61 protein-coding genes (2 of these 61 only partly in view) are annotated in these 57,113 nt (G+C 40.8%); 39 read left to right on the top strand and 22 right to left on the bottom strand.

Annotated elements, in window-relative coordinates:
* On the bottom strand, positions 1-1,038 hold the 5' portion of the coding sequence (locus tag CKV81_RS02860; protein ID WP_258454480.1) for an alpha-amylase family glycosyl hydrolase. It extends 282 nt beyond the left edge of the window; the window shows 1,038 of its 1,320 coding nt (coding positions 1-1,038); its start codon is at positions 1,036-1,038; the stop codon falls past the left edge of the window.
* Between the two features lie 221 nt (positions 1,039-1,259).
* On the opposite strand from CKV81_RS02860, the gene CKV81_RS02855 reads away from it, so the two are divergent.
* Positions 1,260-2,042, top strand: a complete 783-nt coding sequence (locus tag CKV81_RS02855) for a glycosyltransferase family 32 protein (protein WP_095070238.1) — start codon at positions 1,260-1,262, stop codon at positions 2,040-2,042.
* Here CKV81_RS02855 and CKV81_RS02850 read toward each other — a convergent pair.
* Together CKV81_RS02850 and CKV81_RS02845 are read right to left on the bottom strand one after the other, a co-directional pair.
* Positions 2,026-2,988, bottom strand: a complete 963-nt coding sequence (locus CKV81_RS02850; protein WP_095070237.1) for a glycosyltransferase family 2 protein — start codon at positions 2,986-2,988, stop codon at positions 2,026-2,028. The genes CKV81_RS02855 and CKV81_RS02850 overlap by 17 nt on opposite strands.
* The gene (locus tag CKV81_RS02845; protein WP_095070235.1) at positions 2,985-3,869 is read right to left on the bottom strand and encodes a lysophospholipid acyltransferase family protein; all 885 of its coding nucleotides are present in this window, start codon (positions 3,867-3,869) and stop codon (positions 2,985-2,987) included. Before CKV81_RS02845 ends, CKV81_RS02850 begins: the two co-directional genes overlap by 4 nt.
* An 84-nt stretch (positions 3,870-3,953) precedes the next feature.
* Here CKV81_RS02845 and CKV81_RS02840 point away from each other — a divergent pair, with 84 nt between their 5' ends.
* A complete protein-coding gene (locus CKV81_RS02840; protein ID WP_095070233.1) occupies positions 3,954-4,517 on the top strand; it encodes a thioredoxin family protein in 564 nt (187 codons plus the stop codon).
* A gap of 144 nt (positions 4,518-4,661) precedes the next feature.
* Here the strand turns inward: CKV81_RS02840 and CKV81_RS02835 are convergent, their stop codons facing one another.
* Positions 4,662-6,023, bottom strand: a complete 1,362-nt coding sequence (locus CKV81_RS02835; RefSeq protein ID WP_095070232.1) for an aldehyde dehydrogenase — start codon at positions 6,021-6,023, stop codon at positions 4,662-4,664.
* A gap of 135 nt (positions 6,024-6,158) precedes the next feature.
* Here CKV81_RS02835 and CKV81_RS02830 point away from each other — a divergent pair, with 135 nt between their 5' ends.
* Positions 6,159-6,965 carry an SDR family oxidoreductase gene (locus CKV81_RS02830; RefSeq protein WP_095070230.1) on the top strand — a complete coding sequence of 269 codons (807 nt, stop codon included), beginning with the start codon at positions 6,159-6,161 and terminating at the stop codon, positions 6,963-6,965.
* A 13-nt stretch (positions 6,966-6,978) separates the two neighbouring features.
* Here CKV81_RS02830 and CKV81_RS02825 read toward each other — a convergent pair whose 3' ends face one another.
* On the bottom strand, positions 6,979-7,878 hold the full coding sequence (locus tag CKV81_RS02825; RefSeq protein WP_095070228.1) for a magnesium transporter CorA family protein: 900 nt from the start codon (positions 7,876-7,878) through the stop codon (positions 6,979-6,981).
* A gap of 74 nt (positions 7,879-7,952) precedes the next feature.
* Between CKV81_RS02825 and CKV81_RS02820 the strand changes: the two genes are divergently transcribed.
* A complete protein-coding gene (locus tag CKV81_RS02820) occupies positions 7,953-8,975 on the top strand; it encodes a 3-oxoacyl-ACP synthase III family protein (RefSeq protein WP_095070226.1) in 1,023 nt (340 codons plus the stop codon).
* Positions 8,976-9,151: 176 nt separating this feature from the next.
* Here the strand turns inward: CKV81_RS02820 and CKV81_RS02815 are convergent, their stop codons facing one another.
* The 3 genes from CKV81_RS02815 to pruA form a co-directional block, all read right to left on the bottom strand.
* A complete protein-coding gene (locus CKV81_RS02815; RefSeq protein WP_095070224.1) occupies positions 9,152-9,352 on the bottom strand; it encodes a hypothetical protein in 201 nt (66 codons plus the stop codon).
* Positions 9,353-9,398: 46 nt separating this feature from the next.
* Positions 9,399-9,869, bottom strand: a complete 471-nt coding sequence (locus CKV81_RS02810) for a copper resistance protein NlpE (RefSeq protein ID WP_095070223.1) — start codon at positions 9,867-9,869, stop codon at positions 9,399-9,401.
* 188 nt (positions 9,870-10,057) lie between these two features.
* On the bottom strand, positions 10,058-11,683 hold the full coding sequence (gene pruA / locus CKV81_RS02805) for an L-glutamate gamma-semialdehyde dehydrogenase (protein ID WP_095070221.1): 1,626 nt from the start codon (positions 11,681-11,683) through the stop codon (positions 10,058-10,060).
* 186 nt (positions 11,684-11,869) lie between these two features.
* Between pruA and CKV81_RS02800 the strand changes: the two genes are divergently transcribed.
* Complete coding sequence (locus tag CKV81_RS02800) at positions 11,870-12,370, top strand: DUF421 domain-containing protein (protein WP_095070219.1); 501 nt, start codon at positions 11,870-11,872, stop codon at positions 12,368-12,370.
* A 3-nt stretch (positions 12,371-12,373) separates the two neighbouring features.
* Here CKV81_RS02800 and CKV81_RS02795 read toward each other — a convergent pair whose 3' ends face one another.
* From CKV81_RS02795 to CKV81_RS02780, 4 genes are read right to left on the bottom strand one after another with little or no spacing between them, the layout of a single operon-like run.
* Positions 12,374-13,363, bottom strand: a complete 990-nt coding sequence (locus CKV81_RS02795; protein WP_095070217.1) for an aldo/keto reductase — start codon at positions 13,361-13,363, stop codon at positions 12,374-12,376.
* A gap of 13 nt (positions 13,364-13,376) precedes the next feature.
* Positions 13,377-14,564 (bottom strand): Gfo/Idh/MocA family protein, encoded by a 1,188-nt coding sequence (locus CKV81_RS02790; RefSeq protein WP_095070215.1) that lies wholly within the window; start codon positions 14,562-14,564, stop codon positions 13,377-13,379.
* 11 nt (positions 14,565-14,575) lie between these two features.
* The gene (locus CKV81_RS02785; protein ID WP_157727349.1) at positions 14,576-14,773 is read right to left on the bottom strand and encodes a hypothetical protein; all 198 of its coding nucleotides are present in this window, start codon (positions 14,771-14,773) and stop codon (positions 14,576-14,578) included.
* A 48-nt stretch (positions 14,774-14,821) separates the two neighbouring features.
* Positions 14,822-16,327, bottom strand: coding sequence for an FAD-dependent oxidoreductase (locus CKV81_RS02780; protein ID WP_095070211.1), 1,506 nt, complete (start codon positions 16,325-16,327; stop codon positions 14,822-14,824).
* Positions 16,328-16,507: 180 nt separating this feature from the next.
* Between CKV81_RS02780 and CKV81_RS02775 the strand changes: the two genes are divergently transcribed.
* A complete protein-coding gene (locus tag CKV81_RS02775; protein WP_258454475.1) occupies positions 16,508-16,924 on the top strand; it encodes a CinA family protein in 417 nt (138 codons plus the stop codon).
* 129 nt (positions 16,925-17,053) lie between these two features.
* Here the strand turns inward: CKV81_RS02775 and CKV81_RS02770 are convergent, their stop codons facing one another.
* The gene (locus tag CKV81_RS02770; RefSeq protein ID WP_258454474.1) at positions 17,054-17,905 is read right to left on the bottom strand and encodes a ferritin-like domain-containing protein; all 852 of its coding nucleotides are present in this window, start codon (positions 17,903-17,905) and stop codon (positions 17,054-17,056) included.
* Between the two features lie 67 nt (positions 17,906-17,972).
* Positions 17,973-19,052, bottom strand: coding sequence for a hypothetical protein (locus tag CKV81_RS02765; protein ID WP_095070207.1), 1,080 nt, complete (start codon positions 19,050-19,052; stop codon positions 17,973-17,975).
* A 796-nt stretch (positions 19,053-19,848) separates the two neighbouring features.
* Between CKV81_RS02765 and xth the strand changes: the two genes are divergently transcribed.
* The 18 genes from xth (at position 19,849) to CKV81_RS02665 (ending at position 35,350) form a co-directional block, all read left to right on the top strand.
* A complete protein-coding gene (gene xth / locus CKV81_RS02760; RefSeq protein ID WP_258454473.1) occupies positions 19,849-20,571 on the top strand; it encodes an exodeoxyribonuclease III in 723 nt (240 codons plus the stop codon).
* 943 nt (positions 20,572-21,514) lie between these two features.
* A complete protein-coding gene (locus CKV81_RS02755) occupies positions 21,515-22,393 on the top strand; it encodes an IS982 family transposase (RefSeq protein ID WP_095070070.1) in 879 nt (292 codons plus the stop codon).
* The gene (locus CKV81_RS02750; RefSeq protein ID WP_095070202.1) at positions 22,383-23,141 is read left to right on the top strand and encodes an AraC family transcriptional regulator; all 759 of its coding nucleotides are present in this window, start codon (positions 22,383-22,385) and stop codon (positions 23,139-23,141) included. The genes CKV81_RS02755 and CKV81_RS02750 overlap by 11 nt, the downstream gene beginning before the upstream one ends.
* 135 nt (positions 23,142-23,276) lie before the next feature.
* Positions 23,277-23,660: a VOC family protein gene (locus tag CKV81_RS02745; protein WP_095074167.1), complete on the top strand. Its 384-nt coding sequence runs from the start codon at positions 23,277-23,279 to the stop codon at positions 23,658-23,660.
* Between the two features lie 109 nt (positions 23,661-23,769).
* Positions 23,770-23,961: a TfoX/Sxy family DNA transformation protein gene (locus CKV81_RS13675; protein WP_198409835.1), complete on the top strand. Its 192-nt coding sequence runs from the start codon at positions 23,770-23,772 to the stop codon at positions 23,959-23,961.
* A 690-nt stretch (positions 23,962-24,651) separates the two neighbouring features.
* A complete protein-coding gene (locus CKV81_RS13730; RefSeq protein WP_095070198.1) occupies positions 24,652-25,272 on the top strand; it encodes a putative quinol monooxygenase in 621 nt (206 codons plus the stop codon).
* Positions 25,273-25,921: 649 nt separating this feature from the next.
* A complete protein-coding gene (locus CKV81_RS02725) occupies positions 25,922-26,182 on the top strand; it encodes a hypothetical protein (RefSeq protein ID WP_095070196.1) in 261 nt (86 codons plus the stop codon).
* Between the two features lies 1 nt (position 26,183).
* Positions 26,184-26,909, top strand: coding sequence for a DUF3667 domain-containing protein (locus CKV81_RS02720; protein WP_095070194.1), 726 nt, complete (start codon positions 26,184-26,186; stop codon positions 26,907-26,909).
* 247 nt (positions 26,910-27,156) lie between these two features.
* Positions 27,157-27,357, top strand: a complete 201-nt coding sequence (locus tag CKV81_RS02715) for a DUF4177 domain-containing protein (protein WP_095070192.1) — start codon at positions 27,157-27,159, stop codon at positions 27,355-27,357.
* Entirely contained in the window at positions 27,350-28,072 is a 723-nt protein-coding gene (locus CKV81_RS02710; protein ID WP_095070190.1) for a hypothetical protein, read from the top strand. Before CKV81_RS02715 ends, CKV81_RS02710 begins: the two co-directional genes overlap by 8 nt.
* 492 nt (positions 28,073-28,564) lie before the next feature.
* Complete coding sequence (locus tag CKV81_RS02700) at positions 28,565-29,566, top strand: IS30 family transposase (RefSeq protein ID WP_095069381.1); 1,002 nt, start codon at positions 28,565-28,567, stop codon at positions 29,564-29,566.
* A gap of 318 nt (positions 29,567-29,884) precedes the next feature.
* A complete protein-coding gene (locus tag CKV81_RS02695) occupies positions 29,885-30,613 on the top strand; it encodes a hypothetical protein (RefSeq protein WP_157727348.1) in 729 nt (242 codons plus the stop codon).
* Positions 30,614-30,792: 179 nt separating this feature from the next.
* Positions 30,793-32,433: an alpha/beta fold hydrolase gene (locus tag CKV81_RS02690; RefSeq protein ID WP_095070184.1), complete on the top strand. Its 1,641-nt coding sequence runs from the start codon at positions 30,793-30,795 to the stop codon at positions 32,431-32,433.
* 266 nt (positions 32,434-32,699) lie between these two features.
* A complete protein-coding gene (locus CKV81_RS13285; protein ID WP_157727347.1) occupies positions 32,700-32,939 on the top strand; it encodes a hypothetical protein in 240 nt (79 codons plus the stop codon).
* An 11-nt stretch (positions 32,940-32,950) separates the two neighbouring features.
* The gene (locus CKV81_RS02680) at positions 32,951-33,469 is read left to right on the top strand and encodes a transposase (protein ID WP_095070180.1); all 519 of its coding nucleotides are present in this window, start codon (positions 32,951-32,953) and stop codon (positions 33,467-33,469) included.
* A gap of 47 nt (positions 33,470-33,516) precedes the next feature.
* Complete coding sequence (locus CKV81_RS02675; RefSeq protein ID WP_095070178.1) at positions 33,517-33,975, top strand: hypothetical protein; 459 nt, start codon at positions 33,517-33,519, stop codon at positions 33,973-33,975.
* A gap of 655 nt (positions 33,976-34,630) precedes the next feature.
* Complete coding sequence (locus CKV81_RS02670) at positions 34,631-35,101, top strand: hypothetical protein (RefSeq protein ID WP_258454472.1); 471 nt, start codon at positions 34,631-34,633, stop codon at positions 35,099-35,101.
* Positions 35,102-35,350, top strand: a complete 249-nt coding sequence (locus CKV81_RS02665; RefSeq protein WP_095070176.1) for a redox-active disulfide protein 2 — start codon at positions 35,102-35,104, stop codon at positions 35,348-35,350.
* A 121-nt stretch (positions 35,351-35,471) separates the two neighbouring features.
* Here the strand turns inward: CKV81_RS02665 and CKV81_RS02660 are convergent, their stop codons facing one another.
* The gene (locus CKV81_RS02660) at positions 35,472-35,816 is read right to left on the bottom strand and encodes a phage integrase N-terminal SAM-like domain-containing protein (RefSeq protein ID WP_095070174.1); all 345 of its coding nucleotides are present in this window, start codon (positions 35,814-35,816) and stop codon (positions 35,472-35,474) included.
* Positions 35,817-36,118: 302 nt separating this feature from the next.
* Here CKV81_RS02660 and CKV81_RS02655 point away from each other — a divergent pair, with 302 nt between their 5' ends.
* The 3 genes from CKV81_RS02655 (at position 36,119) to CKV81_RS02645 (ending at position 38,234) form a co-directional block, all read left to right on the top strand.
* On the top strand, positions 36,119-36,691 hold the full coding sequence (locus CKV81_RS02655; RefSeq protein WP_095070172.1) for a Crp/Fnr family transcriptional regulator: 573 nt from the start codon (positions 36,119-36,121) through the stop codon (positions 36,689-36,691).
* Positions 36,692-36,742: 51 nt separating this feature from the next.
* Positions 36,743-37,195 carry a DoxX family protein gene (locus CKV81_RS02650; protein ID WP_095070170.1) on the top strand — a complete coding sequence of 151 codons (453 nt, stop codon included), beginning with the start codon at positions 36,743-36,745 and terminating at the stop codon, positions 37,193-37,195.
* Positions 37,196-37,904: 709 nt separating this feature from the next.
* Entirely contained in the window at positions 37,905-38,234 is a 330-nt protein-coding gene (locus CKV81_RS02645) for a DMT family transporter (RefSeq protein ID WP_095070168.1), read from the top strand.
* A gap of 382 nt (positions 38,235-38,616) precedes the next feature.
* Here CKV81_RS02645 and CKV81_RS02640 read toward each other — a convergent pair whose 3' ends face one another.
* From CKV81_RS02640 to CKV81_RS02625, 4 genes are all read right to left on the bottom strand, one after another.
* Entirely contained in the window at positions 38,617-39,480 is an 864-nt protein-coding gene (locus tag CKV81_RS02640) for an IS3 family transposase (RefSeq protein WP_095069800.1), read from the bottom strand.
* Positions 39,477-39,749, bottom strand: a complete 273-nt coding sequence (locus CKV81_RS02635; protein ID WP_095069798.1) for a transposase — start codon at positions 39,747-39,749, stop codon at positions 39,477-39,479. The genes CKV81_RS02640 and CKV81_RS02635 overlap by 4 nt, the downstream gene beginning before the upstream one ends.
* 464 nt (positions 39,750-40,213) lie before the next feature.
* Positions 40,214-40,963: a hypothetical protein gene (locus CKV81_RS02630; protein WP_095070166.1), complete on the bottom strand. Its 750-nt coding sequence runs from the start codon at positions 40,961-40,963 to the stop codon at positions 40,214-40,216.
* Positions 40,964-41,590: 627 nt separating this feature from the next.
* Entirely contained in the window at positions 41,591-43,141 is a 1,551-nt protein-coding gene (locus tag CKV81_RS02625; RefSeq protein ID WP_095070164.1) for a M20/M25/M40 family metallo-hydrolase, read from the bottom strand.
* Positions 43,142-43,345: 204 nt separating this feature from the next.
* Between CKV81_RS02625 and CKV81_RS02620 the strand changes: the two genes are divergently transcribed.
* The 5 genes from CKV81_RS02620 to CKV81_RS02600 all read left to right on the top strand — a co-directional run bounded on the left by CKV81_RS02620 (position 43,346) and on the right by CKV81_RS02600 (position 47,792).
* Entirely contained in the window at positions 43,346-45,118 is a 1,773-nt protein-coding gene (locus tag CKV81_RS02620) for an aminopeptidase P family protein (RefSeq protein ID WP_095074165.1), read from the top strand.
* Positions 45,119-45,330: 212 nt separating this feature from the next.
* On the top strand, positions 45,331-45,687 hold the full coding sequence (rplS, locus tag CKV81_RS02615; RefSeq protein ID WP_095074160.1) for a 50S ribosomal protein L19: 357 nt from the start codon (positions 45,331-45,333) through the stop codon (positions 45,685-45,687).
* Positions 45,688-46,003: 316 nt separating this feature from the next.
* Positions 46,004-46,708 (top strand): CoA transferase subunit A, encoded by a 705-nt coding sequence (locus CKV81_RS02610; protein ID WP_095070162.1) that lies wholly within the window; start codon positions 46,004-46,006, stop codon positions 46,706-46,708.
* Between the two features lie 30 nt (positions 46,709-46,738).
* Positions 46,739-47,095, top strand: a complete 357-nt coding sequence (locus CKV81_RS02605; RefSeq protein ID WP_095074159.1) for a four helix bundle protein — start codon at positions 46,739-46,741, stop codon at positions 47,093-47,095.
* 40 nt (positions 47,096-47,135) lie between these two features.
* Entirely contained in the window at positions 47,136-47,792 is a 657-nt protein-coding gene (locus tag CKV81_RS02600) for a CoA transferase subunit B (protein ID WP_095070160.1), read from the top strand.
* A gap of 97 nt (positions 47,793-47,889) precedes the next feature.
* On the opposite strand, the gene CKV81_RS02595 is transcribed toward CKV81_RS02600, so the two are convergent.
* Both CKV81_RS02595 and CKV81_RS02590 read right to left on the bottom strand, forming a co-directional pair.
* Positions 47,890-48,435: a helix-turn-helix domain-containing protein gene (locus tag CKV81_RS02595; RefSeq protein WP_095070158.1), complete on the bottom strand. Its 546-nt coding sequence runs from the start codon at positions 48,433-48,435 to the stop codon at positions 47,890-47,892.
* A gap of 156 nt (positions 48,436-48,591) precedes the next feature.
* Positions 48,592-49,683, bottom strand: a complete 1,092-nt coding sequence (locus tag CKV81_RS02590; protein ID WP_095070156.1) for a TerC/Alx family metal homeostasis membrane protein — start codon at positions 49,681-49,683, stop codon at positions 48,592-48,594.
* A 351-nt stretch (positions 49,684-50,034) separates the two neighbouring features.
* On the opposite strand from CKV81_RS02590, the gene CKV81_RS02585 reads away from it, so the two are divergent.
* Positions 50,035-51,156, top strand: a complete 1,122-nt coding sequence (locus CKV81_RS02585; RefSeq protein WP_095070155.1) for a M14 family zinc carboxypeptidase — start codon at positions 50,035-50,037, stop codon at positions 51,154-51,156.
* A gap of 117 nt (positions 51,157-51,273) precedes the next feature.
* Here CKV81_RS02585 and CKV81_RS02580 read toward each other — a convergent pair whose 3' ends face one another.
* On the bottom strand, positions 51,274-51,768 hold the full coding sequence (locus tag CKV81_RS02580) for a DUF4920 domain-containing protein (RefSeq protein ID WP_095070153.1): 495 nt from the start codon (positions 51,766-51,768) through the stop codon (positions 51,274-51,276).
* Between the two features lie 101 nt (positions 51,769-51,869).
* Between CKV81_RS02580 and CKV81_RS02575 the strand changes: the two genes are divergently transcribed.
* From CKV81_RS02575 to CKV81_RS02550, 6 genes are all read left to right on the top strand, one after another.
* Positions 51,870-53,288 carry an APC family permease gene (locus tag CKV81_RS02575; RefSeq protein ID WP_095070148.1) on the top strand — a complete coding sequence of 473 codons (1,419 nt, stop codon included), beginning with the start codon at positions 51,870-51,872 and terminating at the stop codon, positions 53,286-53,288.
* 323 nt (positions 53,289-53,611) lie between these two features.
* Positions 53,612-53,836: a putative signal transducing protein gene (locus tag CKV81_RS02570; protein ID WP_095070144.1), complete on the top strand. Its 225-nt coding sequence runs from the start codon at positions 53,612-53,614 to the stop codon at positions 53,834-53,836.
* Between the two features lie 132 nt (positions 53,837-53,968).
* Positions 53,969-54,805, top strand: coding sequence for a 1,4-dihydroxy-2-naphthoyl-CoA synthase (locus CKV81_RS02565; RefSeq protein WP_095074157.1), 837 nt, complete (start codon positions 53,969-53,971; stop codon positions 54,803-54,805).
* An 81-nt stretch (positions 54,806-54,886) separates the two neighbouring features.
* Complete coding sequence (gene menA / locus CKV81_RS02560; protein WP_095070142.1) at positions 54,887-55,819, top strand: 1,4-dihydroxy-2-naphthoate octaprenyltransferase; 933 nt, start codon at positions 54,887-54,889, stop codon at positions 55,817-55,819.
* 103 nt (positions 55,820-55,922) lie between these two features.
* Positions 55,923-56,603 carry a metal-dependent hydrolase gene (locus CKV81_RS02555; RefSeq protein ID WP_095070140.1) on the top strand — a complete coding sequence of 227 codons (681 nt, stop codon included), beginning with the start codon at positions 55,923-55,925 and terminating at the stop codon, positions 56,601-56,603.
* A 66-nt stretch (positions 56,604-56,669) separates the two neighbouring features.
* Positions 56,670-57,113, top strand: partial view of an HNH endonuclease gene (locus CKV81_RS02550; protein ID WP_095070138.1) — the 5' portion only. The gene runs 327 nt beyond the window's last position; only the first 444 of its 771 coding nucleotides appear in the window; the start codon lies at positions 56,670-56,672; the stop codon falls past the right edge of the window.

Below are 57,113 nucleotides of genomic sequence, written 5' to 3'. Positions count from 1 at the left end.
CGTAAAAAGCGAGGTGTAAAGTTGCTCGTTTTCATGTTTTTTCCAGACAATCGGATCGCGTTCAAAAAACTGTAAGGACCGGTCCAGTCCCGCTTCCTGTCCGCTGTATACCAGCGGCATCCCGTCCATCATTGCCGAAAAAACGATTGCGGCTTTCAGCGCGCTGCCGAAATTGCTGTACTGGTTGCCTTCCCAGGAGTTTTTGTCATGATTGTCAATAAAATTCATCCGTATGCCTTCCTTCGGAAATATGGAAACATGCTCTGCAATGTAGCCGCCCGCCAGTTGCTCCGCATTTTTTTTCCCCATCGCAATGTCGTGCAGGTAATTCCACAAAGTCCAGTTGTAGGTCGCATCAAACGCCTTTCGGTGCAGTTCCTTGTCTTCGGCTTCCGCAAGCATGAAAATGGGTTTTATTTCATCAAGTTCTTTTCGGGCATTTTCCCAGAATTCCAACGGTATGAAACTGGCCACATCGCAGCGGTAGCCGTCAATTCCGTATTCTTTTACCCAGAACTTCAGCGCATCGGTCATATATTTTCTTAAACCCGGCTTGCTGTAATCAAAATCAATAATATCGTCGTAATCTCGCCACGGTGTCGACTGAAATTTTCCTTCGCGCGATTTGATATACCAGTCGGGATGCTTTTTTACCAGATCGTTGTCCCAGCTGCTGTGGTTGGCCACCCAGTCGAGAATCACGTACATTCCTTCCTTGTGGATGGCATTGACTAAATCCTGAAAATCTTTTTTAGATCCAAATTCAGGATTTACATCCAGATAATCTTTCACGGAGTAATAACTTCCCAGAGTCCCTTTTCGGTTTTTTACGCCGATCGGCTGCACGGGCATCAGCCAGATGATATCAATACCCATTTTTTTCAGTCGCGGCAGTTGTTTTTCCACAGCTTTGAAAGTGCCTTCCGATGAAAACTGGCGGATGTTCAGTTCATAGATCGTGGCGTTTTTTACCCATTCCGGATTTTGAATTTCTACATATTTTTTTGGTTGGTACCTGTGGTCTGTTTGCTGTGCCATAATATTTAATGAAAATGAAAAAAGGAGGAAATATGCCCAAATGTAGCGTTTCATCATCTTGAAATTTTGAAATTTTTAGAGAGATAAAAATAATGAATTAATGTCTTACTGCCAGTATTTTTGAAAAATGCTGTTTGGCGAACTTTTTTAAATTGACACAAAACAAACCGTTTGAAGCACAATTCCAAGACTTCATTTATTTTTAACGTTAAAGACTTAATATGATTCCAAAAAAAATACATTATTGCTGGTTTGGCGGCCACCCAAAACATGAACTCGCGGAACACTGCATCGCATCCTGGAAAAAAATTCATCCCGGTTTTGAAATCGTGGAATGGAATGAAAGCAATTCACCGCTCGACGATAATAATTATGTTCGCGAGGCTTTTGCGCAGGGGAAATGGGCGTTTGTATCCGATTATGTCCGCAGCAAAGTGATGTATGAGCACGGCGGAATTTATATGGATACCGATATGGAACTGAAACTTCCGCTGGACGAATTTTTAAATGAAAAAGCCGTTTGCGGTTTCGAGGTGAAAGGCGTTCCGTATTCCGCTTTCTGGATGGCAGAGCCGAAACATCAGCTTTCGAAGGATTTCATGGAATATTATAATCAGCAGGAACATTTTGTCGAAAGAATCAACACGGATATTTTCTCGGAAATGCTGGAGAAAGAATATGGTGCCGACCGCTACAGTGATACGGTTCAAAGGCTGAAACACGGTGTGACACTCTATCCGTCAGTTTATTTTTCTCAGGATCTGCCGAAAAATTATGTAAGCCACCACTTCAACGGATCTTGGTTTGGCGGAGATGCCGAAAATACGCACAAAAAAATGGTCAATGTTTACGGTCTTTTGGAACGTTTGGTGAACTATTCAGATGCAGAAAAAGCGGTTGAAAGTATCTTAAATGAACACCGGATCATTGATGTTAAGAAGATTCTGGATTTAATTCCAAGGGATAAAATAGAGCACTATCTGGATTCTACAAAAAGTGCTTGAAGATCAGCCACTTTGTTTGATAATAATTTTTCATTTGCTGTTTTCCCCTGCGTTTCCAGGTCTCGGCAGCCTGTGCATAAAATCCGAAATGAGCCCGGACCACAGCCCAAAGATGAGGAAAGCCGTCCTTTAAACCGAAACGGATTCCGGCAATTCCGTCCAGGCAAAGCCGGAAGAAAATCAGCCAAAGAAGTTTTGGGAAGGGTAGGTTTTTCAGCATCATCGAGAGATTGTTGCGGAAATTAAGGAACGTTTTCTGTGGGTTCTGTTTGCTCAGCGTTCCGCCGCCTACATGATAAACTTTTGATTTATAGGTGTAAAAAATCTTCCGGCCATAATTTCGCAGTCGCCAGCACAGATCAATTTCTTCCTGGTGTGCAAAAAAACGTTCATCAAAACCGTTTTGCTCCCAAAAATCTTTACTCCTGATGAATAATGCGCATCCCGAAGCCCAGAAGATCTCAGTTTCGTCGTCGTACTGGCCTTTATCTTCTTCGCATTCATCAAAAACACGTCCGCGACAGTAAGGGTATCCCAAATTATCGATGAGGCCTCCTGCAGCGCCTGCAAATTCAAAGAATTTATCATTTTTGAATGAGAGGATTTTGGGCTGTATGGCCGCAATGTTTACATCCTTTTCAAAAAGTTCGAGTATGGGTTTGGTCCAGTTTTCAGTGACTTCAATATCTGAATTCAGAAGGCAGTAAATATCTGCGTCAATTTTCCTTAAACCATCACTGTACCCGCCGGCAAAACCGTTGTTTTTATCATTAACGATAATTTTAACCGAAGGAAAGTTCTGCTTTAGAAAGTCAGCGGAATGGTCTGTAGAGGCATTATCAATCACATAAATTTCTGCATCCTGTGAATGCTGAATGACGCCCGGCAGGAATTTTTCCAGCCAGTGTTTCCCGTTCCAGTTCAGTATGGCGATGGCGAGTTTCATTGTTCTTTATAACCTTTTTCCAGCAAAACAGATTTGTATTTCCATCTTTTGTGGGACCAAAGCCAGTTGTCAGGCCTTTTTTGTATGGTGTTTTCCAGGAGTTTATGGAATTTTTTTACCACTTCGAACGGTTCAAATTTTTCACTGTCAGGATAAATTCTGTAATAATTGACCTGATAGAATCCGCGCTTCACTTTTTTCATTTCGCAATACACAAAAATAAGGTCCATTTTTGTGGCGAGGCGGTCGTAACCGGTGAATGCAGGCGTCAGCTGGTTTAGGAATTTCAGTCCGTAACTGATATCCAAGGCATAGGGAGACTGGTCGGCCACAAACATATAAATCGAATTGCCGTCGTTTTTATTTTTGATAAGATGGCGGGTAACTTCACCGGCTTCCAGAGCATGGTTGCCGTATTTGTTGCGGATATTTTTGATCTTTTCTTCCCAGAAATCACTGTTCATTTTCTTATAAACCGGAAAACTTTTTTCCTGAGGAATAATCGTGGCCAAAGCATTGAACCATTCCCAGTTGAATATATGCCCCGACAGAAGGATGATGTTTTTGCCTTCATCTTTGGCCTGATGAAAGACATCCTGATTGATGTGCTGCACGCGAACCCGGAGTTCTTCAGAAGTAATGGTGAAAGCCTTCAGAGTTTCCACAATATAATCCGAAAAATTGCTGTAAAACTTCTGTTCAATCTCTTTCAGTTCTTCCCTGTTTTTTTCAGGGAAGGAGTTTTTCAGGTTTTCGTAAACAACATTCTTGCGGTAGCCAATCACGTGATACATCAGAAAATAAAGAATATCCGAAAAAATATAGAGTATTTTCAGGGGAAGTTTCGACAGGAGGATGACAAGCGCGAACACGGTCTTCATACGCCTGCAAATTTACATAAAATACCGCGAGAAGATTTTTTTAAATATAAAAACGCTATTTTTGATCTGCTAAATTATTTATAAATGAAAAATAGACTGTTTAAAATAGGCTTGTGCGGTGCATTGATGACCGTTTCCTTCGCATGTTCACAAAAGACTGAAACCACTGCCCCCACTCTGGAAAAAGACAGTGCCACCGTAGCTGCTGAAAAGAAAAAAGCCCAGGATCAAGAGAAAGCGGCCCTGCCAAAACCTTATGATCCGAAGGAAAACGCAGAACTGAAAATTGCCGAACTGGTAAAACAGGCACAGGCAGAAAACAAGAATATCATGCTGCAGGCCGGCGGAAACTGGTGCATCTGGTGCCTGAGGTTCAATAATTATGTGCAAACGACACCGGAGCTGAAGAAAATTGTGGATGATAATTACATCTATTACCACCTGAACTATTCCCCTGACAACAAAAACGAAAAAATATTTGCCAAATACGGCGATCCTGGAAAGAAATTTGGCTATCCGGTTTTCATTGTTTTGGATAAGGACGGCAGGCAAATCCACACCCAGGAAAGCGGAGTTCTTGAGGAAGGGAAAGGCTACAGCCTGGAAAAAGTGAAAGCCTTCTTCGAAGCCTGGAAACCGAAAGGCTAGCAGTTTAAAATTTATTAAAATAAAGAAGCCGTCTCACAAAAGGTGAAAACGGCTTTTTTTTGCACTTTTTCCGGACCTCCGGACGATTTGGATGATTCTCAGCCTGCATCATTTGGTTTGAGATTTTTCTTTTTATAAATGATATCAGAGCACGCGCTTGATCCATTTCAGTTTGTTTTCTGTGTAAGGCGGATACTTTAAATTCGGTTCGCCCCAGGTGGCGCGCTCCAGAACTGCTTTTTGATGGGAGAAAGTTTCAAAGCCATATTTTCCATGGTAACTGCCGATCCCTGAATTTCCTACGCCCCCAAATGGAAGCGATCCGTTGGAAAGGTGCATCACCACATCATTGATGCAGCCGCCACCGAAGGAGATTTTGTCAGTAAAAAGTTTCTTTTCTCCATGGTCATTCGTAAAGATATAAGCCGCTAAAGGCTTTTCGTGTGCTGTAATTTCGTTCAGGGCTTCATTCAGCACATTGTAAGTTAAAACAGGCAGCACCGGCCCGAAGATTTCTTCCTTCATCACCGCATCATCCCAGTCCACCCCGCGCAAAACTGTGGGTTCGATATGCAGGTTTTGTTCGCTGTAATTTCCGCCCAGATAGATTTTTTCTTTATGGATTAAATTCGTCAGTCGGCTGAAATTCCGTTGATTGATAATTCTCGTGTAGTGTTCGCTGCCTTCACGGTAATTGAATTCGACAATATATTCTTTCAGGTATTCCAGAAATTTTTCTTCGATCGATTGATCCACCAGAACGTAATCCGGAGCTACACAGGTTTGCCCCGCATTCAGGAATTTTCCCCATACAATACGTTTTGCGGCAATTTTGTAATCAGAGTTTTTAGTGACGATGGCCGGGGATTTGCCGCCAAGCTCCAGCGTTACCGGCGTTAAATGTTTGGCAGCGGCCTCATAAATGATTTTGCCAACCCGGGTGCTTCCGGTGAAGAATATTTTGTCGAATTTTTCTTTCAGAATTTCGGTGGTTTCTTCGATGCCGCCTTCCATGCAGTAAAAAACATCGGGATTGAAATTTTCATTGATGATCCTGGCCATCACCTGCATCGTGTTTGCTGCAATTTCGCTGGGTTTTGCAATCACGGTATTTCCGGCGGCTATCGCTGCAACTGCCGGGGATAAAGTCAGCTGATACGGATAGTTCCACGCCCCGATGATTAAAGTATTCCCCAATGGTTCCGGGTAAATTTTGCTGGTTCCGGGCTGATTCAGCAGATTGGTTTTTACACGTTTTGGTTTTGCGAGTGAGTTCAGGTTTTTCAGGTAATAATCAATGTCATTCAGCACAAAAGAGATTTCTGTGGTGAACGTGTCTGCTTTTGACTTGCCAAAATCTTTGTAAATAGCCTCATTAAGCAGGTTTTCATTGTTCTGGATGATGCGTTTCAATTTTTCGAGCTGTTCCTTTCTGTATTTTAAATTTTTTGTTTTATGAGTCGCAAAAAATTCCCTTTGGCGTTCCAGTATTTCGTTGTAGTTCATTTTTTATCGGTTTAAAGGCTTCTGCCTGATAAAAACAAATTTACTTTAATTATCGGTAAGCGGCGCATTAAAGAAATTCTAAAAAAGTTAAAAAAATCTAAACTTTCTGCATTAAATTCGTAAAAATCTTCGGACATGAATTTTAAAGGCAAAAGAGTCCTCATCACCGGCGGCGCTTCCGGCATCGGGAAAATTATGGGAAGAAAAGCGCTGGAACGCGGCTGCAGCCACTTGGTCATTTGGGATATCAATCAGGAAGGATTGCTGCAGACCCAGGCCGAATTTCAGACTTTGGACGGCAAAATCAGTCTGTTTCAGGTAGATATTTCGGATCTGGAACAGATAAAATCTGCCGCTGAAAAAGTAAACACTCAAACCGGAGGAATAGATATTCTGATTAATAATGCCGGAATTGTGGTCGGGAAATATTTTCACGAACATACCCACGAACAGATCAGCAAAAGTATGCTCGTCAACAGCAGCGCACTGATGCATATTACCGCAGAATTTTTACGGGGAATGATGGCGCGCAACTTGGGTGCTGTTTGCAATATTGCCTCATCTGCCGGCCTGATTTCGAACCCGAAAATGTCCGTTTATGCCGCCTCGAAATGGGCCGCTGTAGGCTGGAGCGACAGCCTCCGCCTGGAAATGGAGCAGCTGAAAAAGAATATTTCGGTGACTACGATTATGCCGTTCTACATCAGTACCGGAATGTTCGACGGTGTAAAATCTAAACTCCTCCCAATCCTGGAACCCGAAAAAACATCAGAAAGAATCATTAAAGCCATAGAAAACGATACCAAAATGCTCGCGATGCCACTGCCGTATTGGTTTATCAGATTTTCCCAGGGAATTTTACCGCTGCCCGCATTCGACTGGGTGATGCGGAATGTCTTCGGAATTTATGATACGATGAAGGATTTCAAAGGCAGAGAATAAGGTTTGTTCTAATCTACCAGCGCTTCCTTCTCACGTAGATGAAGGTGATGATGACGATCAGCGCCATGAATCCTAAAACCGCATAGTAGCCCAGCGGCTGCTTCAGTTCTGGCATTATTTCAAAGTTCATACCGTAAACCCCCGCAATAAAGGTGATGGGAAGGAAATACATCGAATAGATCGCCAGGATTTTCATCACCTGATTCGCTTTTTGATCCGATAAGGCCAGAAACATCGAAATCAGGTTGGTAATCTGCGCGTTGAGATGGTCGAAATCAGCAACCACATCCTTGTATTTGTCCTTCAGGTCGGTTGTTTCAGAGTCAGTGAGGTTCAGTTTCCGGAATTTCTCAATCCAGTCCGCGGAAATATTCAGGATTCTTGTATTAAGGCCGGATTTTCTTTTCAGTTTGTAGAGCCTTCTCAGTTGGCTGGAATGGTTGGAGTTCTTCAGGAAAATTTCATTCTCCAGATTGTCGAGGATTTCCAGGATGTTTTCCGCTTCCTCGTCGTAGGATTTCATCACTTTCAGGGCCAGATTCAGAGCAATTTTGTCGGCCGTTTGTCCCTCAGGATGCAGCAAAACTTCTTTTTTCAGCTCCATAACGCTGCGGTTTTTCATCCGGTGTACGGTAATGATGAGTTGATCTATGATGAAAATCCCAAGTTTCGTACTTACATCGCTGATGCTGTTCAGGTTGGTGCGTTCCAGTTCGGTATTTTCCCTGGTGAGGAAAAACTTCAGGCTGCCGTCTTCTTCATATTTTGGCAGGTGGTTCGGATCGATGGTATCTTCCAGCAACAGTTCGTTGATGTCATAGCGCTGGTGCAGGAATTGGAGGTCCTGTTCGGTGGCACCTTCCACATCAATCCACTCGCAGCTGTCGGTTTTCAGTAAAATCTCGATCGGCATATATTCAGAAGACTTGATTTGAATTTAATTGAAAAAATAAATCTTACTTTTGCGCAGCAAATTACTAAAAAGTTATGATTAAAAGTACCATAAAAGGGATTGGTCATTACGTGCCGGAAAACGTGGTAACCAATGATGACCTCGCCAGCCTGATGAACACCAGCGATGCATGGATTACTGAGCGTACGGGCATCAGGCAGCGCCGCCACCGCAAAAACCGCAACGATTCCCGCGAAACTACCGCCTATTTAGGCTTCAGGGCTTCTGAAATGGCGATTAAAAATGCCGGCCTTACTGCTAAAGATATTGATTATATTGTGTTTGCAACGCTTTCACCGGACTATTTTTTTCCGGGCTGCGGTGTTTTGCTGCAGGAAATGCTGGGTTGCGATACCATCGGTGCTCTGGATGTAAGAAACCAGTGTTCAGGCTTTGTGTACGCGATGAGTGTGGCAAATGCTTTCATAAAATCAGGAACCTATAAAAATATCATGGTAGTGGGTGCTGAAGTACACTCTTTCGGACTTGATTTTTCTGATGCCGGGAGAGGTGTTTCTGTGATCTTTGGCGACGGAGCGGGTGCTGTTGTTCTTTCTGCAGGCGAAGATGAAAAAGCGGGCGACATCCTTTCTTTCAATATGCATTCCGAAGGGAAATATGCCGATGAACTTTGTACCAAGTTTCCGGGATCCAAATACGGCTGGAGCGACCGTATGCGCCTGGAGCCGGAGAATGTGACCGATGCAGAGATCTATCCGGTTATGAACGGGAATTTTGTCTTCAAGCACGCGGTGAGCAGATTTCCTGAAACTATGAATGAAGCACTGCAAAAAGCCGGTAAAACAGTGAAAGACCTCGATATGTTTATCCCGCATCAGGCGAATTTAAGAATTGCCCAGTACGTGCAGCAGCAGTTTGGACTGCCTGATGAGAAAGTGTTCAACAACATCCAGAAATACGGTAATACCACCGCAGCTTCCATTCCTTTGGCATTGAGCGAGGCCATTCATTCAGGTAAAATAAAAAGAGGGGATCTGGTATTGCTGTCCGCCTTCGGAAGTGGCTTCACCTGGGGAAGTGTCCTTTTCGAATACTGATTAAAATTCTTAAATAAAATCATTAATATCCGCCACGTGAATTTTTTCCGTAGTGGATATTTTTTTTTGCACGGAATCGGTTAAAACTTTATCGCACAAAAAAGAATAATCTGAAACAGCAAGCCTCCAAAAAAGCCAAAAAAAACTTCCGGTCTGTGCCGGAAGTTTTCTGTCTGTTACTTTAGCGTGTCTGACTTCGCTGCTGGTGTCGGTGCCGTGCTTACACTGTCGGCGGCTGCTACGGCCGAATCGCCAAGATTGTTCACCATTTCATTCTTGTAATGGTCTTCCTTGTACTCCTCGCGCTTTTCCTCTTTCTGGGCGCAGCTTACAAACGTGATGGCTGCAATTGCGGCGGGCAAAATAAATTTTTTCATAAGATTATTTTTTGGTCAGGATAAAATTAACAATAATTCTGTAAACCTACTGCTTTACAAGTTGATAATCTTTTTTCATGGATCTGTCACCCACTTTTTCAGCCATCCATACTTTGCCTTCACCTACGAAAAATACTCGGTTTTCATCGGCTTTCTTTGCATCCTTCAGGGTGATGAATGAACCGTCATCCGAGAAAGTGAATGTTCCTTGATCGGTGAATTTCCCGTCTTTTTCTTCAAGGTAATTGCTTTCCAGCGTATAGGTTTTGTCGTCGTTTAAAGTGAGTTGAGTTTCAATACCTGGGCAGCTTGCACACGGCAGGGTTCCCGCGTAAGCTCCGGCCCAGTCCACAGAAATAGCGGTGGTATCACCGGTTGCAGCGGTAGCCGTATCGTTGGTTACCACTGCTGTGGCTGTAGAGTCGGTGGTTGAAACGGCAGTTTCCGTATTATCATTTTTCTTGCACGACATTAAAGCCAGGCTCATCACCAGAACCGGCATGATCATCTTTTTCATAAATAAATTTTTGAGGTTAATATCAATCCATAAAACATCAAATATTGTACAAAGACAACGGATTTTCTTTCTGGTTAGAGAATATCAGTATTTCCTTTTTTGTCAAAAAAAGAAGCCGCAGAGAGATTCTGCGGCATGGGTTAATCATTTTAATTCTTTAATTGTAAAAACCCTAATGAACTAAGGTTTTACCCTAAGAATGGATATTTATAATCTTTGGGAGAAACAAAGGTTTCTTTCACGCTTCTTACGGACACCCAACGCATCAGGTTCATCTTGGATCCCGCTTTGTCATTCGTACCGGAAGCTCTCGCGCCGCCGAATGGCTGCTGGCCTACAACCGCACCGGTCGGTTTGTCGTTGATATAGAAGTTGCCGGCCGCATTTTCAAGGGCGTGGTAAGCTTCGTCGATCGCATAACGGTCTTTGGCGAAGATAGAACCTGTTAGAGAATATATCGAAGTTTCATCAACAAGTTTCAAAGTTTCTTTCCAGTTTTGGTCTTCATAGACATAAACGGAAAGGATTGGGCCGAAAATTTCTTCGCACATAGAAACATAGTTCGGGTTTTCAACCTCGATGACCGTTGGTTCCACAAAATATCCGGTCTTGTCATCGTAGTTTCCGCCAAAAATAATTTTTGAATCTGAAGCTTCTCTGGCAGCATCGATGTATTTTTTACACTTCTCAAAAGAACCTCTGTGGATTACTGCGTTTACAAAGTTTGACGGATCTTCAGGGGATCCCATTTTTACAGTTTCCAGCTGTTTACCCATGATTGTTTTTACTTCCTCCCAAAGCGATTTGGGCATGTAAGCCCGCGATGCTGCTGAACATTTCTGTCCCTGGTATTCGAAAGCACCCCTTACCAAAGCAGTAGCCACGGCAGCGGCGTCGGCAGAAGGGTGTACCATCACGAAATCTTTGCCACCGGTTTCCCCCACGATTCTTGGGTATGTTTTGTATTTGTGGATGTTGTCGCCGATCATTTTCCACATACCCTGGAAAACTGATGTAGAACCTGTAAAGTGAAGCCCTGCAAAATCAGGGTGGGAGAGTACTTTCTCTGCCGTCTGTGCACCGTCGGTGTAGATCAGGTTGATCACGCCGTCCGGAAGTCCGGCTTCTTTGAAAATTTCCATGATCACCTGTGCCGAATATACCTGTGACATGGACGGTTTCCAAACCACCACGTTGCCCATCATCGCCATACATGAAGGTAGGTTTCCGGCAATCGCCGTAAAGTTGAAAGGCGTCACCGCAAAGCAGAACCCTTCCAGAGGCCTGTATTCTGAACGGTTCCAGATGCCTTCGCTGGATACGGGCTGCTCGGCGTACATTTCCGTCATGAATTCTACATTGAATCTCAGGAAGTCGATGAACTCACACGCTGAATCGATCTCAGCCTGCATTACGTTTTTCCCCTGTCCGATCATCGTAGCCGCGTTCAGCCTGTCCCGGTATGGGCCGGCAACGAGTTCTGCAGCTTTCAGGAAGATGGAGGCACGCTGTTCCCAGCCCAGGGCATTCCAGTCTTTTTTGGCAGCCAAAGCAGCTTCAATTGCCATGTCTACGTGGCTCATGTCACCTTCGTAGAAGAAGCCAAGGTCGTGCTGATGGTCCTGTGGAGATTCTATGCGCACTTTTTTGTCCGTCTTCACCTCTTTATTGCCGATGTACATCGGGATTTCCACTTTCTCTTTCCACATTTGCTTATAAGTGGCGATCAGGGATTTTACCTCCGGTGAACCGGGCTCGTAACTTCTTACAGGCTCGTTTACCGCGTAAGGAACCTGTGAAATAGCTTTAGACATATTTTAATTTTTAAAAGATTTTTTAAATACTGTTCAATGACAAAAATACGGCATTTTAACGGATGTTCAAAAAGCAAAAGATAGGGTAATGGTTCGTAAATGATTCTGATGTGTAAATTCCGGCAGCTAATTGTGTAACCCAAACGGTTTGAAATGGTTTATGTTTGAATACTTTAAATTTTGATAATGAAATTCATTCCCGAAAATCCTGCAGACATCTTCATTCCCGAAATGCCGCTTATTGAAATACTTTTAAGAGGAATTATTCTCTATTTTTTGATCCTGTTCATCCTCAGAGTTCTCCCGCGCCGGAGTGCGGGCGAACTGGGTGCGATGGATTTGGTTTTCATTCTGTTGCTGACGGAGGCGGCTTCCCATGCGCTCGGTGATTTTACCACGCTTGGCGACGGCATGATCATGCTGGTGGTTTTTGTGATATGCAATTATGTCGTGAATTACCTTACCTATCATCATGGGTTTTTCCGGAAACTGTTTGAACACAGGCCTGTGCAAATTATCAAAGACGGAAGGCTTATTTACAGAAACATGCGCAGAGAGCTCATCACGAAAGACGAACTGATGGCGAATCTCCGGGAGAACGGTATTGAAGACGTTTCCGACGTGAAAAAAGCCTTCGTGGAAAGCGAAGGCAATATTTCATTTATTAAATATGAAGAAAAAGGGTAGTGGTTAAGTGGGAGTTTCCGCATTTTTGTGGATCAGTTCTTCTGCGCGAAGGTCGTCCCAGAATACTTTTGGAATTTCCGTTGTCCGGGCTTTCACATTGTCTGTGACCTGCTGCGGAGTGCTCGCTCCGGGTATAATTGCCGCAAATGCATCGGCTGCCAGGACGAACTGTAACGCAGCATGCACCAAATCCACATGATGCTTTTTTGCCACGGTATCCATCTTTTTCTTTTTCTCCTCTATTTTCACCGGGATTTGTTCCTTGTAGTTGTAGCGTTTTCTGCCTGCAATATAACCTGAATTGTAGCCCGCTCCTGAAACCAGGGAAACGCCCGCTTTTTTCACAGCAGGTAAAAGGTATTCCACCTCATCATCATGTTCCAGAATTGAGTATTGTGTGGCCGATAAACAAATGTCGGGATCCGCATCTTTGATACATTCCAAAATGGGCTCTATTTTGTTCACGCCCATTCCCCAGGCTTTTATCACGCCTTCGTCCCGAAGCTTGGAGAGTGTTTTGAAGGCACCGTTCTTGGCCTGTTCCATAAAAAATTTGTAACGGTCGCCAACCTGATCTTCCGAAAGGTCGTGAACATAAATGATGTCGATGTAATCCAAGCCGGTACGTTCCAGGCTATCCTCGATCGACCGCATCACAGCATCACAAGTATAATCGTGCCTGAAATTATAGTTGAGCGGGTTTTTCCACATCACCGGCGGCACTTCAGATTCGGAAACGGGTTCGAAGAGTCGGCCGACTTTCGTAGAAAATATAAATTCCCCGCGGTTCTTGGTTTTTAGGAATTCTCCGAAACGTCTTTCGCTTTTGGTAAGGCCATACCATGGTGAGGTGTCATAATGCCTCACTCCTGCAGCCCATGCGCCGGTAAGTATGTCTTCCGCCTGTTTGTCGGTGATATTTTCAAATGCGGTTCCTATGGCTACACCGCCAAGACCGACTTCGTGCTCTATTTTTAAGATTCTGTTTTTCATCTTGAGTCTGGATTTAGATGCTGGGTTCTTTGCCACGGTTAAGGTTTTTCTGCAGTTTTCCTTTCAGTGAAACGGCGTTTCCGGTTTTGGCGGACTCATAAATGGCTTCAATGATGATCTGGTCCTGAAGGCCGACTTCGCCGGAGGTATAGGGCTGTGTGTCATTTAGGATACAGTCGGAGAAATAATCCATTTCCTGTGCGAACTGGTTCACATGCTTGATGCTGATTTCCTGTACCGGTGTATGTTCTTCCGGCTTGCCGTGCAAAAGCTTCTGCCCAACGTAGCCGTAAGCATTGTCAAGGTTCAGCCAGCCTTCATCCCCCACAACCCGGTATCTTTTCGAAGTGTGGATTTGGTAACTGGTGGAGCACTGCGCCACAACGCCGCCCGGGAATTTCATCTGCCAGTTCACCATCTCATCGATCTCCTTAAAATGAGGATCTTTCGGATTGCTGTACTGGTAGGCAAAAACTTCTTCCGGTTCTGCATCCAGGATAAACCGCGTGGTATTGAGGCAATAAATTCCAATGTCCGGCAAAGCGCCGCCACCGGAAAGTGCTTTTTTGTAACGCCAGTGATCGGGGTTTCCACTGGACTGCCCGTTCTGCGCTTCCACAAATTTTACTGTGCCGATGGCTTTTTCCCTGATCTGATTTTTGACATAAGTATTAAAAGGTTCGTACTGGATCCGGTAGGCGATCATCAGCTTTACGCTGGCGGCTTTACAGGCTTCAATCATTTCGCGGCACTCGTCCGAACTTATGGCCATTGGTTTCTCACAAAGGACGTGCTTCCCGGCTTTGGCACTCCGGATGGTGAATTCCTTGTGCATGCTGTTCGGAAGAACGATGAAAACGGCATCTACATCATCGTTATTGGCGATTTCATCAAAATCTTCATACGAATACTGTGAACTTTCCGGAACGTTGTACATCAGCCCGGTTTTCTTCAGTTTTTCGGGATGGCCACTCACTAGAGCGGCGATCTTTGATTTTTTACATTCCTTTAAAGCGGGCAAGATTTCACCTAAAGTGAGATGCCCCAAACCTATCACGGCATAGCCGATCTGCTGGTCCTCAGGGTAGTTAATGGGCATGGGTTCTGGCTCTTTGCTGTGGATGCCTTCCAGTAATATGGGTGAATCAGTTTTTACTGGAATGTGAGCTGGTGGCGTGCCCTGCATTTTATATTCTTTCATTATAATAAATTTTAGAAGCCCATGATGACGACACGGATTTTTTCCGGTGCGCCGCTGGCAGTGGAAATGGTTACCGTATTTTCATCCACAACCGTTATCCCGCTGTTCAGCTCATTGCCGGTAGCGACGTTATAAAGTGCTACGATAATATCCGTGGTGTCCAGGTTGTGGGTAATCGTGGTGGTTTCGCCCGGAATGGTGGTGGCCATGCCGCGCGGGCTTTTGATTTCTGAATTTTCCATAATATTGTTTATGATTTAAATTTTATCCAGTCCGGTGGTTGCGGGAATGTTGAGCACATTTCCCTCCAGGTCGAAACGGGAGCCGTGGCACGGGCAGTCCCATGACTTCTCCGCGGTGTTGAATTTGACGGTACAGCCCATATGCGGGCAAACCGCCGAGAGGAAAGAAATATTTCCTTCATCGTTCCTGTAAGCGGCTACTTTTTTGCCTTTAAATTCAATCACTTTCCCTTCGCCGTTGGCAATTTCATTCAGTTCTGCTGATTTTCCGGCAAGAAGCTGGTCTTTCACCAGTTGGAAAACCGCGTCCGAGTTTTCCTTCAAAGCACTGGCGGCGCTCGCTTTGATTTCAATTCGAGACGGCGAAACAATATCAGCCAGTTCATTGTCTTTATTCTGAATTAAATCCGCCAGGACATGAGAAGCGAGCGTACCCCACGTGATGCCGTTGCCGTTATAGCCGGTGGCAATGTATACGTGTTCTTCGCCCGGCATTTTCCCGATATAGGGCAGTCCGTCCGCGGGAACGTAATATTGAGAAGACCACTGTTCACTGATTTCGTTGATGTTAAAATGGTTTTTGGTATACTGTACGAGGTCAGCGAAAGGCTGCTCAGAATCAGCTTCATGACCAGTTTTATGATCAAAACCACCGACGATGAGGAAGTATTCGCCATCCTTTTTATCGTAGCGGAAATAGTGGTACGCATCGTAAATATCGGCTGCCTGTGGGAAACCTTCCGGCTTGTAACTGATCTTCGCTGCCAGGGCATAACTGCGGTAAGGCGCTAATAGCAGGTTGAAGCGGTTGTTCCCGGGCGGGATATGGGTCGCCCAAACCAGGTGCTTTGCAGTAAATATTTCACCGTCATCGGTTTCAATTTTCAGGGTGTCATTCATCCGTTCGTAGCCTTTTACAAAAGTACCGGTGAGCAGAAGGCCGCCGTTAGCCTCGAACCGGTCGGAAAGTGCAGTGATGTATTTCAGGGGATGAAACTGCGCCTGGCCTTTGATCTCAATCACTTTTCGCGGAATGAGGTCAAAAGGGAATTCTTCTGTCGAAGAAGTTTCGACGTTCAGTTTATCATGGGCTTCGAGGATCTTTTCAAGTGGTTTGTCCTGCTTTTTTTCGGCACTGAAAAGGTAAAAACTGCTTTCCTCAAAATCACAGTCTATGCCGTACCTTTCAATATTGTTTTTGATAATTGATACGGTTTTGAGCGCATGGTCGGCAACCGTCTGCGCTTTGTCTTCACCGAATTTACTGATGAGGCTGTCGTACGATTCATCAAAAAAATTATTGATAAAGGCTGTCGTGCCGCCGGTGGTGCCGAAACCAATGGTATTTTTCTCCAGTACAAGGCATTTCTGGCCGCGCCTCTGCAGTTCGATGGCCAGTGATATTCCCGTAATTCCTGCGCCAACAATGATGGTTTCAAAATCATTTACGGTAGGTTTGGCGTTGTGGTGTTCTTTTTGGGCATCTTGCCAAAAACTTTTATGGTTTCCGTCGCGGTTCATTTGGAACTGTTTTTGTTAAAATTACAAACACACATTCGGGTAACAGCCATACCGTTAACCTTATGTAATTATTTTTTAAAATTGTATAAACTGATGAGCTCTACCCAAATCAAAACTCCGGACAGGAAACTTCTGGACCGGCTGTAAAGCACCCTCAGGACACAGAAACTTACCATTGCGGTGGCGGAGAGCTGTACTGCCGGGCTCCTGCAGAATGTTCTCTCGCAGGCGGAAGAATCGATGTCTTTTTTTCAGGGTGGGATGACGGTTTACAATATCGGGCAGAAAGCCAAGCAGCTCAATGTTAACCCCATCTTCGCAGTTCAAAACAACGCAGTGTCAAAAGACATTGCTGAGAAAATGGCTCTGGAAATAGCACAAAAATTCAATGCTGAACTTGGTGTCGCCATTACCGGCTATGCACAGCCCGTGCCTGAAGAAAATATCTGCAGCTGTTTTGCTTATATTGCGTTTTCCAAAAACTCCAAAGTTATCCTTTCCAAAAGGATCTTAGGTGATCCCCAAAAATCTCTCAGCGCTAACCAGTCGGTCTACGTCGAAAAAATAATAAAGGAACTGCTGAATAAACGGATATAAATCTAACTGACTGTTGACAGGATGAAAAATGATTGATCCAACACTTCAGGGTGGTTGTTTGTGCCAGAATATTGGTTTGGCTAAAAAAGAAGGCGGCTTTTAGCAAGCCACCTTCCATATCAATTCTGATTAACGGTATGAAGTTCTGCCCCGGTTATAGCCATGGTTTTCATAACCATCCTCTTCATCGTAATCTTCGTCCTCATAATCCTCATCATCATAATCGTCATCATCTTCATCATCCTGTTTAGCGGCAAAATTGATGAAGCTCTCCGCAATATCGGTTAGGTCAATATCGGTTTGCTCCTCTTCTTCAAGTGTGGTGTGCAGCAGGTCAGAGGCATCATAAAGGCCAAGTGTTTCGGCCAGGGCCGCCAGCCCGCCATACGACGCGATTTCATAATGCTCTACTTTTTGTGCGGCAATGATGAGGCCGGCATCTCTGGTCATGCTGCCTTCTTCGGTATCTTTGATGCAGGTTTCGCCCTCTTTCACGATGCCGATAATGGCTTCGCATTTTTTGCCTTCGGCCTCTTCCCCGATTAATTTAAACACTTTCTCAAGACGCGAGACCTGTTTCTGTGTTTGGAGGTAGTGGTCTTCAAAAGCCTCCTGCAGTTCCGAAGTGGTGGCGGCTTTCTGCATTTTAGGCAAGGCTTCAAGAATATGTTTTTCTGCGAAATAAATATCCTTCAGCGAATCTGTGAAAAATTTGAACAGTGGACCGTCTTTTTCGGTTTCGGAAGGTTTCTGTGATTGGGATGCTGTATTACTTTCCCTATCCGAATCTGAAGACTGGTCACTTCCTGTTTTCTTGGCAGTGGAGGAAGTCTCTTTTTTCATATTATTGTTGTCGTTGTCTGATGCGCTTTCAGCAGACGAATTGGCCAGAGATTTTCCGCTTACGGTACTGGCTGCCGTCCCTGTTTTGGTGGTTTTGTCGTTGGCGGTATTGCCCGCTTTATCTTTATTGGTGTCCATAATATTTATAATGTTTTTAGGAATTAAAAACCGGCTGCTTTACGCAGCCAGTCTGTGGATTGATGGTTTATGAATTTCTGCCGCGGCCGCCGCTTCTGCTGCCGCCCTGGTTTCCGCCTCTGCTTCCGACTCCGGAGTTACCTCTGGATGATGAGGAAGATGAGCTTCTGCTGCCGAAGCCGCCGCGTCTTGAGCCTGAAGATGAGTTGCCGGAAGAATATCTTCCCGATGAAGAACTGGATGATCTTCCTGAAGATGAACCGCTTCTGCCGGATGTGTACTGGTTACCGTAGAATGGGTGACCTTCCTGCGCACCTCTGCCGGAATTGCCTCTGGATGATGAACTCCTGCCTGAAGATGATCCCGAAGAACCTCTGCCGGAGCTTCCTCTGCCGGATGATGAACCGGATGATCTGCCGGAAGAACCTCTTCCGGATGTAAATCTGCCCTGGTCATCTCTCGGTTGTTCAGATCTTCTGGAACCTCCGCCTCTCGAAGAACCTCTTCCTGAAGATGAACTTAAGCCGGAGTTGCCCATTGATGAGCCTCTTCCTGAATTCGACATGGATGATCTGCCTGAAGACCGTCTGCCTGAAGAACCTTGGCCTGAATTTCCGGATGAGGTGAATCTGCCGTATTCATCTCTTGGCTGGTCAGATTCGTTGAAGCCGCGTCCTCTGGATGATCCTCTGCCCGATGAATAAGACGTTCTTCCTGATGAACTTCTTCCGGATCCTGACCGTCCGCGTCCGCCGTAGTTTCCTCTTCTGTCGTCATAATCATCATCGTAACTGCTGTAACCGCGGCTGTACCCGCTGCCGTAGTCATCACTGTAATCATCATCATCATACTCATCATCATCGTAATCATCGTACTCATCATCATCGTCGTAGTCATCATAACCGTCGTCGTAGCGGTTACTGTAGTTGTTTCCGTAATCATCGTCATCATACTCATCATCATACGCGTCGCTGTAATCCTCGTCATAATCACTGTCGTAATCATAACGGTCATCATAATCGTAATCGTCGCCGTCATTGTAGCGGCCTCTGCCGCTGCTGTAATTCTGTGAACTTGAACCTCTTCCCGAAGTTCCTCTGTTGGAGGAAGATGCATATCTTCCGTTTCCTTCTCTGCGTGGTGCCATAATTTAAAAATTTTGTGATTTGGTTTTATTTTAATTGAATTGGTGTTCTTAAATCATTGGTGATTGAGTTTTGCTAAACTATAACGGAATCCAATGATTTCCAAATAATAAATGTTAATTTTTTGTACTCAAAATGAGTTATCGGTAATGAATTGATAATATTTGTGCGCAAGTGCTAAATGAATGACAATTGTTATTATAGAATTTGATATGGCCGAATTTCTAGACATCCGCAGGTAAAAACTGAAAAACTTATCTTTATATATGTATTGCCTAATAAATTTCTTTAAGCAAAATAGACCGTGATGCTGATTTTTTTAAGATGGAAATCGATTGAATTTTTTGCAGCGAATGCCCCCTCGCGGTGTCGAAAAAATTTTAACATACCCTTGCAAACTAAATGGTTATGGTGTTAAAATCTGTTTTTTCTGTAATAATCGACGTAGAATTATATAAAAAAACCAGCGGGCAATTCAGTACTTTTTTAACTCTGTTTATAAGTGGAAATGTTAATTTTATTGGCAAATATTTTTACCCAAAATCTAATATGAAGTTCACTAAAGTAAAGTTTGAATAATTTTTGAATATAATCTGCGACAGATTGAACTAATTAAAATCTAAACAGCAACTCCAAAAAATTATTCAGCGGACCGGCTTTTGACCTCTTAAAATAAAATGTCTAAAAAATAAACTTTGTGATAAAACAATCCCGCATCATTAACCTGTAAAAACCAAACACAGAAACCCTATGAAAATAGCAACCTATAACGTCAACGGGGTCAACGGCCGCCTGCCCGTGCTGCTCCGCTGGCTGGAAGAAGCCCAACCCGACATCGTCTGCCTGCAGGAACTGAAGGCCCCACAGGAAAAATTTCCTCTGGAAGCCATTACCGAAGCCGGTTACAACGCGATTTGGCACGGCCAGAAATCCTGGAACGGTGTCGCCATCCTCTCCAAAAAACCAATTGCCGAAAGGCGGCGCGGCCTCGATGGTGACGATGAGGATGTACAAAGCCGCTACCTTGAAGCAAAAATTGATGACCTTATTATCGGGTGCATTTATCTGCCCAACGGAAATCCTTACCCCGGCCCGAAATTCGACTATAAATTAAAATGGTTCGAGCGGCTGCAGGCCCATGCCGAAATGCTGATTACATTGGACAAACCCGTGCTGCTGATCGGCGATTTCAATGTGATGCCCACCGAAAAAGATGTTTACAAACCTGAAAAATGGGTGAACGATGCACTCTTCAGGGTAGAGGTCAGGGAAGCGTTTTTCGGTCTTCTTAATCAGGGATGGACGGATGCTGTCCGTGCGCTGCATCCCGATGAGGTGATCTACACCTTCTGGGATTATTTCCGAAACGCCTACGAACGCAATGCTGGCCTTCGGATCGACCATTTCCTGCTTTCCCCCGAACTGAAAGGCAAACTGAAAAAAGCCGAAGTGGATAAACACGTCCGCGGTTGGGAAAAGACCAGCGACCACGCGCCGGTCTGGATAGAACTGGGGAAGTAAGAGTTTTTTCCAGGTTTTATGGTGTCCTTAACCAGAGTTTCGGCAGGCTTCATAACCCAGCAATAAATTGAAAAATCAGATCAACTCCTGTTAAACGGAAGCTTCGGAACTTTTTTCACCTTGATGGGTTTGTCGGCGGAAGATTTTAAAGCAATACAGGAGACTTCGGGAAGAGTCTCCTGTTTTTGGATAGTTTTCATCCATTGCTAATTAACTGCACAAAGTAACTGATGGTGGCAATTGGTAAAACTGCCGAAGGTTCAGTTCAGCATCGGTAACCGTTGCACAACCCCAAATTTTCAGGATTTCCAAAGTAAAACCATAAAAAACAACCTCCTTTAAAGCGATTTAAGGGAGGTTTCTATTTTTGTCGGACAAAGGGGTTCAGGTTTTCGGGTGGCTTAAAATTGAAGTGATCAGCGAACTATGGAACCTGTGAATTAGAGAGGAACTTTGGCAGGAGTTCGAACGAGCCTGTCCAGGCTGAGTTCATAGAAAATTTTCGATTCAAATGTTTTCCTGCCTTGCATACGCTAATTCACGGAAAACAAACCATTTATACAACTGAATATCAATGTTTTAAACCCGTTTATAACCACATTTTCTATTTCTGAAATCTTTTTACCGTATCTTTGGAAAGAGGTTGTGCAACAGGCACGTGGGTTTGGCGTCAGGCGGGCTGACGTTCTAAACGGAAATTTCGTGCCGAAATTTCCGCCCGAACGCCAAGCCCTGAACCGTTATGAGGAATGCTATCAAAACTCCCGTAGAAAATTGGAAACAATAAGAAAATACTACAAACCAATTCAACCGACAGTTTCTAAAAATGACGGAGAAATAACTTATCAAGAAACCTGTTGTGCATTTAGAAATTAAAAAGAAAAAAGATTGTTCATTTGATTAAAAAATCGTATATTTAATTGGTTACCAAGCCATTAAATACATGAACAATCTCATTCAAAACTACGAAATTATTTTAAAAGAATTGACAAAAACCTGCAACCATATTACCACTAAGAAGCAAATCAGACTTCCAAAAATGTCCGACTTGGAACTTGTGGCACTTAATATTACCGCAGAATACATGTCGATTAACTCTGAACTACAGTTGTTTAGGTGTATTTCGGGAACTGGTTTGGACGAAAAGATAGAAAGAAGCGTATATAACAGAAGGAAAAGAAAACTTTTCCCTTACATTGAGAAAATTCGGGAAACTCTGAGCGGAAAGTTTGCAGACTTTACCGACGTCTTCATTGTGGATTCAACACCCATTGAAATATGTAAAATAAGCAGGGCAAATCGTTCCGCAATTTGCTCTACGGATGAAATCAAACCTGCATTTGGATATTGTGCGGCGCAGAAGTCAAGATATTTTGGCTATAAACTACATGCAGTTTGTGATAAGAATGGAATCTTTCACTCTTTTGATTTTTCGCCCGCAAATGTCCACGATGTAAATTATCTTTTCGATATTAAAGAAAATTTTCAAAATTGTTTATTAATCGGAGACAGAGGATATATCAGCAAAGAATTGCAAGTGGATTTATTCAATTTCTCCAAGATTAATCTTTCGGTTCCTATGCGCAGGAATCAACATGGTTTTGTGGAGTTTTCAAGGACGAAATCAAAAATAAGAAAGAGAATTGAAACCAATATCTCGCAACTGTGCGGACAGTTCACCATAAACACGAACTTTGCAAAAACCTTTCAAGGTCTTGCGACAAGAATAGTGTCAAAAATAACTTCTTTCACAATGATTCAATACCTGAATTTCTTCGTGTTTAAAAGAAGTTTAAATAAACTAAAAGTTAATTTGTGCTAAATGCACAACAGGTTATCAAGAAATTCATCCAAAAAACGAAATCCAAAATTTTGTTTACTGTTTTTGGCAACTGAAAACCAAAAGAAAATTATCAGAAGATTTCAATTATTGTGTTGTTTCTGATGGTTGTATTGATATTTTTTTTGACAATAAACAACCTGAGGAAAGTTTTGTTATGGGATTTTGTAGAAAATTTACTGAATTCAACATAGGAAAAGAGTTTAATTATATCGGCATTCGTTTTTTGCCAACTGCTTTTCCAATATTATTCGGAATAAACGCTAAAAAATTGAGTAATCACTCACAGGAATTGAAAAATATAAATCCCGAAATTTATAATTGGATATGTTCCGAAATAAAACCAAGAACTTCATTTGAAGATATTTCAAAAAAATTGAACAAAAAATTGTTAGAGGTTATTCATAATCAAAACATAGAATTAGACCAGCGTTTTTTGAACTCACTAATTCTAATTTTTCAAAAAAAAGGTTTCTTAGATACAGAAAAAGATTTGGATACAGGTTTAAGTCCTCGACAATTACGAAGAATTTTTGATTACTATATTGGAACAACAGCAAAATCTTTTAGTAATGTTATTCGCTTTCAATACATTTTAAATGCAAAACCTTCCCAACAAAGTTTGAAAAATAATAAACTCTATTTTGACGTTGGTTTTTTTGACCAAGCACACTTTATTAAAAACTTCAAAACATTTTATGGAGTAACTCCTTCCGAAGCGTTCCGTTAGTTTGTCCGATTTTTACAATTCCAGCTGTTAATCTCAAACTAAATTTGTAAAACAAAATCGATTATAATGAAAACGATATTATTAACCGCATTTGTTTTGCTTTTTGGAATTTCAAATGCACAAACCACAAACAAAATGAAACTTAACGCAGGAATTATTACAGAAAAATTAAGTGAAACCAAAAAATTCTACACAGAAGTGTTGGACTTTGGAGTGAGTTTTGAAAATGAATTTTATATTCTTTTGCACACACCAAACAATTCGTCAGAAATCAGTTTTTTGCAACCGAACCATCCAAGTCAAAAACCTACTTTCCAATCAGCATTTAACGGAAAAGGTGTTTATTTGACTATAGAAGTTGAAAATGTGGACGAAATTTATAAAAGGCTGAAAGACAAAGCTGTTTCAATGGAGTTTGAAATCCGTGATGAACTTTGGGGCGACAGACATTTTGCAATTAAAGACCCAAATGGAATTGGAATTGACATTGTAAAATACTCACCACCACAAGACAAATAGTTATGAAAACGCAACTTCCTAACGATTTAAAAGGTGCAAAAAATATTGGTGCAACTATTGAGAAACGCCTAAATGAAATAGGCGTTTCTCCCTTGCAGACCTTGCTGAAATAACACCAGTAAAAGCATATCAAAGTATCTGCAAACAAAATCCCGACAAAACATTTCCAGTTTGTTATTATTTGTACTCACTGCAAGGGGCTTTGCTTGAATTACATTGTGACGACTTGCCGACAGAACTAAATATAGAACTGCGAAAACAAGTTGAGAAGAAAAGAAGCACATACGCCTATCATCGGTAACCGTTGCACAACTCCAAATTTTCAGGATTTCCAAGTAAAAGCATAAAAAAGACCTCCGTTAAAGTGATTTAAGGGAGGTTTCTATTTTTTTTCGGGCAAAGGAGCTGAGGTTTTCGGGTGGCTTAAAATGAAGTGATCAGCGAACTGTGGAACCTTTGGTTAGAGGAACTTTGGCAGGAGTTCGAACGAGCTCGTCCAGGCTGAGTTCATAGAAGATTTTCGGTTCAAATGTTTTTCCTGCCTTGCATACGCTAATTTACTGAAAAACAAGCTATCTATACAACAGAATATCAATATTTTAAACTCTCTTATAACCACATTTTCTATTTCTGAAATCTTTTTTACCGTATCTTTGAAAAGAGGTTGTGCAACAGGCACAGCGGTTTTGAGCAATTGCTGGTTTTGTTTAAACGTGAGGCTTTTCTTCACGAAAAACTTTTATCTTTAACAGAAATTAATCAACCCGCTGGCATCGCAACTGCGCAAAGCCGCGGCACGTTAGCGGCAAGCGAAAATCGCCTCAAGCCTTACCTATTCCGAGCATTGCTTTTGTCAGTTTGTTATCTCGCGGTCTATCTTCGACGCTTTTTTACTTCGTTTGATGCAATAATCAATATTGGATCATTGTTATGATGATTCTTTTCGTACCTTTATAGGTGAAATTTAAAGAACAACTTAATATTATGAATCATGACAATCACTAAAGGATTATTAGTTCGTTTAGAAGCGAAACATGGTAAAGATGACGAGGTGGAAGATTTCCTTTCGTCTGCCCTTCCGCTAGTACGGCAAGAGGCTGGAACAAAAGCTTGGTTTGCCCTCCGTTTTGGCCGGTCCGAATATGGCATCATTGATTTTTTCCCTGATGAAGCGTCCCGTGATGCACATCTTAAAGGAGCAGTTGCCACCGTTTTAATTCAGAAAGCAGATGAATTATTTGAAACCTCCCCGGATATTCAAAAAATAGATATTCTCGCCAGCAAATTACCATCCGTAGCGCCAGCAGAAACTAATACAAAAGGACTATTGCTCACATTTAAAGCAAAAGAGGGCCACGAGCAGGAAGTGATACAATTTTTAAAAGATGCTCAGCCTTTGGTCATGGCGGAAGAAGATACAATAGCTTGGTTTGCTATCCATCTACCGAATGATGAGTACGGCATTTTCGATGTTTTTCCTGACAATGGTGGCCGTTTAAAGCATCTTGTAGGCCGCGTTCCTCAAGAATTAGCCAAACATGCACTTTCATTGCTTGGCAGTTTCCCAGATATGCATTTGCTTAAAATTACAGCCGAGAATTTTAATCCTTGAGTAAAATAAAGAAACTCATTATCCAAATGTCTGCCGCTAACACACGTAACCGTTGCACAACCCCAAATTTTCAGTATTTCCAAAGTAAAAGCATAAAAAGCGACCTCCTTTGAAGCGATTTAAGGGAGGTTTCTATTTTTGTCGGACAAAGAGTTCAGAATTTAGGGTGACTTAAATTGAAGTGATCAGCGAACTATGGAACCTTTGGTTAGAGGAACTTTGGCAGGAGTTCGAACGAGCCATTGCAGGCTGAGTTCGTAGAATATTTTCGGTTCAAATGTTTTTCTGCCTTGCTTACGCTAATGTACGAAAAATTAACCATTTATACAACTGAATATCAATATTTTAAATTCGTTTATAAACACATTTTCTATTTCTGAAATCTTTTTTACCGTATCTTTGAAAAGAGGTTGTGCAACAGGCACATTGTGTTGGCAAAATGCGGAGGAAAGTAACAAGTTGAACTTTTTGTGAATTTATCCGCCGCTGCTTTTTTATTCCACAAAAAAGAGTAATTTAGTGTAAGAAAAAAGCATCGGCTACGTTTAGGTCTAAATTGAACTTATCGTTCCATTTAGCCCGCACTTCGCCAATACTTTTTTGTTAGCAGAAATTTCATAAAATAACGCAAACAAAATATATCATAGAAATGGACTCAATAAAACTAAAAGAATTAAATGACCAAGAATTACTTCAAGAAAAAAAGAAATTTGACACTAACAAAATAATAAATGCATCATTAATTGGATTATTTTTAGGGGTTTTTGCATATAGCGCAGTAAAAAGCGGATTTACCTTTTTTACTTTTTTTCCTTTGTTCTTTGCTTTTATACTGTTTATCCGTGGACAGAAAAGAAATGAATTTGAAAAAGAATTAAAAAATGAAATAAATTCAAGAAATTTAAAATAAAATGGGCGAAAATTGCCAAAATTGCGGACAAATTGTAATCGGAAATTTTTGTAGTAACTGCGGACAGAATTCTACCTTTGACAGAATTGACAAAAATTATGCGAAAAATGAATTTCTTAACTTAATTGGTTATGAAAAGGGGTTTTTATATACTTTCAAGGAATTATTATTAAGACCAACTCAAAACATTTCCGCTTATCTAAAAACAAACAGAAATAAACTTACAAAGCCATTAACATTTTTGATTTTATCTTCCGTTATCTATACTCTAGTTGTAAATTATCTTCAAATAGTAATAGAAAACGAGGAAAAATTTAAAGAAATTTATGGAAATTCAAGCATTATCACAATATTTAATTGGATTCAGGGAAATTATGGATATGCAAATATTTTGATGCTTTTATTTGTTGCTTTTTGGACCAATATTTTTTTCAGAAAATATAAATTCAATTTTTATGAAGTCATTGTTATACTTTGCTTTGTGGTCGGTGAATCTATGTTATTGTTATCTATTGAACCAATTATTTCAAAATATTTGAAAATTCCAATTTTAAGTAGTGCGATTTATTGGCTAGTTTTTGCATATATTAGTTTTGCAATTGGAAGTGTTTTTGAAAGAAAATTTTCTAGTTATCTAAAAGCATTTTCCGCATACATTATAGGAATGCTCACCTTTGGAATTTTAGCATCAATAATTGCAATTATTTATGACATAATAATTAAATGATGAATAAAGAAACTTTTGAACATGGGTTTTGCAAGATGCGGGGTGAAGGAAATGTTAGATAATTTGTAGAAAATACCCGCAAAAAACTTTTCCATTTTTTAGTTTTTTCATAATTTTAAAAAATGGAAAAATATTTTGCTAGCGTTCGGTTCTCCTCTTCACTTTTAGTTGAAGTAGCCCCGCACCTAGCAAAGCCCCGTTCCGTTATCTGTCATTTTAAACAAAAAACCGTTAAAAATTAAATATTATGAAGGAATACAAAGTTGAATCTTTAATTTATTACACTAAGTTAACACTTGATTCTGAACACATTGTGAAAAAGTCAAAAGAAGAAATTCAAGAAAAATTGGATGAATATTCTAAAAATGGATATAAACTAACTTCAACGACTTCAACCAATTTCGGATTTGCAGTTTATATTTATTTGTTTTTTGAAAAAGATGCTTAAAGAAAAGATTACAATTTTCTTTAAAAAATATTTTCCAGAGTTCGCTTTGATTTTCATAAGTGTTATTCTTGCATTTGCATTAACTGAATGGAGTAATAATCAAGGTAAAAAAGTCTCTCAAGAAAAAATTCTATTAGAAATATCAAATGGTTTAAAAAGTGATAGTTATGATGTGATGAGCAATATTGAGGCTCATAAAAATGGAGATAAGGCTTGTAAATTTTGGAGGAAAGCAATTGTAGAAAACAAAGCAGAAAATGATTCAGTTGCAATGTATTACTTTTTACTTACTAGAAGTTTAATTTCTGTTCAAAATATTACTGCATACGAAACTTTAAAATCTAAGGGTTTAGAAGCAATAGAAAATGATTCTTTGCGAGAAAAAATTATTCATTTATACGAATTTGACTATGAAGTAATGAGAAAATTCGAAGAAGAATATCAAGAAAATCAGTTTTTTGACAACTATTTTATTGAGATAAATAAAAAAATTGCCCCAAATTTGAAATTTGATAAAACAACTGGACACATTATTGGAATAAATCTACCAATTAAATTAAATAATGATGAAAGAAATATTCTTTTAAGTTATTTATGGAAAATACAGATAAGCAGACGTGAAAGAGCAATGGCTGGAAAGGGTTTAGTTAAGAAAATAAATGAACTGGATAAAAGAATTAATATTGAATTAAAAAACGACAGAGAACATAGGTAACCGTTGCACAACTCCACATTTTCAGTAATTTCCAAAGTAAAACCATAAAAAACGGCCTCCTTTTAAGCGATTTAAGGGAGGTTTCTATTTATGTCGGGCAAATGAGCTGAAGTTTTCGGGTGGCTTAAATTGAAGTGATCAGCGAACTGTGGAAGCTTTGGTTAGAAAGGAACTTTGGCAGGAGTTCGAACGAGCCATTGCAGGCTGAGTTCATAGAAGATTTTCGGTTCAAATGTTTTCCTGCCTTGCATACGCTAATTTACGGAAAACAAACCATTTATACAACTGAATATCAATATTTTAAACCCGGTTATAACCACATTTTCTATTTCTGAAATCTTTTTTACCGTATCTTTGAAAAGAGGTTGTGCAACAGGCACAGTGTATTGGCAAAAGGCGGGGGAGACGTTTTAAGTTGAAAGATTCGCCGGTTCAATAATCTAACGCAACAAATGTTAAAGAAATTAACTTATTTATTTTACGTTTGTCGCTATGAAAAATTACAGAAGATTAACCTTTGCCGAGAGGGTGAAAATTGAAGAATTCAGGAATCTTAAATACTCCGTCTCGCAAATTGCCAAAAAATTAAACAGAGCCAAATCCACCATCGCAAGAGAACTCAAAACCAACCGCTATGCACACTGTTCCTACAAGGCAGACCACGCCAACAGAAAAGCATTCTGCAGGTCGATGTACAGAAAGGACGGAAAAACAAAAATATCCTCCAATCCAAAACTTAAGGAATTCATCCACCAAAAGCTCGCCCTGCGCTGGTCGCCAGACCAAATATCCGTTACTTTGAAAAGACTTTACCCCAATGACAAAGCCATGAATATCTCCCACGAAGCCATTTATCTCTACATCTATGTACACTGTAAAAGTGAACTTAAAAAGGAACTTATTGCCCAGCTCCGGCAGGAAAGAAAATCCAGAGGAAACTTTAAAACAAGGGCCGTCCTGGAACCCAAAATTAAGGACCGTGTCTCCATCGACGAAAGACCCGAAGAAGTCCTTGGAAGGGAAATCCCCGGACATTGGGAAGGCGACCTTATCATCGGGAAAGACCACAAGTCATGCATCGGGACACTCGTCGAAAGATCCACGAGAACCATCATTATCGTTCCCCTAAAAAACAAGAACGCAGCCACGGTGAGAAAAGCTTTCGAAAAGGAACTCCTGAAAATTCCCAAAACCATGCGTAAAACACTTACCTACGACAATGGGACAGAAATGAGCGAACATAAACTCTTCACCAAAAACACCAAGATACAGGTCTATTTTACCCATCCCTACTCGCCCTGGGAAAGACCTACCAATGAAAACTCAAACGGCTTAGTGCGGGACTACTTCCCCAAAGGAACGGACTTCAATAAAATAACCAACAAAAAAATTAAACAGGTCCAAAACGAACTCAATGAGAGACCCAGAAAAGTTTTGGACTACCAAACCCCAAAAGATGTCTTTAACCAGTTCATCCTAAATCAATTAAAATGAAAAACAACGCTGTTGTCGAAGAAAATAAAATGTGGGGAACTTTTTGCCCAAAAAGGCTGAAAAAGTTATCCATATTTTATTTAAGATATCAAAACTTTATCATAATTTTACCCAATCTAACCGTTGCGTTAGATGTTTGAATCCACCATTTGAAAAATTATCCGCCGCTGCTTTTTCGTATTGATTTTCTTCTTAATTTAACAATCCGAAAAAAGCATCGGCTCCGTTTAGTCTTAATTGAACTTTTCGTTCCATTTAGCCCGCACTTCGCCAATACTTTTTCCGTTATCTGCAATGTTCCAAAAACTCCGCAACAAAATGAAATTCAGAATCTTAATAATTTTTGTATTATGTTTTGCTTTTTCTTGTAAAAATGAAAAATTAAATAAAGTTTCTGAAAATGAACAAGAAAGCATAAATTTCGTTCTTAAACAATTTCCATTTATTGACAAAAAACTGGAAAAAATTAAGAAAGTTGAATTTAACTCTTTAGCAATTTCACTTTACCGTAATATTGATAAAATAGATTATGACGAAATTTTAGTCTTTCAAAAAGGAAATAAATTTTATGCAATTCCTTTTCTTTCAAATATGTATTATGACTTTTGGAATTTTAAAAATGAAATTGAAAAAAGCAAATTTTCTAAAACAAATACAACATTCGAAAAAGAACTCCAAAAAAGTGCAGTTAACTTAAAATTAAGTGCTGACGAAAAACAGCAAGTTTTTATTCAACTTATTACAAGTGTTTTAAATACAGAAGATATGCTTGAAAAAAAACCTCAAATGTTCGAAGATTTTGTAGAATTTTCACCTCGAAAATCAAAATACAAGGATGAAGAGCCAAAAAATTGCTTGGAAAGAACATCAAAATTATTTAAAGAAATATTAGAAGATGGAAAAAATGGTATAAGACCTACTTACATTTGGGACAAAGAGAATGGACGAGTTTATAAATTATTTAACGAATCGCAAAATATAGATGAATATAATTTAAGAATTGAAACTTACCGAGTTGATTGTTATACAACACTCTATGAAATGTAAAAAGCACTGTCCATAACATCGGTAACCGTTGCACAACTCCAAATTTTCAGTATTTCAATAGTAAAACCATAAAAAACGACCTCCTTTAAAGCATTTAAGGGAGACTTCTATTTTGTCGAACAAAGGAGATTACATAAAAATTATAGAAGTTTTAACGACTTATTGCTAAAAATAGAAATATGAAATTAAAATTGTCCTCATTTATACTCGTTTTAACAACTATTTTCATTAATTCACAAACAATCATTCAAGGTGTTGTAAAGAACGAGGAAAACAAAAACCTGTCTTACTGCGCAATTGGAATTAAAGATACAGATATCGGAGCAATTACCAATGAAAATGGAATTTATAAAATCATTATTCCAAAGGAAGTGCAGAATAAAAATGTAGTTTTTAAAGCAGATGGTTATGAGGAGAAGAATGTTGAAATTTCAGAATTAAAAGTGAACCCCAATATATATTTAAAATTCAAAACTTCAAATATTCAGGAAGTGGTTTTAACCACAAAAAAATTAAAGGAAAAAACTATAGGGGAAAAATCTCGACCAATGTTGACCTTTTCTAAAATGTTTGAAAAAAATGTTCCAACGATTGAACAGGGTAATGTTTTTGAGATTTATAAAAAAACAAAATTGAAATCTTTCAGTTTTCATATTATTCCAAGTTCTAAATATGAAGAGATTACATTAAAGTTAAATATCTACGATGTGAAAAACTCGTTGCCAAACCAATCACTTTTGGATGAAAATATTATTTACAAAACCTCTACAAAAGGTTGGCAAACAATAGACTTATCAAAATATAAATTGATTTTTAATAATTTAGACAGAATCGCCGTTACACTGCAATTAGTCGACTACAATACTTTGGAGGACACAGATTTTGTTTTTGGAATTTCCGCAAAGAAATCACTCTCAAAAAATCTGATGTTTAGATTTCAAAGTCAATCGCTATGGGAAAAAAGCGATGGAACTTTTTTGACCAATATTAATGTTAGTTACGATGAAAAAGGAACAACTGACTTTCAGAGAAAAAACAATCATGAAGAAAAGAAGGAAAATGAAATTGAGAAAAAGCTGATTAGTTTTTATAAAGGAAGAGAAGAAGGTCTGAAAACAATTTACGGCAAAAATCCTAATGGAAAATATATAAACCTTGATGATGCCAAAATCTATTATGAAGAATATGGAATTGGAGAACCTTTAATCTTACTGGAAGGAAATAATGGATTAATTTCAGATTTTCATAATCAAATTCCATTTCTCTCAAAACAATTTCGTGTTATTGCATTGGACACAAGAGCGCAAGGGAAAAGTTTAGACTTTGCGGAAAAAGATTATGGTTATGAAAAACTTGCAGATGATTTGTTTCAAATAGTAAAACAATTGAAATTACAGAAAGTAAACATTCTTGGTTGGAGTGATGGCGGAATTACAGGTTTAATCTTTACTTCCCAAAATTCTAATCTTGTAAATAAATTAATTACAATTGGTGCAAATACAAACCCAAATGGCGTAAAAGAAGAATTATTACTATCGATCAAAGAAAGGTATGAAAATACGGATGACGAAAAAGAAAAGAGAAGATTGAACTTGATGATAAATTACCCAAATATTAGTGATAATGATTTGCAAAAAATAAAAAATCCTGTTTTAGTAATCGCAGGCGACAATGACGAAATTAAATTAGAACATACCAAAAAAATTGCTAAAAAGATTGAAAATGCAAAATTACAAATTATTCAAAATAGTACACATAATGTTCCTTTTGACCAACCTGAAATTCTCAATAATAAGATATTAAATTTCTTGAACAAATAAAAAACGGCAGATAACAAATTAGCTTTCGTCTTGTCCGTAGGACAGAAGATGAAAGCCCGTTGAACGGAAGCTCCGGTAGCTTTTCAGCAGTATGTTGATCCTTTTATGGAGTTGTCGTTTTTAGAATTTAGATACACAAAGCAGTTTTTTCGGAAGGACTGCTTTTTTTGTGGCGTTGGGTAACCTTGGGAAGTGGTTTCTGCGGGGTTTTGCGGGCTGTAGGGCACAGCTTCCCTTACCCGCAAAGGTGATTCCGCAGAGAAAGGTTGGTTAACGAAAAGAAAATCCTGTGGCGGACCGCGCTGCCCGAAAACGGCAATGGGCGCAAAGATTATCTCTTTGCCTTGCAGCAAGAGTGGGATTCCTACAAACACCTCCAGCAACAAATCATGGATACGGATTTGCAGATCGACCGGCTCCTGAAGGAATTCATCGAGAAGGACGACCATAAGAAACAGCATACCATTGAAAAAAAAAGCACAAGCGTAAAAATAAAAACGCAGTAAGCCAAACCGACATGAATTTAATTGCTTACCAATATTTTGAAGGGATAGACTTGATGGCGATTGAGGGGGTAAGCGAAGGGTTGATTATGGCTCTCATCGCAGAAGTCGGATTAGATGGGATTAGAAAATTCCCCACTGCAAAACAATTCACCGCATGGCTCAGGCTCGCCCCCAACAACAAAATAAGTGGTGGCAAAGTATTATCCAACCACATTCCGAAGGGAAGTTCGCGGCTGAAAATAGCATTCAGAAACACGGCCAATGCCATCGGCAACCTAAAGGAGGGATGGCTGGCAGAGTTCTTCAAAAGATTAAGCTACAAAAAAGGAAGGGCAACTGCTGTTTCTGCACTCGCCCGAAAGCTCGCCGTCATTATCTGGAATATGCTCGTTAAGAGGAAAGGGTACAATCCGCCTTCACAATACCTTTTTCTGGACGAGAAAAGAAAAATAGCAGCAGCCAAAAGAATACAAAAACAAATCACTAAATTTGGACTGACTAATAAGGATATTGAATTCAAAACAATTTGATTATCAATAGTAAAGTTTAACGTTAGTCAGAATTATAAACAGAGATTATGAATACAATTGACATAATAAAAATAATTCTTGGTTCATCTATAGCTACAACAGCTTTTATGACTTTGATTTCATTAATAGCTAAAACCTGGATTGTTGAACGAATTAAACTTGCTTTGCAAAAGGAGCATACTCAGTTTAATACTGACCTTCAATGGGAAGTGAAAGTAAGAGAAAGAGCAGAAGGAGTAGCAGAATATATTTCGTTGGCAAGGAGCCTACGTGAGAATTCAACAGAAGAAGAGTACAGAAAGGCTAACAAACTTTCGTGGGAATTAGCAATGTGGCTACCAGCAGAAATATATAGTCAAATGGTTCAAGCAATTGCTAATCCCAATCAAGCAAATAATGAGTTGACAGTAGTAATTGCCGTTAGAAAATTATTACTAAAAGAAAAAGCTGGAAACTTGACAGAAAACCAAATCGCCCACCATGCCCCTGGAATTGGAAAAAAATAACTGTGGCTAATAACTAAGCTTTCGTCTTTTCCGCAGGACAGAAGATGAAAGCCCGTTGAACGGAAGCTCCGGTAGCTTTTCAGCAGTATGATGGTCCTCTTATGGGGATGTCGTTTTTAGAATTTATTTACACAAAGCAGTTTTTTCGGAAGGACTGCTTTTTTGTGGCGTTGCATACGCTAATTTACGGAGAATAAACGATATATACAATTGATTTTCAATATTTTAAACCCGTTTATAACCAATTTTCTATTTCTGAAATCTTTTTTTTGCATCTTTGAAAAGACGTTGTGCAACAGGCACACTGTATTGGCAAAATGCGGGGAGAAGGGGAAGTTGAACTTTTTGTAAAATTTATCGCCGCTGCTTATTTATTCCACAAAAAAGAGTAATTTAGTGTAAGAAAAAAGCATCGGCTACGTGTAGTTTAAATTGAACTTTTCGTTCCATTTTGCCCGCACTTCGCCAATACTTTTTCCGTTATGTGCAATGCTATGAAAAATTCGCCACAAAACACGAAAAACAGATGAAATTTAGCGAAAATTTACAAAAATTATTACCTTTTGGTTATTTATTCCTTGTTGTTCTTGGAATAATTAAATAGAGTGTTTTTTATCACCAAATTGGAATAAATATTTTGAAATATTCAAACATTATGGACATTTTAATAAGTCCGATTGCTGATTTAACCTCACATCTAATTATTCTATTTGGTTTTATTATATTTTTTTCTGTACTTTCTTTGACTATTTACATTCTTTCCAAAAATCACAAAAAAGAATGGTTAAGAAAAATTGTCGGTTCTAAAAAATCCTTGACAAAATTATCAGAAGATGAAGTTAAATCATACTTTGGAAAAATATTTATTGTAATGTTTGCAATTGGTTTGCTTTCTTTCTTTCTCGGCATTGGAATCGGAAATGGGATTAAGGTTTCAGAAAAAATTTCAAATAATAACTTAAATTATGATTATAAAATAACTTTTAACACAAATGAAACAAAAGAGGTATATTTGATTGGCTCAAATAGTGCAAATTACTTTTATGTTGAAAAAGGAAATAAAAATGTGAAAATTTCACCAGTGGGAGCAATCAAGACTATAGAATTAACAAATAACAAGAACTAAATGAAAAATGAGAAACTAACCGAGAAAACCACCGAAGAATTAAAAAAAACTGAGAAATCATTAAAGGCAATAACAGGAATACTTTTGGGAACTTTAATTGTTCTCTTTGGACTTTCATTATACATAACTTTCACAAAAGGTTTTACACCCTTAATAATAATTCCAATCGCTTTATTACCAATTGGGATAGTAAATTTTAACACGATAAATAATATAAAAAAGGAGATTAACTCAAGAACAAAATCATAAAAGCACTGCACATAATAACTAAGCTTTCGTCTTGTCCGCAGGACAGAAGATGAAAGCCCGTTGAACGGAAGCTCCGGTAGCTTTTCAGCAGTATGATGATCCTTTTATGGAGTTGTCGTTTTTAGAATTTATTTACACAAAGCAGTTTTTTCGGAAGGACTGCTTTTTTTGTGGCGTTGGGTGGCCTTTGGAAGTGGTTTCTGCGGGGTTTTGCGGGCTGTAGGGTTTTTGATCGCTTTTGAAGTTCAAAAAGGTAATCTTTGATGTCTTCCGGGTCTAATTCGGTAGGGACTTTACCGAAATGAAGCGCTAAGGCTGCAACGTGACGGGAATAATTGTCGAAGGTACGCTTGCTTTTGCCCAGGATGGAGATATTTCTTTCGAAGCGTTGCAGAAGTTCGGCAAAACCGTTAACTTCGCTCAAGGCAGGCCTTAAATCCTCCGGAGATTTTTTTTTTGTAGCCATTTCATGAGTTTTTAAAAGGTTAATAAAAACAAAGTTACTAAAACGGCGAATGGGAAAAGCTACCGGAGGTTTAGTTCAACAATATATTTCTATATGCGGGGGTGAATTTTAGCAGTAAAACTATTTTGTCACCCAAGTCACAAAAAATTTCCCCGCTTCCAATTTTTTAGTAATTTAGCAGGCAGAGAAAATTTTTGTTCAGGGTGGTTATCAGTATGAAGATTTGTCATTCTTAGCCCCGCATACAGAAATACTTTTCCCGTTAGCGGTCAGGCTAACCGACATCGGTGCAAGCATGAATAATGGAACAAATACGACAATATTTTGAAAAAAACGTTAGGCTGACAGACAAAGATTGGCAGTTTTTTTCTTCAAAACTCATAAGGAAGGAGTTTCCTAAAAATTATATTCTCTTAAAAACGGGACAAACAGAAAACTACCTTTCATTTGTTAAAACAGGCATTGTGCGTTCCTATATTCCAAAAGAAGAAAACGACTTGACATTCGCTTTTATATTTGACAACAACTTTGTAAGTGGCTATAATTCATTCCTCACCCAAACACCTTCTTCTTACAACATAGAGACGCTAACAAAAACAACGCTTTGGCGACTGACATATAACGACCTGCAAAGCATATATAAGAAAACTGAAATTGGAAACACCATTGGACGACAGGCAAGCGAAGATTTGTTTCTCAAAAAATCCCAAAGAGAACTTTCGCTTCTAAACGAAACTGCCGAACAGCGTTACCTGAATTTATTTACCGAACAACCTAAACTCATAGAAAAAATCCCATTGAAATATATTTCTTCATACATTGGTGTTACCCCACAAGCGTTGAGCAGAATACGTAAACGTATTTTCTTAACTTAGGTTCATTGTTTCACACTATAAATATGCTGATCTTTGCCAAAAAGAATACAGATGAAACCTTTATTAGTATTACTTTCTGTGTTTTCAGTTTTGCTTTTTGCAACTAAAATTTTTCGTGGCAATTATGACTTTGCCTCGTCAGGAAGAATTGCAATGTCGGTAATGCTTGTGTTTACGGCAGTTGCACATTTCACATTTACCAAAGGTATGACAATGATGTTGCCCGATTTTATACCCTACAAAACGACAGTCGTTTATCTGACAGGAATTATAGAAATTGTGGCAGCAGTTGGACTTTTTATCCCGAGTTTACGAATAGTTACAGCGTGGCTGTTGATTGCATTTTTTCTCCTTATATTTCCTGCAAATATCTTTGCAGCTATAAATCATATTGACTATCAAAAAGGGACTTCTGACGGAAACGGATTGACGTATTTGTGGTTTAGAATACCGTTACAAATTCTGTTTATAGTTTGGACATATCTTTCAGCTATTAAAGGCTGACAAATGACACAGACCAACAGCCCGAACCGCTAACATCGGTAACCGTTGCACAACCCCAAATTTTAAGTATTTCCAAAGTAAAACCATAAAAAGCGACCTCCTTTAAAGCGATTTAAGGGAGGTTTCTATTTATGTAGGGCAAAGGAGCTGAGGTTTTCGGGTGGCTTAAATTGAAGTGATAAGCGAACTGTGGAAGCTTTGGTTAGAAAGGAACTTTGGCAGGAGTTCGAACGAGTCCGTCCAGGCTGAGTCCGTAGAAGATTTTCGGTTCAAATGTTTTTCCTGCCTTGCATACGCTAATTTACTGAAAACAAACCATTTATACAACTGAATATCAATATTTTAAACCCGTTTATAACCACATTTTCTATTTCTAAAATCTTTTTTTTGTATCTTTGAAAAGAGGTTGTGCAACAGGCACATTGTATTTCTATATACGGGGGTGAATGTTAGCAGTAGAACTATTCGTTAACCTTAGCCACAAAAAATTTCCCCGCTTCCAATTTTTTAGTAATTTAGTCAGCGGAGAAAATTATTGTTCAAGGCGGTTATTAGTAGCAAGATTTGTTATCCTCAGCACCGCATACAGAAATACTCTCTCGTTATCTGCAAGCATATCCAACCCATTTCATAGAAGGAATTTCACAAAAAAACTATCTAAGAATTTAAATTATAGTAATTTTATCTTAACAAAAAGAAATAACAAACAATGAAATTTTTATATTTAGCATTAGCGATTGTTCTTGAAGTTTTAGGTTCAAGTTTTATGAAAGCATCTGACGGATTTTCAAAACTTTTACCCACGACAATAACAATAATAGCATATATTGCTTGCTTTTTCTTCCTTTCTCAAGCATTAAAATCAATACCTTTAGGAATTGCTTATGCGATTTGGGGAGGTTTAGGAATTGTCTTAACTGCATTGATTTCAGTAATTATCTTTAAACAATCTTTGGATTTACCAGCAATTATTGGAATTATTTTGATTGTTACAGGTGTTTTTGTTATGAACTTTTTCTCTAAATCTTCAACACACTAAAAAATGCCTGCAGATAATAACTAAGCTTTCGTCTTGTCCGCAGGACAGAAGATGAAAGCCCGTTGAACGGAACCTTCGGGAGCTTTTTTGGCAGTCTATGGAGTTATTGTTTTTAGAATTTATTTACACAAAGCAGTTTTTTCGGAAGGACTGCTTTTTTTGTGGCGTTGGGTAGCCTTGGGAAGTGGTTTCTGCGGGGTTTTACGGGCTGTAGGGCACAGCTTCTATAGTTCCCCCCAAAGTTTGGACAGCAAATCTTAAAAGTTAAGTTTGATTTTGTGTGTTTTTGAAGGTAGCAGTTTTGCATATTTCCACATAGGAAAAATCCTTTCAAAGATTTTTCCGTGTAGTGTGGGAATGTGTAAAACTGCGTGAACTTTCATTATGCTGCTTTTTTCTCCTTTTGGTTAAACATTTGTGCAGGAACTTCGTAACCTAAGCTTTGGTGTCTCCTGCTGTGGTTGTAGTAGGCAAAATACTTGTTCAAACCAATATAGCACTCTTTTCCGTCTTGATAGGCATAAAGATAAACATTTTCATATTTTACGCTTCGCCAGAGCCTCTCGACAAAGATATTGTCCAGTGCCCGGCCTTTGCCATCCATACTCTGGCGGATGGTTTTGTGGGATTTCACATATTCGGTAAACAAGTCTGAAGTGAACTGGCTTCCCTGATCGGTATTAATGATTTCAGGCTTTCCGTAGGTTTCGATGGCTTCATCCAGAACATCGCGGCACCACTCCGCGGTCATCGTGTTGCTCAGGCTCCAGCCCACCACATAGCGGCTGTAGAGATCGATGATGGCAACAAGATACAGGTATCCGCCCCTTACCGGGATATAGGTGATGTCCATCGCCCAAACCTGGTTGGGATGGGTTATGGGCAGGTTCTTCAGCAAATACGGAAAAATTTTATGCTTTTTTCCCTTCCCTTTTTTGCTGGTGCTGGGTCCGGGAGCAGAAGCGCTGATGCCCATCAGTCGGTAAAGCCGCTCCACACGCTTTTTATTGACTAAAAGCCCACAATCTTTATTGAGCCACTGCACCATTCTGGGAACGCCCTTCCAGGGATGTTCCATAAACTCCCTGTCTATCATCTCCATCAGCTTCAGGTTCAAATCGCTCTCCGGAACTTTTTTGTAATAATGGCTGCTGCGAGAGATCTGTAAAAGTTCGCACTGCTTCTTTACGCTGATTTTTTCCCCCTTGCCGATGTGTGTTTTTCTTTCCGAGACACTCTGCTTCATGACAAGGCTTTTTTTAAAAAATCAATCTCCATTTTCTGCTGGCCGATCACTTTGTAAAGCGATTCTACATCTTCTTTTTTCTCTTCTGAAGCCTTCTCCTTACCGAAAATCTCCGCTCCGTTCTTGAGGAACTCCTTTTTCCAGGTTGTAATCTGATTGGGATGCAAATCGTGCTTTTTGGCAAGTTCGTGCAGTGGAAGACGCTCCGACAAGGCTTCTACGACAACCTTGAACTTAAACTGCGAATTGAATTTTCTTCTCTGTGACATATTGTAAATTTAATAGGTTTTTTCCAACTAAACTTACTGTCCCATTTTCGGGGGGAACTATATTCCCTTACCCGCAAAGGTTATTCCGCAGAGAAAGGTTGGGTGAATCATAGGATTTTATAATGATTTTAATCGGTCTGCTAAAAAAATAGTATGCAGGCAGCATCCGTAGGCCACGCAAATGTGGCGAACCCGCAAAAATTAACCTTTTCTCTCCCGTTCCTGACTTATTCAGCTCACACCCCAAAGGTGTTCGCGGGATTAAAAAATAAGGGATGCAGCATAAAGGGGATGCTGTATCCGTTCTGCAGATAGGGCCTTGAATCTTTAGGCGTTACAGCAGGCAGCGTCCGCAGAAAAAAAGAAAGCGGACCGGCCGCTTTCTTTTGCCGTTTTGTGGTCTCAGTGATGGATGTGGAACCTTCAGCTTAGGAGTCAGCTTTCAGGTTACGGTCTTTTAGCCTCTACACCACCTTCACAAGCTGCAGGGCATTATGCGAGCCGCTTTTCAGGATATACTGCTCTCCGTTCATTTCCTGGAAGAATTCCACCAGCACATAGAACATCAGCGTCCCTTCCAGTTCCGGCATATGGTCAAGGACAAGGGTGAGGTCAGAAGGCCCTGCAGTGATCGGTATCAGCTGCTGCTCTGCGTAAACGGTTTCCCTGGTCTCATTTTTAGCATTGATTACGGCACACGCCAACGCAAGCCTCACGTGTGTCGCAGCTTCTGCAATCACAAGATGCTCTGCCGGATGGAAACCGGGAATGCTCAGTGAACCCGTTGCAGTATCAAGCTGGTAACTGGCTTTCAGGATCATGCTCAGCGGCGCGTGTTTGTTGAACTCGAAACCTTCCAGGAGCTGTTTTCCTTCAGCGGTTTCCAAGCCCTTGGCAAACTGCCTTTGGCCACGGGCTGAGGTCACGTCCAGATTCTTCACCTGTGCAGCTACACTCACCAGTCTGCTTGAAGCGCGCATATCCTTTGCGCGGTTCAGGAATACCACGATGCTGGCCCGGATCAGTTTGCCCGCTTTGTTGATGTTGCCGAACTCGTTCATGTTTTCACGGGTTCTTTCAAAATTGGCATCATTAAGGATCCTCGCTTTTTCGATGCCGCCCTTAGCGCGTACCTGGTAACCTTCTGAGGTTTTGTAGAAAGACATACCGTCCAGTTTGCCTTTCAGTTTTAAGATGGAATTTTCTCGTGCCATAATTTCAAAAATTTTTAATTAATAATTATTTAAATTCAAGGTAATGGATTGCGCAATTCATTGACGTTACAAATGTATTTATGGCCATACAGTATTGCAAATGAGGGTATTGCGTTTTGTCAGTTTTATAACGTTTTTGTCGTTTTTTGTACTTTTTTGCACATGATAACCGCAGAAAAATATCTTCCTGCCTCACTGAAATAAATTGGTTTTCTTCGATGAATTAATTTTTTCAGACCGGAACGTGTGGACTTTTGCCGCTGTTTAAAATATAAAGCAGCAGAAAAATCTCTGCACTCTGCTTTAAAAGAATTTTAGTCAAACTAATATGTCCTAGGTTAGGCGGTGGTTGCTCTGTTAATATAAAATAGCCGGAAGCGGTAATGGGCTGGTGCAATTTTAAATTAAAGTCAAAGGAATGTCAAAGGAAAGTCAAAGGAAAGTATAAGTAAAGGGCAAGGCTGGTAACATCCGTATACGGTCAAAATGAAACAGAACGGACATTGCGTTACATTTTTGGATTATGGACGTAAGCCCGGAAGACGTCCGCAAACGCTTGGAATAAGAGCATTATAAAGCCGCCTCAGTGGTGAGACGGCTCCTTTTTTATGAATGCCTAAGAGGTTGTCAGTCCACACCGCCTTTTCTGATCGGTTCCTGCACTGACGGCCATTCTGCGGCTTTACCGGTCCTTGGGTTGACAGGAAGCCTCATCTTTTCATTGGAGGCCTTTTCCGGATCTTCGCTGGCCATATAGGTGAGGATGGCGATGAGTGCAACGTTGTTTTTCAAATCATCAAATACAATCTTGTCATAAGTGTCCCGCTGCGTATGCCAGGTATAGTTTCCGTAAGCCCAGTTGAGCGAGCCCAGCATAAAGCCAGGAACACCGGCCGCGACGAACGAAGCGTGGTCACTGCCGCCACCGCCCGGCGAACCCGGGAAAGTAAATTTTATTTCTCTTGTAAGTTCGCTGGGTGCCGCTGCAAACCATCTGCCTAAATAATCGTAGGCATTTACAAATCCCGAACCGCTCACGTTCACAATTCTGCCGGTGCCGTTATCCTGGTTGAAAACCGCCTGTACATTCGGCATCTGGTCTTTATGCGCTGATACATAGGCGCGGCTGCCGTTCAGTCCCTGTTCTTCACTGCCCCAAAGCCCCACAATAATGGTTCGTTTGGGGTTAGGGTAGAGCTTCTTCAGGATTCTGGCAACCTCCATCATCATGACGGTTCCGGTCGCGTTGTCGGTGGCACCGGTTCCTCCATCCCAGGAATCGAGGTGTGCCGAAAGGATAACGTATTCATTGGCTTTTTCGCTTCCCTTGATTTCTGCAACGGTGTTGAAGGTTGGTGCCATGCCCCGATCCTTGCTGTTGGCCACGATTTTTAGCTTTGGTGTTACACCGTTCTGGAGCATCCGGTAGAGTTGTCCGTAATCCTCAAGCGAAATATCTACAGCAGGGATTTTCTTCGTTCCTGCACTGAAGATCTTGTTGACTCCAAAACCGCGGCTCCAGTTGCTGAGAACCAGTCCCGCAGCCCCGGCATCCTCAAAAGGTTTATTAAGGGTTCTCCAGGTTAGCCCCAGAGTCTCCAGAGACTGGTTCCATTCTCTGGTTGCGGCTTCAGTTTCTTTTTTATACTTCTCAAAAGATTCCGGAGTCGCAAATTCCTTCCAGTTGTACTCCGGGCGTCCGCTCGGCTGGTACTGCGAGACCATAACCAGCTTGCCTTTTACTTTTGGAAGCCATTTGTTGAACTCTTCTTTTGATTTAAAGGTTGGCAGCATAATCACTTCTGCGGTGACACCTTTAGCACCTGTTGCAGGGCTGAAGGCCAGCTGCATACCTTCCAGGGATTTTACGTGGGGATAAACCATTTCTACCGACGAGGTGCCGCGCTCCCAAGATTTCCATTCACCGTACTGTTCATTCCTGGCATCGATGCCCCAGCTCTTGAATTTGTTTATGGCCCAGTCATGTGCCTGTTTCATTTTAGGAGTTCCAACGAGCCTTGGTCCAATCCCGTCCACCAGCTCATAAGCCAGTTTTTCAGTTTGTGAGTTGCTGTAGGCTTCATTCATGATCGATTTCACCATTTCCTGCTGCGTTTGTGCGGTTGAGAATGTAAAAGCGATAACGGCCGAAGCCATAAAAAGTTTAGTGTAGTTCATGATTTTTTCATTTTACGGGCTTGAAGATAATAAATTTTGTTGAATGGCTGCGTCAGTCCTGCACCAAAGCTGGTTTGAAGGTTCTAAACTGTAGTGTAAAATTATTCAGACCAGTTAAAATGTATGGGCTTTATGGATTGCCGGGAAGATTTTAGCAGGGTATTTCGCAAAATCACTAACTTTATGCCTCCAAAATTTAAACCTATGACTTCAAAAGAAAAAGTGGCTGCATTAAGAAAGAAAATGCAGGAAGAGAATATTGATGCCTTTATTGTTTATTCCGCTGATCCCCATATGAGCGAGTATTTGCCTGATGAGTGGCTTGAAAGGAGCTGGCTTTCAGGTTTCACGGGTTCTGCGGGGTTTGTGTTGGTTACTCATGATAAAGCTGCACTCTGGACGGACGGCCGCTATTTCGTGCAGGCTCCCGTTGAACTGGAAGGCTCGGATTTTGAACTGATGAAAATGGGTGAGGAAGGCGTTCCCGAGTATACCGACTGGCTGAAAACTGAAGTAAAAGAAGGCGGAACGGTTGCGGTAAACGCTTTGGCAACGTCCAATACAAACTGGACAGACCTGGAGGACAAACTGGCTTCAAAAAATATTAAAGTAGTCGATATTCCCTTTTTAAAAGAGATTTGGGTAGATAGAACTTCAGATAAAACTAAAAATCCAGTTTTTGTACATCCGGTAGAACGGGCCGGTAAATCCGTAAGCGATAAACTGGCTGCCATCCGCAAGAAAATGGAGGAACAGGAAGCCACCTTCCATATTATTGCCAGTTTGGATGATGTTGCCTGGACGCTGAATTTAAGAGGAAGTGATGTGGATTATAATCCGGTTTTCCTGGGGTATATCACACTTTCAAAGGGTAACGCCACACTTTATGTAGATCTTGAAAAACTGACTGATGATGCTAAGAAACACCTTGCAGATTCGGGTGTGGATGCGAGACCTTACAGTGATTTTTTCCTGGATCTAAAAGCGGTGAAAGATCAGAAAGTCCTAATTTCGCCTAATACCAATCAAGCCATTTTTGATACCCTTAAAAGCAGCAATCAATTCATTAAAGCACCGGTTCCGGGCAATCTGATGAAAGCGCAAAAAAATGCAGCCGAACTGGAAGGTTTCAGAACCGTGATGCAAAGGGACGGCGTGGCGATGGTAAAATTCCTTTACTGGCTTTCCCAAACCGCCGGGAAAGAACCGTTGACAGAATATTCCATCAGCGTGAAACTGAGAGATTTCCGGGCGGAAGGCAAGAATTTTGTGGGTGAAAGTTTCGGTTCTATCATCGGTTATAAAGGAAACGGCGCCATCGTGCATTATTCCCCAAAAGAGGACGGCAGCAAGGCCGTAACCAATGACGGCAGCATCCTTATTGATTCTGGCGGACAATACCTGGAAGGAACAACCGATATCACCCGCACGGTGGCCTTAGGCGCTGTAACCGACGGGTTTAAAAAGGATGTAACCCTGGTTCTGAAAGGTCTGATCGGTCTTTCAATGGTAAAATTTCCGAAGGGTACACGCGGTGTACAGCTCGATGCATTTGCCAGAATGCCGCTTTGGTTACAGGGTAAAGACTACAATCACGGTACGGGCCACGGTGTGGGCAGTTTTATGAATGTTCACGAGGGGCCGCAGAACATCAGAAAAGATATGAACTTTCAGGAACTGCTTCCGGGAATGGTTTGCTCCAACGAGCCGGGATTCTATGTAGAAAACAGTTACGGTATCCGTCACGAAAACCTTGTGGCGGTGCAGGAGGTCACCAGCACATCTGGCGCAACCTTCTACGAATTTGAAACGTTAACCATTTGCCCGTTCGACAGAAACATTATCATCGCAGAAATGCTGACTGAACCTGAGCGAAACTGGCTCAACAGCTATCACCAGTGGTGCAGGGAAAAACTTGAAAACGACCTGGAAGGCGAGGTGAAAGATTGGTTCCTGGAACAGGTGAAACCTCTGTAAATTAATAATTAATAAGGAATAATTGATCACTGAAACTGTGGAATTTCTGCACTTTTAGTTTTACAGACTTTTGCAGATGTAATTTCAAAAATATTTTTCTGTAAGATATTGGTTATCTGTAAAAATTGTTTTATTTTTGCAGCCTGTTAATCAACCTCTGACGAAGGACGTGAATGTTGTTTAGCTCGGCAAACAATTTTTTATACAAAAAAATGGATTTATTAAAGTACGTACAGGACAAGTACATTGCTAAAAAAGAATTCCCGGAATTCAAAGCCGGTGACACCATCACCGTGTATTACGAGATCAAAGAAGGTAACAAAACCAGAACACAGTTCTTTAAAGGAACAGTGATCCAGTTGAGAGGAACAGGACTTACCAAAACTTTCACCATCAGAAAGATGAGCGGTGACATAGGGGTAGAGAGAGTTTTCCCGATCAACATGCCGGCTTTGCAAAAAATCGAAGTGGACAGAAGAGGTAAAGTTAGAAGAGCAAGAATCTACTACTTCAGAAATCTTCGCGGTAAGAAAGCAAGAATCAAAGACGCTGCTTACAAAAAGAGCTAAGATAATTCAGACAACAACAATAGAAAAACCACTCGGATCCGTTCGGGTGGTTTTTCGCTTTTTGCAGACTGATGATTTGGGCGTATCCTTCACTCGGTCATTGTGCGCTCGCTGCGCTCGCGCTCCATTCCCTCGCTCAGGCCGGGCTTCTCCAGGCTGCACTTCGTTTCGGTGCTGCGCTTCGCTCCGCACTGCTCCCTGCGGTCGCACCTTCCATATCCCTTACGCAGAAAAACGGTTGATTATCAGTTAAGTCCAGCCGTTTTTTATATCGCAGAAATTCTGTAATTTAAAGCCTCTGAAAAAATTGTGAAAAATGATCGATAAAAGAGTAAAAAATGCAGAAGAAGCCATTGCCGGTATCCAAAGCGGAATGACGCTCATGCTGGGCGGTTTCGGGTTGTGCGGCATCCCTGAAAACTGCATCAGCGCCTTGGCTGAAAGCAATGTAACCGACTTGACCTGCATATCCAATAACGCCGGTGTGGATGACTTTGGTCTTGGTTTGCTTCTTCAAAAGAAGCAGATCAGGAAAATGATTTCCTCTTATGTAGGCGAAAATGCTGAGTTCGAACGCCAGATGCTTTCCGGTGAGTTAGAAGTAGAACTCACGCCGCAGGGAACCTTGGCCGAAAAATGCCGTGCCGCCCAGGCCGGAATTCCTGCTTTTTATACACCGGCCGGTTACGGAACAGAAGTAGCGGAAGGCAAAGAAGTTAAAGAATTCAACGGGAAACCGCATATTCTGGAACATGCTTTTGAAGCGGATTTCTCCATCGTAAAAGCCTGGAAGGGCGACCACGCCGGCAACCTGATTTTCAAAGGTTCAGCACGCAATTTCAACCATCCGATGGCAGGAGCCGCAAAAATCACCATTGCCGAAGTGGAAGAACTTGTGGCACCGGGCGAACTCGACCCGAACCAGATCCACATTCCCGGAATTATGGTGCAGCGCATCTTCCAGGGACAGCAGTACGAAAAGAGGATAGAACAAAGAACTGTAAGAAAAAAGGAAATTTGAAAATCAGTTTAATTTGAAAATTTGAAAATGATGAGAAACGATAAAACAAATATAATCGTCGATAAAACTTTCAATTTTGCTTTAGATATTGTAGAGTTTACGGAGCAGTTATATGAGAAAAACCGTTTTGCATTAGCCAATCAAATCTTCAAATCCGGGACTTCCATTGGAGCCAATGTTCATGAAGCCCAAAATGCCGAAAGCAAAAACGACTTCATCCATAAAATGAAGATTTCGGCTAAAGAAACTGACGAAACAGGTTTTTGGTTTAAACTGTGTGAGAAATCACCTTATTTACCTACACCTGATGAGAAGATGAAAACCGAACTGCAGGAAATTCATCTTATTCTGAACAAAATTATTTCAACAAGTAAAACAGGAAATTGAATTTTCAAATCTTCAAATTTCCACATTTTCAAATTAGAATATGTTAACTAAAGAACAGATCGCAAAACGCATAGCAAAAGAAGTAAAAGACGGCTTTTACGTCAACCTCGGCATCGGAATCCCGACGTTGGTGGCCAATTACGTTCCCCAAAACCTCAATGTAGAGTTCCAGAGTGAAAACGGTATACTGGGTATGGGGCCATTTCCGTACGAAGGTGAAGAAGACGCTGACCTGATTAACGCCGGAAAACAAACCATTACAATGCTTCCGGGCGGTTCGTTTTTCGATTCGGCATTCAGTTTTGGGATGATCCGCAGCCAGAAAGTGGATCTCACCATTCTTGGCGCAATGGAAGTGTCTGAAAAAGGTGATATTGCCAACTGGAAAATCCCTGGAAAAATGGTGAAAGGAATGGGCGGTGCGATGGATTTGGTAGCTTCCGCGGAAAATATCATCGTGGCCATGATGCACGTGAACAAAGCCGGCGAGAGCAAAATCCTCAGGGAGTGTACACTGCCGTTGACCGGCGTTAACTGTGTGAAAAAGGTGGTAACAGAACTTGCTGTTCTGGAGGTAACACCAAATGGGTTCAAGCTTTTGGAACGTGCACCGGGCGTTTCGGTGGAAGACATTATTAAGGCCACCGAAGCAGATTTAATCATTGAAGGCGACATTCCGGAAATGCAGCTGGATTAGTTTTAGAATGGAAACCTTAAGGCTGTACGAATTCTGAACACCATACGCCATGTGAAAGCGGCGAGGTAGAGCGTGATCATCTTGTGCGGCAGTATTCTTAAGGGTCAAAACTTTCAAATTTCCCGTTGTCATAAAAAAGGACAATCCTTTTGATTTTATTTCCCTGGGTTTCAAAAGCTTGGGGATTTTTTTGTGCAGTATTTTTCTCTAATGGCGGAGAATCGTTTAAAATATCCTGCACATGACGCTCCGTCGCTTTAGCAGATTCTCGGGGCGTTTCATTTTTTTCTTCAAAAGAAGTTTTCATAACGCGGTCTTCTTTTTCCGTAAAACCAAAATTATCATCGTCAATCAGCGAAAAGAGGTCGGGCAGGGAAGTGGGCTTGGTCTTTTCGGGCACTGCTTCCGGTGTGTGTGCCTCTTCAGGTTTTTTCAGCATTTCTCCGTCACCTTTGATGAGCCAGTCCCACTCAAGCTCCGGAAATTGTTCCTTAACCTTAATCAGGAAATCAAGGGAAGGTTTATTTCTGCCGGATGTGATGTGTGAAACAGAAGAACGCTGCACATCGACCGCATCTGCAAATTCAGATGAGGATAGCTCAGAATATTCAATGATTTTCGAAATTCTTTCATTTAAATTCATACAGACCTTAAAAATTTACAATTACAAATGTAAAAAAAATAATTTACAAATCTAAAATACAAAAGTAAATCAAGTGCGTAAATACTGTTTTACAAAAGTAAAAACCAACACCTAAAGTGCTGGTTTTTAGATTATCTGTTTATTTAAAATTGTAAATTATCTGCGGTGCTGCTCTTCAGCTTCTTCGTCAAATTTAAGTTTTCTTTCTTTTTTCTGTTCAGGGAACAGCAGAGATGCCACAATACTTGCTGCGAGGATTCCCACAATAATCAGAAGTGAATGTGAAGTTTCGAAGCCCCAGCCTTCAAGCTGGTGGTGGAAGATCATCTTTAAACCGATAAAGGTTAAAAGAAATGCTAAGCCGGTTTTCAGGAATCTGAATTTATCGATAATTCCCGCCAATAAGAAGAACATCGAACGCAGACCAATGATTGCAAAAATATTGGAGAAAAACACAATATATGGGTCTTTTGTCACTGAAAATATCGCGGGGATACTGTCTACTGCAAATATCAAATCCGTCGCTTCGATGATCAGGAGAACGAGGAAAAGTGGCGTCATTTTTTTTACGCCGTCGATGGTTACCCAGAATTTCTGTCCTACAAAGTGGTTATGAACCTTAAAATAGCGGTTCGCAAATTTTACGACAGGATGGTTTTGGGTATCGATTTTTTCGTCATTATCCTTCTGAAGAAACATCTTAACGCCGGTGATCACCAGAAAGCCACCGAAAACATACATAATCCAGCTGAACTTGGCGATCAGTGCTGCACCCACAAAGATGAAGATAAAACGCATGATGATCGCGCCCAGGATACCCCAGAACAGTACGCGGTGATAATTCTTTTCCACAACCCCAAAAGCGGTAAATATCAGGATTATTACAAAGATGTTATCCACAGAAAGGGCATATTCCACAATATAACCCGTCAGATACTCCAATCCCAGATTCTGATTATACAGGGCAATAGAATGCTCCAGGTCGTTAGGGATAATTTTTACCGGATGGCGGTGTTTCGTAATGACGGTTTGAAGTTTTTCAATGCTGTCGATGCCGTGGAGTAGGTGACCGTAGGTAATCAAAATAAAATAGAAACCCATCGCCAGAGTAACTACCGCAAAACTCATAAGTCCTGCTTTTTTCATGGATACCACACCTCCGGATTTTTTACCAAGATTAAGGTCTATGGCCAATATTATAACAATAAAAACCAAGAAAGCGCCTAAGAATAAAATTTCGCTGTTCATATAAAAAAATAAGCGCAAATATACCAAAACATAATCTTTAAATAAAATTTACAAAAGTAAATAAAGTAATTTTTATCAGAGTAAAATCTTTATTTCCGTTTAAAAAAATTGTCCAAAAATGGAGTAACAAGAGCCCTTCTCCACTTAAAGCAATCTTATTCTAAGAATTTAATTAAATTTTATAAATGACTGATTTTTTGTATAATAAATTTTATTTTTAAAAATAATTCAATCCACAAAATTATCCACAGACAAAGTGACAATTTACACTGTTTAAACAATTTACAAAAGTTAATTATTTGATTTGATAATAAAAAAATTTATTTTTGAATTCTGTAAACTGCACACCCAATGGCAATCGAGAACTTCTACCGTCAAAACCCTAATTTTCCACACCGCTATATTTCGTCCCAAAACCTTAAAAAATTTCTGCAGGAGAATCTCAGCGGTTATATTTCAGAAATTGGTACCTCTTATTTGGGAAAACCAATTTATATGATGTCGATGGGCAAGGGCGAAACCAAAGTTTTGGCTTGGTCTCAGATGCATGGAAATGAGAGTAATGCTACCCACGCGATGCTTGACCTTTTGGAAATTTTCAAGCACAGTCCAGAATTGAAAGAGGAAATTTTCTCAAAAATTACGCTCGATTTTATCTTTATGCTGAATCCGGACGGATCTGATAAATGGACGCGGAGAAACGCTCTCGATATTGATATGAACCGCGATTATCTGAAACTCTCGAGTAAAGAATTCCCATTTCTGAAAAACATTGCCGAAAAAGGAAAATATCATTATGCGCTGAACCTCCATGAACAGCGAACCATTTTTACCACTGACGGTCTGCATCCGGCAACGTTGTCATTCCTGGCTCCTGCGGAAAATTTTGAGAGGGAGGTCACAGAAACGCGCAAGAAAGCCATGGCCGTAATCTCTGCGATTTACGGACAGATGAAGGATTTGATTCCGAACCAGATCGCGCGATACAACGACGAATTTTATCCGACTTCCACAGGAGATAATTTCACAAAAATGGGCCTGCCTACGGTTTTATTCGAAGGCGGTCATTTCCCGGATGATTACCAAAGAAACGGAACGCGAAAGTATTATACGATTGCCTTATTTTATGGTTTGAAAGCGGTTTCTGAATTAAAGGGAAGCACTCAGAAATTTGAAAATTATTTTACGATTCCTGAAAATCAGGAAACGCATTATGACATCATTTACCGAAATGTAAAGCTGAATACAGATTTTGAATGTATTCTGGATGTGGCGGTGCAGTACAGGGAGATTTATCATGAGGGTGACGAGGATATTTCTTTTGTCCCCATGGTGATGGAAGTGGGTGACTGTGGAAAAAAGAAAGGCTGGAAAGAAATAGACTGCACCGGAAAATACTTTAAATCGGCACGCAAGTACCCGAAATTGGATGCGGAAGTGGATTTTGAGATACTGGATTCACCCGAAAATTAAACAGAAAACTCTTAGTTAAGTTCATAAAAAAAATCGGGCGCCGCGGCAAAAGCCGCGGCGCCCTCAAATTTTATAAGAATATAGGTTAAGCTTGCGAAATTTGTGTCACCGTGCTGCTTACTTTACAACCCTAATTCCGCTCGCCATAAATCTGATTTCCTTTTGCGGCTCTGTAATCGCATCAATCTCAGCTTGTGTTTTCTTAGCATCTTCGGCATAATGCTTAGCTTCTTCTACCGAAAGTGTCTTTTCTTCAGCCGTGCCTTCCAGAATTATGTTTTTCCCCTTCAGCGCGGTTGGCACAAAGAAGGCATAATCTTTCATTTTTACGAAAAACCTTTCATTATTATCAGTTTGCAGAGTAAGCCAGCAACCTTTATTCGGACAAACCTCTGTAACTGTTGCTTTCACGACTACGTTCTCGGCTTTTCCGTTTTTCTTCACCTTCTCCTGTAAATCTTTTGTAGAAATTGCCTTAGCCTTTGCACTCACTTTTGCACCGTAAGTATCTCCAACAAGCGCTTTCCCAGGTGGCGGGCCTTTCTTTTCGGCATTCTGAGCAAATGAAACAGTGGCAGTGCCAAGGAGCAGTAAGAATAGTAATTTTTTCATTATTCAGTAATTTTAAGCAAAAATAAGTAATAATAATTTAACATTAGTGTGTTTTCCTGAAATAAAATTTTATATTTACTTTTTTCAATTCAAAAAAAACTATGGACAAAAAACTCAAGCTTTGGGACGCTACGATGCTCGTAATGGGCTCTATGATCGGCAGCGGGATTTTCATCGTAAGTTCCGATATGATGCGTAATCTCGGCTCCGGCTATTGGCTGATCGCCGTTTGGATCATCACTGGAATCCTTACTGTGGCAGGTGCCATTTCGTACGGAGAACTCTCTTCGGTTTTCCCAAAAGCCGGCGGACAGTACACTTACATCAACGAAATTTTTGGGAAAATGGCGGGTTTTCTTTACGGTTGGGGACTTTTCACCGTCATACAGACGGGAACCATTGCGGCCGTGGCTATGGCTTTCGGGAAATTTACCGCTTACCTTGTTCCCTGGCTCAATAATTCAGATCCTATTTTCCAGAGTGGAAGTTTCCGCATTACCTGGGTACAGATTTTGGCGATTGTCATCATTATGCTGCTCACCTACATCAATACCCGCGGCGTAAAAGGCGGTAAACTTCTGCAGAATCTTTTTACGGTTTCCAAGATTTTGGCGCTTCTCGGGCTCATCGCTTTCGGATTTATTTTGGTTAAAGATTCTCACTGGGCAGAAAATTTAAGTTTTGGCTGGAAAGCGTTTCAGGATTTCGGTAAGGAAGTGGGGAATGATTTGGTTCCTGCAGGCTGGAAAGAAATTGGCGGGATAACTTTACTCGGCGGGATTGCGGCTGCCATGGTAGGTTCGGTTTTCAGTTCCGTGGCTTGGGAAAACGTAACTTTTATGTCCGGCGAAATTGAAAATCCAAAGAAAAACGTCGTGAAATCAATGGTCTTTGGTACTGTAGCCGTAATGTCCCTCTATCTTTTAGTGAATCTCGTTTACCTCAATGCTCTTGATCGCGACGGGATAGCTTTTGCTGATAAAAACCGCCCGGCTGTTGCAGCTTCGGAGATGATTTTTGGAAATTTCGGTACGGTGATTATGGCGGTTTTGGTTATGATTTCTACTTTTGGCTGCATCAACGGACTGGTTCTCGCCGGCGCCAGGGTTTATCAGACAATGGCAAAAGACGGCCTTTTTTTCAAGGCAGCGATCGGTAACAACCGCCACGGCGTGCCCGGGAAATCTCTCTGGATGCAGGGTATCTGGGCTTCTGTCCTGGCACTTTCCGGGCAGTATGGCGATTTGCTGGATATGATTTCATTCGTTATCGTCCTTTTTTATATGATCACGGTTTTCGGCGTGATCTGGCTCAGGATCAAGAAACCAGACCTCGAAAGGCCTTACAAAACCTGGCTCTATCCCGTGACACCGCTTCTGTATTTACTGATCGGCACCGCATTTTGTGTGCTGCTTATTATTTACAAACCACAATATACGTGGCCGGGTTTCCTCCTGATTCTCATTGGTGTACCGGTATATTTCTTCATCAACCGGAAAGATAAGGAGCAGGGCGTCTAGTACGTTCTATGACGCACGGACCCGCTGTCCGCACTCGCTTTTTCGGCGGCGGCGTAGCCGCCGCCGAAAAAGAGCTCAAACAAATGCTCCCATCGGGGCTAAAAATTTCGTTTCGGTCTTTTGTAAGCTGACGGTTCTTCATTTGTAGACTAAATTTTAGTTTTAATCAAAACCGTTTTATTCCAGCTGGAAATACCTGTCACAATTAATTGATCATTTAATTCATTCTGTTGTCTTTGTAATATCTTAGCTTCTATGTTTCTATGTATTCAATATATTTTCGCTAATAATTCTAAATTTGAATAAACATAAATTCCCATCTTATGCAAACGCTCCTGAAAACCATATACCTTTACGAAGTGCAGATCGCGCAGACCAAACTCGAATCCCGCGGCATTCATTCCTACATTAAAAATGAGTTTGTGAACAATGTCGCCGTAATGCCCGTTGCCGAGAACTATATCCTTGTTGTAGATGAAAAGGATTACAGTGAAGCCCTGGAAATTCTGCAGGAGAAAGAAGATTTGGATGAGGAAATTCCTGAATAAACCCTTCAGTATTGCTCCTCAGTCAATTCCATCAAACAATTTTATAAAAGCTCATTGCAGCTCCAGAAACTGATTTCCGGTACTTTCACATTGCCGCATTTTTCCTTATTTTTACCGAAAATTTATATGATTATGGCTGACTGGAAAATTGCTAAAGAATACGAAGATATCACCTATAAAAAATGCAGTGGCGTCGCAAGAATAGCCTTCAACCGCCCGGAAGTGAGAAACGCTTTCCGCCCAAAAACAACCTCAGAACTTTACGACGCTTTTTACGATGCCTATGAAGATTCGTCCATCGGCGTTGTACTTTTAACAGGGGAAGGCCCAAGCCCGAAAGACGGTGGACACGCATTTTGCAGCGGCGGAGACCAGAAGGCACGCGGACATCAGGGCTATGTAGGCGAGGATGGCCGTCACCGCTTAAATATTCTGGAGGTTCAGCGGTTAATCCGTTTTATGCCAAAAGCAGTTATTGCCGTAGTAAACGGTTGGGCCGTAGGCGGAGGACATTCACTCCACGTAGTTTGCGACCTTACTTTAGCCAGTAAAGAACACGCAATTTTTAAACAAACCGATGCGGATGTGACGAGTTTCGATGGAGGATATGGTTCTGCATATTTGGCAAAAATGGTCGGACAGAAAAAAGCGCGTGAGATTTTCTTTCTCGGAAGAAATTATTCTGCGCAGGAAGCCTTTGAAATGGGCATGGTGAATGCGGTAGTTCCACACGCCGAACTGGAAGATACTGCTTATCAGTGGGCACAGGAAATTTTGGCGAAATCACCAACTTCCATCCGTATGCTGAAATTCGCAATGAATTTAACGGACGACGGAATGGTTGGGCAGCAGGTTTTCGCTGGCGAAGCAACCAGATTGGCATACATGACTGAAGAAGCCAAAGAAGGCCGTAATGCTTTCCTGGAAAAAAGAAAGCCGGACTTCGGCGAAAATCAGTGGATTTCTTAAATTGTAAAAAGTAAAAAGTGAAATGTACAAGTTGAGTGATTTAAAATCATTTTACACTGTACATTTTATATTGTACATAAAATGAAAGATTGGATACACGCCGCACGGTTACGCACGCTGCCGCTTTCTATGAGCGGGATTATCGTAGGCTCCTTCATTGCAAAATGGCGCTTGGAAAAAGAAGGCGGAGCGTGGGACTGGACGGTTTTTGCATTGGCAATGCTCGTAACTTTGCTCTATCAGGTGCTTTCTAACTTTGCCAATGATTATGGCGACGGCGTAAAAGGTACGGACAAATTAAGAGTCAACGAAGCGGAACAGCGCGCCGTAGCCTCCGGAAAAATTACGGCTAACCAAATGAAAAATGCGGTAATTTTATTCTCGCTTTTATCGCTGGCAGCAACGGTAGCACTCCTTTATCAGGCGTTTTTTAAATACGGTTTGATGAATGAATTTTATATTTTCGTGGGGCTCGGAATAGCCTGTATTTTGGCGGCGATTGGTTATACAGTCGGTAAAAAACCCTATGGTTACCTCGGCTTAGGAGATATTATGGTTTTTATCTTCTTTGGACTGGTTTCCGTTGGCGGAAGTTATTTCCTTTTCACCAAAACTTTTCACTGGGATATTTTGCTGCCGGCAACGGCCATTGGAATGATGAGTACCGCAGTGCTGAACCTGAACAATATGCGTGATATTGAAAGCGACCGTCTATCAGGAAAGAAAACTTTTGCCTTAAGGTTAGGTTACCGCAACGCGATGATCTATGAAATGATCCTGCTGCAGCTGCCAATAATTCTCATTTTAGTTTTCTTAATGATGAATGGGCTGCACGAGGAAGGAAAGTATTATGCTTTTATCGTGATGGTGATGCTTTTTCCTGCAGCGGCATTAAGACGAAAAATTCTGCAGACTAAAGAACCGCATCTTTTGGATCCTTTTTTAAAACAAATCGGGATTATTACGATGATGATGGCAATATTACTGGCGGTGGGGTTGAATTATTTTAAGTAATCAGAAGCTGGATGATGCTGGTACAAAGTTTTTTATTTATCACAAATTAAAACAGACTTCTGACTTGAAACCTTAAACTTGAAACGTAATACAAAATTTAAATATGAAAATAAAATTTCTCGGACAGAACTGTTTTCTGTTCACCTACAGCGGAAAAAATATATTGAGTGATCCTTTCTATAACTTTCAGAAGGAAAAATCCGGGTTTGATATTACGGCCCAAAAGATAGACTATGTCCTGATTACTCACGCTCACGGCGATCATACGGCGGATGTAAAAGAAGTTTTAGAACATCATCCGGAGGCAACAGTAATCGGGCAACCGGAAATTTGCGGTTATTTCAACCATCCAAATTCCATTGATATTAATTTCGGGGGTTCTGCAAAATTTGATGACCTTAAAATTTCAATGGTTCCGGCCTCACATACTTCCAGTTTTCCTGATGGAACTTACGGTGGGCAGCCTGCAGGCTATATGTTCAGATTTGAGGGAAAAAATGTTTATTTCGCCGGCGATACCGGTGTAATGGCAGATATGGCGTACTTTCCGCAACTCTTTGGTGAAATTACCGCGGCGATTCTTCCGGTTGGTTCACATTACACGATGTGCCCCAGGAAAGCCAGTTTTGCGGCTTCAGAACTGCTGAAAACAAAAAGAGTAATCGGCTGCCATTTTGATACTTTTCCGGCGATTAAGATAGATCATGAGGAAGCTCATGCTTTATTTAACGAAAAAAATATTGAGTTTTCATTACCGCAATTGGGAGAGGAGTTTGAATTCTAATCATAACACAGTTTTTTACAATGTGGGGTACTGGGTTTTTCTATTTTTGTGAAAATTTTTATCATAATGACGAAAGAGATTTGGGTTGAACATCCAACAGATACTGAAGGTACAAGTTTTACGAAGTTTGAAATTTCCAATTTTGGAAGGCTAAAAATATACAATCACCTTTCACCAAACGGAAGAATTACCAAAGGTACACTTGTAAGAGGTGTTCCTTCCTACATCTACAAAATTTACAGGTCTGCACCGGAACGGGACCAGCAAAAACTGGATGAGGCTGTGGAAAAATATCAGGAAGCCCGCAGAATGGTTGCAAAATTCCGCTACCAGCCGCTGAAGCTGGCCCAATACAAAAAAGAACGCGACCAGCTGAAGGAAAAGAAAAAGAAACTTACCCAAAAAGTAGCGAAAAAGAGAGAACACTCTGTTGTGCTGATCATTCACCGCCTGGTTGCCGAATACTTCTTGGAAAAGCCTGCTGAGAAAGACAAAATTTTTGTTATTCAT

The sequence above is a fragment of the Chryseobacterium taklimakanense genome, assembly GCF_900187185.1.
GTDB lineage: Bacteria > Bacteroidota > Bacteroidia > Flavobacteriales > Weeksellaceae > Planobacterium > Planobacterium taklimakanense.
The sequence above is the reverse complement of the archived record's forward strand: the minus strand, read 5'-3'. Positions and strand labels throughout refer to the sequence as shown.

Coding starts and splice junctions, on each gene's coding strand:
- CKV81_RS02855 (WP_095070238.1), top strand. CDS start 1,260: ATGATTCCAAAAAAAATACATTATTGCTGGTTTGGCGGCCACCCAAAA.
- CKV81_RS02850 (WP_095070237.1), bottom strand. CDS start 2,988: ATGAAACTCGCCATCGCCATACTGAACTGGAACGGGAAACACTGGCTG.
- CKV81_RS02845 (WP_095070235.1), bottom strand. CDS start 3,869: ATGAAGACCGTGTTCGCGCTTGTCATCCTCCTGTCGAAACTTCCCCTG.
- CKV81_RS02840 (WP_095070233.1), top strand. CDS start 3,954: ATGAAAAATAGACTGTTTAAAATAGGCTTGTGCGGTGCATTGATGACC.
- CKV81_RS02835 (WP_095070232.1), bottom strand. CDS start 6,023: ATGAACTACAACGAAATACTGGAACGCCAAAGGGAATTTTTTGCGACT.
- CKV81_RS02830 (WP_095070230.1), top strand. CDS start 6,159: ATGAATTTTAAAGGCAAAAGAGTCCTCATCACCGGCGGCGCTTCCGGC.
- CKV81_RS02825 (WP_095070228.1), bottom strand. CDS start 7,878: ATGCCGATCGAGATTTTACTGAAAACCGACAGCTGCGAGTGGATTGAT.
- CKV81_RS02820 (WP_095070226.1), top strand. CDS start 7,953: ATGATTAAAAGTACCATAAAAGGGATTGGTCATTACGTGCCGGAAAAC.
- CKV81_RS02815 (WP_095070224.1), bottom strand. CDS start 9,352: ATGAAAAAATTTATTTTGCCCGCCGCAATTGCAGCCATCACGTTTGTA.
- CKV81_RS02810 (WP_095070223.1), bottom strand. CDS start 9,869: ATGAAAAAGATGATCATGCCGGTTCTGGTGATGAGCCTGGCTTTAATG.
- pruA (WP_095070221.1), bottom strand. CDS start 11,683: ATGTCTAAAGCTATTTCACAGGTTCCTTACGCGGTAAACGAGCCTGTA.
- CKV81_RS02800 (WP_095070219.1), top strand. CDS start 11,870: ATGAAATTCATTCCCGAAAATCCTGCAGACATCTTCATTCCCGAAATG.
- CKV81_RS02795 (WP_095070217.1), bottom strand. CDS start 13,363: ATGAAAAACAGAATCTTAAAAATAGAGCACGAAGTCGGTCTTGGCGGT.
- CKV81_RS02790 (WP_095070215.1), bottom strand. CDS start 14,564: ATGAAAGAATATAAAATGCAGGGCACGCCACCAGCTCACATTCCAGTA.
- CKV81_RS02785 (WP_157727349.1), bottom strand. CDS start 14,773: ATGGCCACCACCATTCCGGGCGAAACCACCACGATTACCCACAACCTG.
- CKV81_RS02780 (WP_095070211.1), bottom strand. CDS start 16,327: ATGAACCGCGACGGAAACCATAAAAGTTTTTGGCAAGATGCCCAAAAA.
- CKV81_RS02770 (WP_258454474.1), bottom strand. CDS start 17,905: ATGGACACCAATAAAGATAAAGCGGGCAATACCGCCAACGACAAAACC.
- CKV81_RS02765 (WP_095070207.1), bottom strand. CDS start 19,052: ATGGCACCACGCAGAGAAGGAAACGGAAGATATGCATCTTCCTCCAAC.
- CKV81_RS02755 (WP_095070070.1), top strand. CDS start 21,515: ATGAACAATCTCATTCAAAACTACGAAATTATTTTAAAAGAATTGACA.
- CKV81_RS02745 (WP_095074167.1), top strand. CDS start 23,277: ATGAAACTTAACGCAGGAATTATTACAGAAAAATTAAGTGAAACCAAA.
- CKV81_RS13730 (WP_095070198.1), top strand. CDS start 24,652: ATGACAATCACTAAAGGATTATTAGTTCGTTTAGAAGCGAAACATGGT.
- CKV81_RS02725 (WP_095070196.1), top strand. CDS start 25,922: ATGGACTCAATAAAACTAAAAGAATTAAATGACCAAGAATTACTTCAA.
- CKV81_RS02720 (WP_095070194.1), top strand. CDS start 26,184: ATGGGCGAAAATTGCCAAAATTGCGGACAAATTGTAATCGGAAATTTT.
- CKV81_RS02715 (WP_095070192.1), top strand. CDS start 27,157: ATGAAGGAATACAAAGTTGAATCTTTAATTTATTACACTAAGTTAACA.
- CKV81_RS02710 (WP_095070190.1), top strand. CDS start 27,350: ATGCTTAAAGAAAAGATTACAATTTTCTTTAAAAAATATTTTCCAGAG.
- CKV81_RS02700 (WP_095069381.1), top strand. CDS start 28,565: ATGAAAAATTACAGAAGATTAACCTTTGCCGAGAGGGTGAAAATTGAA.
- CKV81_RS02695 (WP_157727348.1), top strand. CDS start 29,885: ATGAAATTCAGAATCTTAATAATTTTTGTATTATGTTTTGCTTTTTCT.
- CKV81_RS02690 (WP_095070184.1), top strand. CDS start 30,793: ATGAAATTAAAATTGTCCTCATTTATACTCGTTTTAACAACTATTTTC.
- CKV81_RS02680 (WP_095070180.1), top strand. CDS start 32,951: ATGAATTTAATTGCTTACCAATATTTTGAAGGGATAGACTTGATGGCG.
- CKV81_RS02675 (WP_095070178.1), top strand. CDS start 33,517: ATGAATACAATTGACATAATAAAAATAATTCTTGGTTCATCTATAGCT.
- CKV81_RS02670 (WP_258454472.1), top strand. CDS start 34,631: ATGGACATTTTAATAAGTCCGATTGCTGATTTAACCTCACATCTAATT.
- CKV81_RS02665 (WP_095070176.1), top strand. CDS start 35,102: ATGAAAAATGAGAAACTAACCGAGAAAACCACCGAAGAATTAAAAAAA.
- CKV81_RS02660 (WP_095070174.1), bottom strand. CDS start 35,816: ATGGCTACAAAAAAAAAATCTCCGGAGGATTTAAGGCCTGCCTTGAGC.
- CKV81_RS02655 (WP_095070172.1), top strand. CDS start 36,119: ATGGAACAAATACGACAATATTTTGAAAAAAACGTTAGGCTGACAGAC.
- CKV81_RS02650 (WP_095070170.1), top strand. CDS start 36,743: ATGAAACCTTTATTAGTATTACTTTCTGTGTTTTCAGTTTTGCTTTTT.
- CKV81_RS02645 (WP_095070168.1), top strand. CDS start 37,905: ATGAAATTTTTATATTTAGCATTAGCGATTGTTCTTGAAGTTTTAGGT.
- CKV81_RS02640 (WP_095069800.1), bottom strand. CDS start 39,480: ATGAAGCAGAGTGTCTCGGAAAGAAAAACACACATCGGCAAGGGGGAA.
- CKV81_RS02635 (WP_095069798.1), bottom strand. CDS start 39,749: ATGTCACAGAGAAGAAAATTCAATTCGCAGTTTAAGTTCAAGGTTGTC.
- CKV81_RS02630 (WP_095070166.1), bottom strand. CDS start 40,963: ATGGCACGAGAAAATTCCATCTTAAAACTGAAAGGCAAACTGGACGGT.
- CKV81_RS02625 (WP_095070164.1), bottom strand. CDS start 43,141: ATGAACTACACTAAACTTTTTATGGCTTCGGCCGTTATCGCTTTTACA.
- CKV81_RS02620 (WP_095074165.1), top strand. CDS start 43,346: ATGACTTCAAAAGAAAAAGTGGCTGCATTAAGAAAGAAAATGCAGGAA.
- rplS (WP_095074160.1), top strand. CDS start 45,331: ATGGATTTATTAAAGTACGTACAGGACAAGTACATTGCTAAAAAAGAA.
- CKV81_RS02610 (WP_095070162.1), top strand. CDS start 46,004: ATGATCGATAAAAGAGTAAAAAATGCAGAAGAAGCCATTGCCGGTATC.
- CKV81_RS02605 (WP_095074159.1), top strand. CDS start 46,739: ATGAGAAACGATAAAACAAATATAATCGTCGATAAAACTTTCAATTTT.
- CKV81_RS02600 (WP_095070160.1), top strand. CDS start 47,136: ATGTTAACTAAAGAACAGATCGCAAAACGCATAGCAAAAGAAGTAAAA.
- CKV81_RS02595 (WP_095070158.1), bottom strand. CDS start 48,435: ATGAATTTAAATGAAAGAATTTCGAAAATCATTGAATATTCTGAGCTA.
- CKV81_RS02590 (WP_095070156.1), bottom strand. CDS start 49,683: ATGAACAGCGAAATTTTATTCTTAGGCGCTTTCTTGGTTTTTATTGTT.
- CKV81_RS02585 (WP_095070155.1), top strand. CDS start 50,035: ATGGCAATCGAGAACTTCTACCGTCAAAACCCTAATTTTCCACACCGC.
- CKV81_RS02580 (WP_095070153.1), bottom strand. CDS start 51,768: ATGAAAAAATTACTATTCTTACTGCTCCTTGGCACTGCCACTGTTTCA.
- CKV81_RS02575 (WP_095070148.1), top strand. CDS start 51,870: ATGGACAAAAAACTCAAGCTTTGGGACGCTACGATGCTCGTAATGGGC.
- CKV81_RS02570 (WP_095070144.1), top strand. CDS start 53,612: ATGCAAACGCTCCTGAAAACCATATACCTTTACGAAGTGCAGATCGCG.
- CKV81_RS02565 (WP_095074157.1), top strand. CDS start 53,969: ATGGCTGACTGGAAAATTGCTAAAGAATACGAAGATATCACCTATAAA.
- menA (WP_095070142.1), top strand. CDS start 54,887: ATGAAAGATTGGATACACGCCGCACGGTTACGCACGCTGCCGCTTTCT.
- CKV81_RS02555 (WP_095070140.1), top strand. CDS start 55,923: ATGAAAATAAAATTTCTCGGACAGAACTGTTTTCTGTTCACCTACAGC.